At 72.2% G+C, this 57,304-nt stretch carries 49 protein-coding genes (2 of these 49 running past the window's edge); 24 read left to right on the top strand and 25 right to left on the bottom strand.

What is annotated here, in order from left to right:
• The 5 genes from H288_RS0105835 to H288_RS0105815 form a co-directional block, all read left to right on the top strand.
• Nucleotides 1-651: the 3' portion of a MarR family transcriptional regulator gene (locus H288_RS0105835; protein WP_020091653.1), read on the top strand. Its footprint begins 24 nt before the window's first position; only the last 651 of its 675 coding nucleotides appear in the window; its start codon lies beyond the left edge, outside the window; its stop codon occupies nt 649-651.
• Between the two features lie 14 nt (nt 652-665).
• Entirely contained in the window at nt 666-1,385 is a 720-nt protein-coding gene (locus tag H288_RS0105830; RefSeq protein ID WP_020091652.1) for a hypothetical protein, read from the top strand.
• 167 nt (nt 1,386-1,552) lie between these two features.
• Nucleotides 1,553-2,554 carry a catalase gene (locus H288_RS0105825; RefSeq protein WP_245274474.1) on the top strand — a complete coding sequence of 334 codons (1,002 nt, stop codon included), beginning with the start codon at nt 1,553-1,555 and terminating at the stop codon, nt 2,552-2,554.
• A 136-nt stretch (nt 2,555-2,690) separates the two neighbouring features.
• Nucleotides 2,691-3,239 carry a TlpA disulfide reductase family protein gene (locus H288_RS0105820; RefSeq protein ID WP_020091650.1) on the top strand — a complete coding sequence of 183 codons (549 nt, stop codon included), beginning with the start codon at nt 2,691-2,693 and terminating at the stop codon, nt 3,237-3,239.
• Nucleotides 3,236-3,952 (top strand): MOSC domain-containing protein, encoded by a 717-nt coding sequence (locus H288_RS0105815; RefSeq protein WP_020091649.1) that lies wholly within the window; start codon nt 3,236-3,238, stop codon nt 3,950-3,952. Before H288_RS0105820 ends, H288_RS0105815 begins: the two co-directional genes overlap by 4 nt.
• A 75-nt stretch (nt 3,953-4,027) precedes the next feature.
• On the opposite strand, the gene H288_RS0105810 is transcribed toward H288_RS0105815, so the two are convergent.
• On the bottom strand, nt 4,028-5,620 hold the full coding sequence (locus tag H288_RS0105810) for an FAD-dependent monooxygenase (protein ID WP_020091648.1): 1,593 nt from the start codon (nt 5,618-5,620) through the stop codon (nt 4,028-4,030).
• Between the two features lie 387 nt (nt 5,621-6,007).
• Here H288_RS0105810 and H288_RS0105805 point away from each other — a divergent pair, with 387 nt between their 5' ends.
• Complete coding sequence (locus H288_RS0105805) at nt 6,008-7,630, top strand: adenylate/guanylate cyclase domain-containing protein (RefSeq protein WP_020091647.1); 1,623 nt, start codon at nt 6,008-6,010, stop codon at nt 7,628-7,630.
• 16 nt (nt 7,631-7,646) lie between these two features.
• Here H288_RS0105805 and H288_RS0105800 read toward each other — a convergent pair whose 3' ends face one another.
• Entirely contained in the window at nt 7,647-9,536 is a 1,890-nt protein-coding gene (locus tag H288_RS0105800; protein ID WP_020091646.1) for a M23 family metallopeptidase, read from the bottom strand.
• A 381-nt stretch (nt 9,537-9,917) separates the two neighbouring features.
• On the opposite strand from H288_RS0105800, the gene H288_RS0105795 reads away from it, so the two are divergent.
• Together H288_RS0105795 and H288_RS0105790 are read left to right on the top strand one after the other, a co-directional pair.
• Nucleotides 9,918-10,247, top strand: coding sequence for a CsbD family protein (locus H288_RS0105795; protein WP_026604704.1), 330 nt, complete (start codon nt 9,918-9,920; stop codon nt 10,245-10,247).
• A 435-nt stretch (nt 10,248-10,682) separates the two neighbouring features.
• Nucleotides 10,683-10,943: a hypothetical protein gene (locus H288_RS0105790; protein WP_020091644.1), complete on the top strand. Its 261-nt coding sequence runs from the start codon at nt 10,683-10,685 to the stop codon at nt 10,941-10,943.
• A gap of 64 nt (nt 10,944-11,007) precedes the next feature.
• Here the strand turns inward: H288_RS0105790 and bcsS are convergent, their stop codons facing one another.
• Together bcsS and H288_RS0105780 are read right to left on the bottom strand one after the other, a co-directional pair.
• Complete coding sequence (bcsS, locus tag H288_RS0105785; protein ID WP_020091643.1) at nt 11,008-11,823, bottom strand: cellulose biosynthesis protein BcsS; 816 nt, start codon at nt 11,821-11,823, stop codon at nt 11,008-11,010.
• Nucleotides 11,824-11,982: 159 nt separating this feature from the next.
• Nucleotides 11,983-14,406, bottom strand: coding sequence for a response regulator (locus H288_RS0105780; protein ID WP_020091642.1), 2,424 nt, complete (start codon nt 14,404-14,406; stop codon nt 11,983-11,985).
• Nucleotides 14,407-14,832: 426 nt separating this feature from the next.
• On the opposite strand from H288_RS0105780, the gene bcsA reads away from it, so the two are divergent.
• The 5 genes from bcsA to bcsN are packed head-to-tail and all read left to right on the top strand — an operon-like array spanning nt 14,833 to nt 23,960.
• Entirely contained in the window at nt 14,833-17,232 is a 2,400-nt protein-coding gene (gene bcsA, locus H288_RS0105775; protein WP_026604703.1) for a UDP-forming cellulose synthase catalytic subunit, read from the top strand.
• A gap of 5 nt (nt 17,233-17,237) precedes the next feature.
• Nucleotides 17,238-19,829: a cellulose biosynthesis cyclic di-GMP-binding regulatory protein BcsB gene (locus tag H288_RS0105770; protein ID WP_043712205.1), complete on the top strand. Its 2,592-nt coding sequence runs from the start codon at nt 17,238-17,240 to the stop codon at nt 19,827-19,829.
• Complete coding sequence (locus H288_RS33795; RefSeq protein ID WP_020091639.1) at nt 19,826-20,980, top strand: glycosyl hydrolase family 8; 1,155 nt, start codon at nt 19,826-19,828, stop codon at nt 20,978-20,980. The genes H288_RS0105770 and H288_RS33795 overlap by 4 nt, the downstream gene beginning before the upstream one ends.
• On the top strand, nt 20,965-22,974 hold the full coding sequence (locus H288_RS0105760; protein WP_026604702.1) for a hypothetical protein: 2,010 nt from the start codon (nt 20,965-20,967) through the stop codon (nt 22,972-22,974). The genes H288_RS33795 and H288_RS0105760 overlap by 16 nt, the downstream gene beginning before the upstream one ends.
• The gene (gene bcsN, locus H288_RS0105755) at nt 22,971-23,960 is read left to right on the top strand and encodes a cellulose biosynthesis protein BcsN (RefSeq protein WP_081636444.1); all 990 of its coding nucleotides are present in this window, start codon (nt 22,971-22,973) and stop codon (nt 23,958-23,960) included. The genes H288_RS0105760 and bcsN overlap by 4 nt, the downstream gene beginning before the upstream one ends.
• A gap of 35 nt (nt 23,961-23,995) precedes the next feature.
• Here bcsN and H288_RS0105750 read toward each other — a convergent pair whose 3' ends face one another.
• From H288_RS0105750 to H288_RS0105730, 5 genes are all read right to left on the bottom strand, one after another.
• On the bottom strand, nt 23,996-24,337 hold the full coding sequence (locus H288_RS0105750) for a hypothetical protein (RefSeq protein ID WP_081636443.1): 342 nt from the start codon (nt 24,335-24,337) through the stop codon (nt 23,996-23,998).
• 41 nt (nt 24,338-24,378) lie between these two features.
• Complete coding sequence (locus tag H288_RS0105745; protein ID WP_020091637.1) at nt 24,379-25,890, bottom strand: DUF2336 domain-containing protein; 1,512 nt, start codon at nt 25,888-25,890, stop codon at nt 24,379-24,381.
• Nucleotides 25,887-26,996, bottom strand: coding sequence for a lytic transglycosylase (locus H288_RS32145; RefSeq protein WP_020091636.1), 1,110 nt, complete (start codon nt 26,994-26,996; stop codon nt 25,887-25,889). Before H288_RS32145 ends, H288_RS0105745 begins: the two co-directional genes overlap by 4 nt.
• Nucleotides 26,997-27,085: 89 nt before the next feature.
• Nucleotides 27,086-27,715 carry a flavin reductase family protein gene (locus tag H288_RS0105735; protein WP_020091635.1) on the bottom strand — a complete coding sequence of 210 codons (630 nt, stop codon included), beginning with the start codon at nt 27,713-27,715 and terminating at the stop codon, nt 27,086-27,088.
• Between the two features lie 11 nt (nt 27,716-27,726).
• Nucleotides 27,727-28,290 (bottom strand): nitroreductase, encoded by a 564-nt coding sequence (locus H288_RS0105730; protein WP_020091634.1) that lies wholly within the window; start codon nt 28,288-28,290, stop codon nt 27,727-27,729.
• A 153-nt stretch (nt 28,291-28,443) separates the two neighbouring features.
• Here H288_RS0105730 and H288_RS0105725 point away from each other — a divergent pair, with 153 nt between their 5' ends.
• Nucleotides 28,444-29,361: a hypothetical protein gene (locus tag H288_RS0105725; RefSeq protein ID WP_026604700.1), complete on the top strand. Its 918-nt coding sequence runs from the start codon at nt 28,444-28,446 to the stop codon at nt 29,359-29,361.
• A gap of 30 nt (nt 29,362-29,391) precedes the next feature.
• Here H288_RS0105725 and H288_RS0105720 read toward each other — a convergent pair whose 3' ends face one another.
• Nucleotides 29,392-30,279, bottom strand: a complete 888-nt coding sequence (locus H288_RS0105720) for a DMT family transporter (RefSeq protein WP_081636442.1) — start codon at nt 30,277-30,279, stop codon at nt 29,392-29,394.
• A 279-nt stretch (nt 30,280-30,558) separates the two neighbouring features.
• On the opposite strand from H288_RS0105720, the gene H288_RS0105715 reads away from it, so the two are divergent.
• On the top strand, nt 30,559-30,957 hold the full coding sequence (locus tag H288_RS0105715; protein ID WP_020091631.1) for a PRC-barrel domain-containing protein: 399 nt from the start codon (nt 30,559-30,561) through the stop codon (nt 30,955-30,957).
• 51 nt (nt 30,958-31,008) lie between these two features.
• On the opposite strand, the gene H288_RS0105710 is transcribed toward H288_RS0105715, so the two are convergent.
• Nucleotides 31,009-31,251, bottom strand: a complete 243-nt coding sequence (locus H288_RS0105710; protein WP_020091630.1) for a hypothetical protein — start codon at nt 31,249-31,251, stop codon at nt 31,009-31,011.
• A gap of 281 nt (nt 31,252-31,532) precedes the next feature.
• Between H288_RS0105710 and H288_RS0105705 the strand changes: the two genes are divergently transcribed.
• From H288_RS0105705 to H288_RS35580, 4 genes are all read left to right on the top strand, one after another.
• Nucleotides 31,533-32,027, top strand: a complete 495-nt coding sequence (locus H288_RS0105705; RefSeq protein ID WP_020091629.1) for an HD domain-containing protein — start codon at nt 31,533-31,535, stop codon at nt 32,025-32,027.
• Between the two features lie 109 nt (nt 32,028-32,136).
• A complete protein-coding gene (locus tag H288_RS0105700; protein WP_020091628.1) occupies nt 32,137-32,343 on the top strand; it encodes a hypothetical protein in 207 nt (68 codons plus the stop codon).
• Nucleotides 32,344-32,463: 120 nt separating this feature from the next.
• Nucleotides 32,464-32,721, top strand: a complete 258-nt coding sequence (locus tag H288_RS0105695) for a hypothetical protein (RefSeq protein ID WP_020091627.1) — start codon at nt 32,464-32,466, stop codon at nt 32,719-32,721.
• Nucleotides 32,722-32,815: 94 nt separating this feature from the next.
• A complete protein-coding gene (locus H288_RS35580; RefSeq protein ID WP_020091626.1) occupies nt 32,816-32,965 on the top strand; it encodes a hypothetical protein in 150 nt (49 codons plus the stop codon).
• 185 nt (nt 32,966-33,150) lie between these two features.
• On the opposite strand, the gene H288_RS0105685 is transcribed toward H288_RS35580, so the two are convergent.
• From H288_RS0105685 to H288_RS0105635, 10 genes are all read right to left on the bottom strand, one after another.
• A complete protein-coding gene (locus H288_RS0105685) occupies nt 33,151-33,339 on the bottom strand; it encodes a hypothetical protein (RefSeq protein ID WP_020091625.1) in 189 nt (62 codons plus the stop codon).
• A 344-nt stretch (nt 33,340-33,683) separates the two neighbouring features.
• A complete protein-coding gene (locus tag H288_RS0105675) occupies nt 33,684-35,372 on the bottom strand; it encodes an MCP four helix bundle domain-containing protein (protein WP_026604698.1) in 1,689 nt (562 codons plus the stop codon).
• A 227-nt stretch (nt 35,373-35,599) separates the two neighbouring features.
• Nucleotides 35,600-36,097, bottom strand: a complete 498-nt coding sequence (locus tag H288_RS0105670; RefSeq protein ID WP_026604697.1) for a DUF3617 family protein — start codon at nt 36,095-36,097, stop codon at nt 35,600-35,602.
• Nucleotides 36,098-36,309: 212 nt separating this feature from the next.
• Entirely contained in the window at nt 36,310-37,578 is a 1,269-nt protein-coding gene (locus tag H288_RS0105665) for an MSMEG_0569 family flavin-dependent oxidoreductase (protein ID WP_020091621.1), read from the bottom strand.
• Nucleotides 37,575-38,756 (bottom strand): MSMEG_0565 family glycosyltransferase, encoded by a 1,182-nt coding sequence (locus H288_RS0105660; protein ID WP_020091620.1) that lies wholly within the window; start codon nt 38,754-38,756, stop codon nt 37,575-37,577. The genes H288_RS0105665 and H288_RS0105660 overlap by 4 nt, the downstream gene beginning before the upstream one ends.
• Nucleotides 38,753-39,748 carry a sll0787 family AIR synthase-like protein gene (locus H288_RS0105655; RefSeq protein ID WP_020091619.1) on the bottom strand — a complete coding sequence of 332 codons (996 nt, stop codon included), beginning with the start codon at nt 39,746-39,748 and terminating at the stop codon, nt 38,753-38,755. Before H288_RS0105655 ends, H288_RS0105660 begins: the two co-directional genes overlap by 4 nt.
• Nucleotides 39,745-40,290 carry an MSMEG_0567/Sll0786 family nitrogen starvation N-acetyltransferase gene (locus tag H288_RS0105650; RefSeq protein WP_026604696.1) on the bottom strand — a complete coding sequence of 182 codons (546 nt, stop codon included), beginning with the start codon at nt 40,288-40,290 and terminating at the stop codon, nt 39,745-39,747. Before H288_RS0105650 ends, H288_RS0105655 begins: the two co-directional genes overlap by 4 nt.
• Complete coding sequence (locus H288_RS0105645) at nt 40,287-41,390, bottom strand: MSMEG_0568 family radical SAM protein (protein ID WP_020091617.1); 1,104 nt, start codon at nt 41,388-41,390, stop codon at nt 40,287-40,289. Before H288_RS0105645 ends, H288_RS0105650 begins: the two co-directional genes overlap by 4 nt.
• Complete coding sequence (locus tag H288_RS0105640; protein ID WP_020091616.1) at nt 41,344-42,420, bottom strand: Nit6803 family nitrilase; 1,077 nt, start codon at nt 42,418-42,420, stop codon at nt 41,344-41,346. Before H288_RS0105640 ends, H288_RS0105645 begins: the two co-directional genes overlap by 47 nt.
• Nucleotides 42,421-42,489: 69 nt before the next feature.
• Entirely contained in the window at nt 42,490-42,972 is a 483-nt protein-coding gene (locus H288_RS0105635) for an MSMEG_0572/Sll0783 family nitrogen starvation response protein (protein WP_020091615.1), read from the bottom strand.
• Nucleotides 42,973-43,331: 359 nt separating this feature from the next.
• On the opposite strand from H288_RS0105635, the gene H288_RS0105630 reads away from it, so the two are divergent.
• From H288_RS0105630 to H288_RS0105620, 3 genes are all read left to right on the top strand, one after another.
• The gene (locus H288_RS0105630) at nt 43,332-44,771 is read left to right on the top strand and encodes a PLP-dependent aminotransferase family protein (protein ID WP_020091614.1); all 1,440 of its coding nucleotides are present in this window, start codon (nt 43,332-43,334) and stop codon (nt 44,769-44,771) included.
• Nucleotides 44,772-45,211: 440 nt separating this feature from the next.
• Nucleotides 45,212-46,696, top strand: a complete 1,485-nt coding sequence (locus tag H288_RS0105625; protein WP_020091613.1) for a PAS domain-containing methyl-accepting chemotaxis protein — start codon at nt 45,212-45,214, stop codon at nt 46,694-46,696.
• Nucleotides 46,697-46,867: 171 nt separating this feature from the next.
• Entirely contained in the window at nt 46,868-47,686 is an 819-nt protein-coding gene (locus H288_RS0105620) for a hypothetical protein (RefSeq protein WP_020091612.1), read from the top strand.
• A 52-nt stretch (nt 47,687-47,738) separates the two neighbouring features.
• Here H288_RS0105620 and H288_RS0105615 read toward each other — a convergent pair whose 3' ends face one another.
• The 3 genes from H288_RS0105615 to H288_RS0105605 form a co-directional block, all read right to left on the bottom strand.
• Nucleotides 47,739-48,452 carry a hypothetical protein gene (locus H288_RS0105615; protein ID WP_245274472.1) on the bottom strand — a complete coding sequence of 238 codons (714 nt, stop codon included), beginning with the start codon at nt 48,450-48,452 and terminating at the stop codon, nt 47,739-47,741.
• 88 nt (nt 48,453-48,540) lie between these two features.
• Nucleotides 48,541-50,325, bottom strand: coding sequence for a glycosyltransferase (locus H288_RS0105610; RefSeq protein WP_026604695.1), 1,785 nt, complete (start codon nt 50,323-50,325; stop codon nt 48,541-48,543).
• Nucleotides 50,325-52,022 (bottom strand): hypothetical protein, encoded by a 1,698-nt coding sequence (locus H288_RS0105605; RefSeq protein ID WP_026604694.1) that lies wholly within the window; start codon nt 52,020-52,022, stop codon nt 50,325-50,327. Before H288_RS0105605 ends, H288_RS0105610 begins: the two co-directional genes overlap by 1 nt.
• 158 nt (nt 52,023-52,180) lie before the next feature.
• Here H288_RS0105605 and H288_RS0105600 point away from each other — a divergent pair, with 158 nt between their 5' ends.
• Together H288_RS0105600 and H288_RS0105595 are read left to right on the top strand one after the other, a co-directional pair.
• A complete protein-coding gene (locus H288_RS0105600; RefSeq protein ID WP_020091609.1) occupies nt 52,181-53,176 on the top strand; it encodes a glycosyltransferase in 996 nt (331 codons plus the stop codon).
• Between the two features lie 32 nt (nt 53,177-53,208).
• The gene (locus H288_RS0105595) at nt 53,209-56,412 is read left to right on the top strand and encodes a glycosyltransferase (protein ID WP_020091608.1); all 3,204 of its coding nucleotides are present in this window, start codon (nt 53,209-53,211) and stop codon (nt 56,410-56,412) included.
• 55 nt (nt 56,413-56,467) lie between these two features.
• Here the strand turns inward: H288_RS0105595 and H288_RS0105590 are convergent, their stop codons facing one another.
• Nucleotides 56,468-57,304, bottom strand: the 3' portion of a protein-coding gene (locus tag H288_RS0105590; protein WP_244540679.1) for an aldo/keto reductase. 213 nt of this gene lie beyond the right edge of the window; only the last 837 of its 1,050 coding nucleotides appear in the window; its start codon lies beyond the right edge, outside the window — the gene reads right to left on this strand; it ends in the stop codon at nt 56,468-56,470.

The raw sequence follows: 57,304 nt of genomic DNA, 5'->3' as shown, positions 1-57,304 counted from the left end.
CCCGTCCTGATCCGCCTGCGCGAGGGCTTCGAGCGCGTCGCCCTCGTGCTGCGGGCCGATCTGTGGGCGGCCGCGGGCGATGCGGGCCTGAATCCGACACAGGCGCAGGTGCTGGCGCTGCTCGCGGGACGCCCGGCCGGCCTGAGGGCGAAGGAGATCGCCGCGCATCTGGCCGTCTCGGCACCGAGCATGGCCGACACGCTCGCCGCGCTCGCCCGCAAGGCCCTGCTGACGCGCGCGCCCGATCCCGCGGATGCCCGCGCGGCGATCGTGCGCCTGACCGACGAAGGCCGCGCGCTCGGGCGCGCCCTCGCCGCGGCCACGTCACAGGTGATGTCGGCTCTGGCGCGGCTGGCGCCGCCTGAGCAGGCAGATCTCCTCCTGACCCAGATCAAGCTCATCCGGACCCTGCAGCAGGCGGGTGCCATCCCCGTGCAGCGGATGTGCGTCAGCTGCCGCCATTTCAGGCCGAACGCCCATCCGGCCGAGGCCCAGCCCCACCATTGCGCCTTCGTGAACGCTGCGATCGGGACCCGGGATCTCCGGCTCGATTGCAGCGAGCATGAAGCGGCCGATCCCGACGTCCAGGCTGCCACCTGGACGTCCTTCGCGAATGGATCGCAGCCCCTCCGAGCACCACGAGAGACCTGAAAGGACACATCGTCATGACGAGGATCAAGGCACGGGGCGTCGGCCTCGTGGCGGCGGCTCTGTGCGCGCTCTCCACCGGTGCCTCGGCCGGGCCCATCCGGGCGCAGCCGAGTCCCGCTGTCCTGGCGTCGTTCGACATCGTCGAGACGACGATCGCGACCAAGGGCGACACCGCCGTCTTCACCACCCGGGTCCGGGGCGAGGCGGGCAAGGACAAGCCGAATGCCACCGGCAAGTTCGAGGGCTCGAGCGTCTACGCCTACGTCTGGCCGACGACCCTCGATAGCGACGCGATCGGCTTCGACAAGGCTCAGGGTATCGTGGCGCTCGCCGTCACCTTCCACCCCGATTTCGACGACGCGGCCTACGGTGCCAGGAACCGCCATGTCTGGCACCCGCACTGGGTGGTGCTCGCCAAGGACGCGGCCTGCGGCGGCGGCCTGAAGGTCGTCGATATCCCGGACGGCGCGAAGCCGAAGGTTCCGCCGACCTGGCCGAAGGTCCCGCTCCTGATCGACAGCCCGGACTACCCGACCACCTTCCGGGGCGACACGGTTCAGGTCGAGATCCCGGTCTCGCTCATCACCGGCATCAAGGGTGCCTCGTTCGACGGGGTGACGTCCGGCCTCAAGGTGAACGGCAACCTGCACGCGCCGCTGCTCTGCGTCAGCGACGTCTTCAAGGTCGCCTCGGGCAACCTGTCACTGCCGGGCAAGGTGACCCCTCAGAAGTAGGACGCGCGACAGGAAGCGGTTCGGCGACTGCCATCGCCGAACCGCCGGAAGATCCCCCTCCGAGCATCAGAGAAGGACGAGTCACCATGGCATATGCCCGCCTCGACGATCCACCCCCGGCCGCGGCCGGGCTCTCGCCGCGCGCAGACGTGATCGATCGCCGACCCGTGAGGGCGCCGACCGCGCCGAGGATCGCGGCGCTGGCACGCCTCGGCGGGATCCTTCTCGCGCTCCTCGCGCCGCCGACAGGGGCGATCGCCGCCGATGCCCAGGACTTGGTGGAGGCTCTGCGCTCAGTCGCCGGCAGTCGGCCCGGCGTGCGCCCGACCTTCGCCAAAGGACAGTGCGTCCGCGGCACCTACACCCCTGCGGCCGAAGTGGGACAGGTGACGCGGTCGATCAGTTTCACGCGGCCGTGGCCTCTCGTCGGGCGGTTCTCGGTCGGCGGCGGCAACCCGTCGGTGCCGGACGCGACCAGGACTGTCCTGCGCGGCTTCTCGATCAAGCTCCTGTCGGACGGTGGCGAGACCCATCTGCTGTTCGAGAACGCGCCGGTCCACTTCGCGCGGACCGTCGACCAGATGCTCGCGTTCCTGCAGGTCCGCGTTCCCGGCCCCGACGGCAAGCCGAATCCGGAGGCCATCGCGGCCTTCGCGAAGGCCAATCCGGAGACGACGCGCCAGGCGGCCTTCGTCGCCGGCAAGCCTGTCCCGGGCAGCTATGCCGGCCTCGTCTATTGGGGCGTGCACACGTTCACGGGGCTCAACGCGGACGGCCGTGCCGTGCCCTTCAAGTTCAAGATCGTGCCCCGAGCCGGCGAGATCACCCTCAGCGACGAGGAGGCGAAGGGCAAGCCTGCACACTTCCTGGCCGACGCGCTTCGGGAAGAGCTGTCGAAGGGCCCGGCGGGGTTCGACGTCGTGGCCCTGCTCGCCGGGCCCAACGACGATCTCGGCAGCGACATCACCCAGCGGTGGACCAACGAGGACGACCGGAAGGCGGTCACCCTCGGCACGATCGCGGTGACCGGCATCGAGCCGAACGAGACCTGCGACCAGGGCACCTTCGACCCGGGACAGCTGGCAGACGGCATCGACGCGCCGAAGGACGAGATCTTCGCGGCGCGCCGCACCGCCTACGGGATCTCGTTCGGCCTCCGCTCCCAGTGAGCCTCCGCGGCCCGGCGGCTGCCACCGCCCGGCCGCCACACCCGCGGGCCGCGCCTCGACAGGGCGCCGCGCGGCCAGCGGCCGATGCGACCAGACGGCCGCCCGTCATCGACGACTGGAGCTCCGGAGAAGCGGCATGACCATCCTGGCCCCCGAACTCGTGACCGGTCGCTGGTTCAACACGCCCGCGCCGCTCTCCCTCGCCGCGCTGCGCGGCACGGTCGTCGTGCTGCACGCGTTCCAGATGCTGTGCCCCGGCTGCGTGGCGCACGGCACGCCGCAGCCCGAGAAGCTGCACCGGATGTTTGCCGGCAACGGCGCAGTCGCGGTGATCGGCCTGCACGCGGTGTTCGAGCATCATGCCGCCATGACCGAAGTCGCCCTCGAAGCCTTCATCCACGAGTATCGTCTGACCCTGCCGATCGCCGTCGACTTCCGCGAGGACGACAGTCCGATCCCGCAGACGATGCGGCGCTACGGTATGCGCGGAACGCCGACCACGATCGTCATCGACCGCGACGGACGCGTCCGGGAACACGCCTTCGGGCAGGTCGACGACCTCGCGCTCGGGATCCTCGTGGGCTCGCTGATCGCGGCACCGGGCACGGGATCGATGCGCGGGAAGTTGGCACCGGACGGGTGCGAGGAAGCCGGCTGTAGGCTCACGGAGGCAACGCGGCCATGACGGCGCCTCTTCTCCCACCCGTCCTCCCGCTCGTCCTCGCCGGCCCGGTCGCGCCGCTGGGACCGGACGGTCCGCCGAGCGGCATCGTCAAGAACCCCGTTCCCGGGCCGTGGCGGATCACGGCGACCGGTCTCGTGGGCGATGTCCAGGCCGATCTCCGGTACCACGGCGGTCCCGAGAAGGCGCTCCACCAGTATCCGCAGGACCATTACGCCGCCTGGGCCACCGAGATCGGCGATCATCCGCTGCTCTCCGCACCGGGCGCCTTCGGTGAGAATCTCGCCACGACGGGCTGGACGGAGCGCGACGTCTGCGTCGGCGACGTCGCCCGCTTCGGCTCGGCGCTGTTACAGGTCAGCCAGGGGCGCCAGCCCTGCTTCAAGCTCGACCGACGCTTCGGACGATCCGGGATGGCGCTCGCCGTGCAGAGAACGGGGCGGACGGGCTGGTACTGGCGGGTCCTCGAGGACGGCGTCGCCGAGCCGGGCGACAGGATCGAGCTCCGCGCGCGTCCGCGGCCGGACTGGTCGCTCGCGCGCCTGATCCACCTCTTCTACGTCGACACGCGCAACCGGTCCGAGCTGCACGCCGCGAGCGCGATCCCGGAACTGGCGGAGAGCTGGCGCCTGCTCCTGCGCCGACGCTTGCGGACCGGCGCGGTCGAGGACTGGTCGAAGCGCGTCACCGGACGGGATGGCGGGCCGGGCGCCTGATTGCGGGCGCGTCGATGCGGTTGGGCCTCGGACGAGGGGCCGGGCTGCCGGTCGGATGCCGGCCACGGCACGCGCTCATTGCGGGAAGGCCGACGGGAACAGGCGCCGGAGATGCGCGTGCAAGCCGGGCTCGCGCCACGTCCGGCCGCGCCAAGCGAGGTGCCCGTCCGGCCGGATCAGGCAGGCCATGGTCCCCGCGCCGTAAGCCTTACCGAAGGCCCCCGTCGGATCCGCGAGCGTCGTCACGCCCGGGATGGGCACCACGCTGCCGATGACGACGACCCGGACGCGGGTACGGTGCTGGCGGGCCCAGATCGGCAGATCGGGGCCGGCCACGGCGTCCGACATCCCGGCTGCATAAATGAGGAGGACGTGCTCGGTGCCTCTGAGTTCGTCGAAGAGCCGCGTTGGGAAGCCGAGTCCGTCGCGGACCAGCCCGTTGACGTCGGGCGCCCGGTCGCCGGCCCTCGTGCCGGCCTCCGTCGGCTCCGTCGCGTCGCCGGTGATCCAGGCCGTGTTCCGGTAGCTGACGAGGACCTGCGTGTCGGCGAGGCGGTCCGGCGCGCCGCCGCGCTCCCGACCGTATCCCTCGCTCGCCGTCCGGGTCCGCGCGATCACGTCCGCGCCCACCGGGCGCCGCTCCCCCTCGTAGCTGTCGAGGAGAGCCTCGGGGCTGGCGCCCCGAAGAACCAGGGCGAGCTTCCAGGCCAGATTGTAGGCGTCCTGGATCCCGGTGTTCATCCCCTGCCCGCCGGTCGGCGGGTGGATGTGGGCGGCATCGCCCGCCAGGAAGCAGCGGCCGCGCCGATAGGCGGCGGCGAGGCGCATGCTGATGCGGTACACCGACGACCAGCGCAGGTCCGACAGGCGCGAGCCGTCCGGCAGGAGATCGTCGGCCACGGCCTGCAGGTCGGCCAGCGACGGGCCTTGAAGCTCGGCCTGGATCCCGTGGTCCGACCCGCCCGCCGGCACCAGATGCTGCGGCGCGAGCATCGAGACGCGGTAGCGGCCCGGCTCGGGGAGCGGGATGGCGATGAACATGTCGGGCGGGGCGTCCTCGTTCAGTCGCAGCGCCCGGACCGCGAGGCCGTAGGGTACATCCCAGGCGATATGCACGTCACCGAGCATGAACGGCCAGGGATAGGCCTCGCCCTCGAACGGGATGCCGAGCTGGCGCCGGACCGTGCTGTGGGCACCGTCGCAGCCGACGACGTAGCGGAAGTGCGCCTCCGCGACCGCACCGTCCGCCTCCTGCAGGTGCGCGCGGATTTCGGCGCCGTCCTGCTCCAGGGCCGTCAGGCGCAGGCCGCGCTCGACCCGGACTCCAAAGCGCTCCAACTGACGGTTCAGGACGCGCTCGGTCTCGAACTGGGGCAGACCGAGCGACGCGTAGGGCAGATCGAGCGGTGGACTGACCGCGTCGATTGGCGGCTGGCCGTGCAGGATCGTGCGCAGGCCCGTGAGCCAGAGACCCGCGTCGATCATCTCGCGGGCGAGGCCCATGTCCTCCCAGACTTCCAGCGTGCGCGGGGTAACCCCGATCGCGCGGCAATAGGGCGACGGCCGCGCCGCAGCATCGACGACCCGGCAGCGCGCCCCGTGCCGGGCGAGTTCGCAGGCGAGCGTCAGACCGACCGGACCGGCCCCCACGATCAGTACATCCGCCATCGCACCCTCCCCGGACCGATCCCGAATCGTCCCAGCGCCCGCACCTATCTGAGATCGCCTGACCGGAATCACGCCGTCGACGCGCGGACTATAGGTGCCGTTCGAAGGATCCGCCGCAGGCACGGCTCGGGATGCGCCGCTCCCGACCGACGACGATGCGCCGATCCCGCGACAGCGGCTCAGCGCGCGTTCCGGAGAGCCGACGGCGGAGGGCGCGCTACGACCTCCCCAAGTCGATTGATTTCGTCGACTGTGTTTCGCGCAGACATTGCATTGATGCCGCGGTTCGGGGGGGGGCGAAAAGTCAATGCTTCTCGAGAAAGACATCATTGTATATGGAGCTGACCAGTATGGGGGCCGTGTCCTGGCGCCCCGGGGTCGCGAGAGATGTCGAGTTTCGACGAGTCGGTCGCGCGCCAGCAGCGGTTCATGGGACCGCTCCTGGTGGCGGCGATCCTGTTCGGCCTGGCCGGGCTGCCGGTCGCGGTCTGGCTCGACCTGCGCGGCCTGTCCGAGCGCATGCTCGCCACGCAGGCGATCGAGACCGGCCGGATCATCGACCAGATGCGCAGCTTCTACGCCAGCGACGTCGTCCAGGCGGTCAACGCCGCGACCGGCCGGGTCGAGACGCGTCACGATTACAAGGGGGTGCCGAACGCGATCCCGATCCCCGCGACGCTCTCCCTGGAACTCGGCGAGCGGATCAGCGGCGGCGACGGCGCGGTGAAGTACCGTTTCGTCTCCGATCTCCCGTTCAAGGACCGCAAGCCGCACGATCTCGACAGCTTCGAGACCCAGGCCCTGGCGGACCTCCGGGCGCACCCCCAGACCGGCTTCGTCAGCGAGACGACGGGGTCCATCTTCGACCGGCAGGTGCGCATCGCGGCGCCGATCCGCATGGAATCCGCCTGCGTGCGCTGCCACAACGCCCATCCCCTGAGCCCGAAGACCGACTGGAAGGTCGGCGACGTCCGAGGCATCCAGGAGATCGTCCTGCACCAGCCGATCGCCGCCAACGTCTTCGCCTTCAAGTACCTCCTCGGCTACTTCATCCTGGCGGCGCTCGCCGGCACCACCTTCCTGCTGCTGCAGGCGCGCCAGTCCCGCCTCATCGACCGGATGAACAGGGAGCTGACCGAGTCGAACGGGTTCCTGGCGTCGGTCTCGGTGCAGATCGCCAAGTACATCTCGCCCCAGGTCTACAAGAGCATCTTCAGCGGCGAGCGGGACGTGTCGGTGGCGACCGAGCGCAAGAAGCTGACGATCTTCTTCTCCGACATCAAGGACTTCACCGCGACCACCGAGCGCCTGCAGCCCGAGGAACTGACCGCGCTGCTGAACGAGTACCTGACCGAGATGACCGCCATCGCGGTCAAGCACGGCGGCACGGTGGACAAGTATATCGGCGACGCGATGCTAGTCTTCTTCGGCGACCCGGAGAGCCGGGGCGTCCGCGAGGACGCGCAGGCCTGCGTTCGAATGGCGATCGAGATGCAGAAGCGCCTGGGCCAGCTCAACGCCCGCTGGCGGCGATCCGGCATCGAGCGCCCGTTCCAGGCCCGGATCGGCATCAACACGGGCTACTGCAACGTCGGCAATTTCGGCAGCGACGAGCGGATGGACTACACGATCATCGGCGCGGAGGCGAACCTCGCCGCCCGCCTGCAGGCGGCCGCTGTCCCGGGCGGCATCACCCTGAGCTACGAGACCTACGCGCTGGTGAGCGACATCGTCCAGGCGAGCCCGCAGGAGCCGATCCGCATGAAGGGTATCAGCCGCGAGATCGTCCCCTACGCCATCGAGGGCGACCTCACCGCCGAGGCCCCGGAGACGATCTTCTCCGAACACGCCCGGGGGATCGACTTCTACGTCGACGTCGACGCCCTGGAGATGGAGGGCGCGGCGCGACTCCGGAAGCGCCTGCTCGACACGCTCGCCGCCGTCGACCGCCGGATGACCGGGGCGGGCACCCCCTCGGATGACGGCTCGCGGCCCTCCGCGGCCGGCTGAGGTCCGGGCGACCGCGTCAGAGCGGCAGGGCGGACATCGCCAGGGCGCCGTGGTGGCGGAGCGCGTTCGTGGCCGCCACCTGCCGCTTGAAAGCCGTCATCAGCCTGGGCGAAACGCCCTGGCTGTCGGGCAGGCGGATCGTCATCGGGTCGAGGAAGCGCCCGTTGACGCTCACCTCGTAGTGGACGTGGGGGCCCGTCGAGAGGCCGGTCGAGCCCATGTAGGCGATGACCTGCCCCTGATGGACGGTCGCGCCGACCTGAACGCCGTGCGCGAGCCGCTGCAGGTGATTGTAGGCCGTCACGTAGCCGTTCGCGTGGTGGATCTCGACGCGATTGCCGTAGCCACCGCGCGGGCCCGCATACGCCACGGTCCCGTCGCCCGTCGCCATGATCGGCGTGCCGGCCTTGTTGGCCCAATCGACGCCGTTGTGGAAGCGGGCGTAGTGGAGGATCGGATGGACGCGCGTGCCGAACGGGGAGGTGATCCGCCCGTCGGCGATCGGCATGCGCATCAGGAACTTGCGGAGCGAGTTGCCTGTCTCGCTGAAGTAGCTCGCCGTCCCGGCCTCGGGCGCCTCGAAGCGGTAGGCGCGGTGCTTCACCCCGCCGAGCGTCAGGGCGACGTAGCGCACCTCCGGCGGGCCGCCGACCTTCTCGCTCGGGCTGAACAGCACCTCCAGCCGGTCGGACGGGGCGATCCGGCGCTGCATGTCCAGGCCGAACGCGAAGATGCCGACGATGCGCTCGGCCAGGATGCCGGGCATGCCGTTGCGCAGGACCGCCTCGAAGATGCTCCTGTAGAGGCTGGCGCCCGAACCCTCTCCGTCGCCGTCGTCGCCGGAACGCGACGCCGCGACCTGGGCCGACGGCGGCGCCACCGTGACGAAGCCGCCGGAATCCCGTTCCGCGACGATCTCCTCGACGCCGCCCGCGCCGTAGAGCGTCACCCGGGCGATCCGGCGCGCGGCCTCGCCGGCGCGCGACCGGACGAGGAGAAGGTCAACGTGCTGCCCCTCGGCCAGCCCGGTGCGGGCATGCTCGCTGAAGGCGGCCAGGATGGCGGTCACGCTCGCGGGCTCGGCGCCGTTCGCCGCCAGCGCGTCGGCCAGAGTCTCGCCGCGCTTGAGCACGACGTCGCGCGTCTCGGTCAGGCTCAGGCCGGAGGCGGGCTGGGTCTCGGCGAGGTCGGTGATGTTCTCCGGGACGACCCGCACCTCGATCGCGTGGAACGGGTCGCGGCCCGTATCGGCGCCGGCGGCGGTCGCGGCGGCGTCGGCCGGCGCGGCGACCAGGATCTGCGAGAGCAGCCGCTGCGGCGCGAGCGGCGCGGCGATCCGCGGCCCCGTCTCGCGCGCCTCATCCGACTGCCTCTCCACGAGGGCCGTGACGTCCTCGTCGCTCAGGCCGGGCGCGTCGTCGGGAACCGGCGTGCCCTCGAGCGCGGAGCGCGTGATCGTGACCGTGGTCCCGGACGGATCGTCCACCGGCTCGTCTGCGACAGGGGCGACCTCTCCGTCCGCGGCGAGCTGGCGCGTCGGATCGAAGGGTGGGATCTGCCCGTCGACCGCGTCGCCGGAGGACAGGCTCGTGACCAGTCGCACGAAGGGCTGGGTCCGGATAATCTCGCGCTCGCCGACCTGGTGGGTCACCGGCGCGGAGAACTCCTCCCGGTCCGAGGCGACGAGTTGGCGCCGCACGAGGCGGTCGCCGCGCTGTCCGACCACGCCTTGCCCCTCCGCGACCTGGGCGGGCCCCTGGCGGAATGTCGGCTTGGCTGGCGCGAGATCGGTGTCGACGGACATGCGGAGCGCCGCCCCCATGAGGGCCGCGCCGCAGGTGGCGATCAGGCAGCTGGCGCAGAGCCAGCGCAGGTTCAGCCGTCGCCGGTCGAGCGGCGTCGTCACTCCGTGGGTCGGGGCCGCGACCGCGCTGCGCGACAGGGACCTGTGCAGAATGGGCAGCCCGCCGCGCGGTGCTCGTCCGCCCTCGTTCATCCGGTCCCCTCACGCTCAAGCTCGCCGCTTCGGCGGTGAGTGCGGCCTGAATGAGGCTGCGACTTGCGCCTGGCGCGACGCTCGTCCGCTCAAGGAGCGCACGTGTCGAACGCGGTACCGGCGGGCAGGACGGGGCATTCGTCGACCGCCCACGATCGTTTCGACCGGACTCCGCCACGGAGCCGGGGAACGCCCGGCGCAGATCGCTGTTGCCCCAGTCGCCACGGAGGGATCGGGGTCCGACCGCCGCGACTTCGGCACCTTGCCGCGACACATTCGGAGAACATGGTCATGGTCGACACGGACAGGGTCACGGGCGCCGCGCGCGCGTTCGGCGGGAAGGTGCAGGGCGCGGTCGGCGACGCCGTCGACTCGGACCGTCACGCGCTCGAGGGGCGTCTCCGGGAGGCGCAGGGCACCGCCGAGAATCTCTACGGCCAAGCCAAGGACGCCGTGCGGCACGCGGCCGACGAGGTCTCGGACCACGCCGCCGAGGCCTACGACCGGAGCCGCCACGTCGCCTGGGAAGGTCATCAGAAATCCGTCGAGTGGCCGCACGCCTCCCTGATCGTGGCCGGTCTCGTCGGCTTCGGTCTCGGTTTCCTCGTCAGCCGTCTCTGACACGGATCGCCGCGTGCCGCCGTCGGCTTCACGTCGACTGGATCGCGGGGCCGCGAGCGCCGTGCGCGATTAAGTCGGCACGGAGGCCAGGGCCGAGCCCGTGCCGCGGGAGGCGCGGGCCCCCTCTCCCGCGCGAGAGGGGGATGGCGCCGGTTCTCGACCGGGAACCGCCGTCCTAATCGAACCATCGCACATCGGTCGGAAGCGACCCGAGCGGGTTCAGGCACATGCCGCACGCAGCCGCCACGCCCGTCGGAAGCCCATCGGCGCTGCCTGGCCGATCCTTGCGGCACAGAGGGTGTCGGCGACCTGCGAGGGTCCACGCCCGAGTCCGGGAATGAGCCTCCAGTATCCACGCTGTTGGTAACTTGTGTTCCGTTATGGAACAGAGTCATTGGCTCTATTCTCGCTCTAGACACCGCTGAGAGGTGTCTAATGCATCAGTTTATCGGCCTATTTGCCATCTTCGTCACGCTGGCCGGCGTGCTCCACACCTGGGGTGCGCCGCGCTGGGCGATCGCCGGCCTCTGCCTGATCGGTCTCCTCGGCGTGTCGGCCACCGTCGTCGGCATTCAGCCAAAAGTGGCCCCGTCGCCGGTGTCCCAGGTGCAGTCGCTCAACGACGCGATGCAGCCCGTCTTCGAAGGCGTCTGGGACCCGCTGCGGCCCGGCCGGCTGCTGACGACGTCCCGCTAGCGTCTCCGGTCCGCCCGGGCTCCGCCGCGGGCCGCGGGTCCGGTTGGACAGCCCGCGCCGTACCCTAGAAGGTCGAGCGCGCCTCGATGCTGGAATAGTACCCGGAGCCCTGCACCCGATCCCGGACGTAGCCGGCGGCCACCGACATCTGGACGGGTCCGAAGCGGACGCCGGTCAGGTGGGCGCCGATCCGGTACTGGCGGAAGAAGTCGTCGCCGAGGAACAACGCCTCGGGTCCGATATAGACGCCGTCGGCGAGCATGTAGCCGACGCGCAGGCGCGAGTAGTAGGCGTTGAACTTCGTCGAGTACGAGCCGTAGGCCGAGACCATGGTCCGGTCGGTCGGCGTCGCGTAGAAATTGCCCGCGACCTTCAGCCCGACGCCCGTACCGACGACCGGGTTGCCCGGATCGGGAATCGACAGCTGGTTGCTGCGGACGTTGAAGCCGATGAATCCTGCGAGGGCCGCGTCCTTCCAGACCCACTCGTAACCCGCCTGCAGGGCGCCTTCCTGCTGGTAGCCGGTGACCCGCGTCGCGACGGACCGGCCGGGATACGAGTAGGTGCCACCGATGGCGTCCACGCGGACCCGCAGGCCGTCCCGGGTGGGTGAGCCGTTCGGCGCGGCGGTCACCGTCACGGAGCCGAAGGCCGAGCTGTTCGACGTGACGCTGGTGGATCCGTCGACCGCGACGGCCCAGCTGTCGTCGACCGCCTGCTGCGAGGCGCCCGTGTACCAGTCGGCGCCGGCGCTGCGCGCCGGGAGGTCGGCGGCGGCGGCCTGCGTGGCGGAGGCCGCCGCGCAGGCGCACGAGAGGGCCAGAACGGTCGTGTACGGAGTGCGAGGACGTCGGGCAGCTGATTCCGCAGTCCCGCCCATATTCGAAAGCTCCGTTAAGGTACGATTTACGCTTTAACCAACACTCGTCGACAATAGTTAACATTCACTTTTGGAAGGACTGAGTTTCGATCAGGGCGTCTGCGCGGAGAGCGAGCGCGAGAACCACGCGGTCGCTGCGTCGGGCGGGACGCGCGGCGATCAGGCCGCGCGCGCGCGGACCGCGGCGTCGAGGACGACCTGCAGGTCCTCGTTGCGGAAAGGCTTGTCGATCCGCAGGAAGGTGTCGGCGGAGCGCGGCAGCTGGCCGTGTGGGCTGGCGAGGATGACCCGAATCTGCGGGTACCGCTCGACCACGGTGGCGGCGAGCTGGAGGCCCGCCATCACCGGCATCGATTGATCGACGATCATCGCGTCGAAGGCGGCGTCGCGGGCGAGGATCTCGAGGGCGTGCGCCCCGGAGGCGGCCTGGACCACCGCGTGGCCGAGATCGGCGAGCACCTCTGCGACGCTGGCCCGCACGAGGCCGTCGCTCTCCACGAGCAGGATCTTCAGCCCCGCCGCGCGGATCGGAGGGAGCGTGGCGACGGCCGGGGGCGCGGCGGGCAGCCAGAACTCGGCCAGGAACGGCTCGGCGCCGGTGCCGTCGCGGATCAGGCGCCAGTGGCCGCCGGTCTCGGTCACGAGCGCCGCGGCTGCCGCGAGGGTCGGGCCTGCTGCCGTCGGCAGCGGCGCGGCCTCGGGTCGGCGACCGCTGCTGACGAGCACGCGCACGTAGGCCGCAACTTCCGCCGCGGCGCCCATGTCCTCGGGGGTGCCCTCGACGGCCGCGATGGCGAAGCCGGCGAGGCCGGCGTCTCGAATATGGAAGGCCAGGTTGAGGAGCAGCAGCTCCAGCACGCGCTCGCTGCACAGGACGGGCGGCAACCCGGCGGGGATGCGGTTGAGGACCGGCATCTCGCCGAGGGCGTTCGCGGCCAGGAACGGCAGGTAGCCCTCGAAGGTGGTGGCGAGGTCGGTCTCGGCGAGGGTGATGCCGGTCTCGTCGCCGCGCACGAGGTGCAGCATCCGGCGGGTGAGCGCCGCGCCCCGGCGCGCGCCGGCCGTCGCCCGCCCGACCAGCCGTTCCTGGTCGTCCCCGAGGGTGTGGCGCCGCGCCAGCAGCGTGAGATTCGTCAGGACGACGGTCAAAACGTCGTTGAACTCGTGGACGATGCCGTCGGTCACCCGCCGCAGGACGAGGTTGCGACGCGGCTCGACGGGCCGCGGCAGGGTCGCCCCCTCGCCGCCCGGCAGCTTCCGCATCAGGGCGAAGAGCCGCCGGTCGCCCCTGGCATCGGCGAGGCACAGCAGCCTTACCTGGACCTGCTGCTCCGGCCAGTCGCGGAGGTGCAGAGTCACGTCGTGCGGGCCGTCGGCCGCGAGGGCGGCGTCGCGCGCCCGGTCGAGCACGGGCCGGTCCTCGGCGACGAAGCAGGCGGCGAACGGGGCGGCGACGGGGGCCCCGTCGTCGCCGGCCGCGCTCCGCGAATCCAGCAGGGTCCGGCCGGTATCCGGATCGATCTCGCAGCAGGCCCAGCCGGAGACCGCCTCGAAGGTTGTCAGCCGCGCCTTGAGGCGCGCGACCTCGGACCCGGCGCCGGCCATCTGCAGCCCGGCACTGCGGCGATGCCCCGCGAAGACGTCCGAGAGCGCCGCGAACTCGCCGATCCAAGTGCGGGGCGCTTCGGTCTCGCCGGCGGTCTCGCTCTCACCCCTCAGGAGGCGGCGCAGCGGTCGCGTCAGCCGCTCTCCCGCGACGAAGCCGAGCGCCGCCGCACAGAGGATCAGGGCGAGCCCGACGCCCAGCATCCGCCAGTCCGGTGACGCGGCGAGCGCCGCGCCGGAGGGCACGGCCTGCGCCGTCACCAGCCATCCCGGCGAGCCGATCTCGGCCGCGAGACGCATCGGCGTCGTGGCCGAGACGGCCGTCGTCCGGAACGGGCTCGGGGCCCCCGACAGGACCCGGCTGTCCGGGGTGGCGACGAGGAAGCCGAGGGTGTCGGGCAGCGCCGCGGCGCGCCGCACCTCCTCCTCGACCTTGGTGAGATAGCTCGGGTCGGCGTCGAGGCGCAGCAGGCCGTCCTGACCGCGCTCGCCCAGCGCCACGGCGGTCCCGAACGGCGAGTCGGCCTCCGCCCCGTCGCTGACCACGATGACCCCGGCCGCGCGGCCGCGCAGGAACCACGTCTGCCGCGCGACGCTGCTGCCGACGCGGCGCTCGTCCCGGGCCGCCAGCACGGTACCGTCGGGCGCGACGAGGACGGCGTCCCGGTAGACCGGGTTGAGGTCGAGCCACCCGCGCAGGCGCGCGGCGCGCTGGTCGGCGGAGAGCAGGCCCTCGTCGTCGCGGAGCATCAGGGCGGCGCTGCGCGCGTCGACCACGGTCTGCCGCAGCCGCGCCGCGAGGGCGGCGACGTAGGCGCGCGAGGCCGAACCGACCATCTCCTGCGGGGACGCCGCGGGTCCGGGCCGCGCGGCCGGGACGACGATCAGGACGGCGGCCGCGAACCCCGCCGCCGCGGCGATCGCCACCTGCAGAGCGTTGAGCAATCCGAGGGAGATCTGCAGCGGCTTCGCGGTCATCCGTACGCCCGGGGGTCGGTGCCGAGCGAGGCGCGATTTTCGTTAAGGGTCGATTAAGGCCCGCGGCGCAACCCGGCCGTGCCCCCCGACGCGGGCGCGGTCCGCCGGGCGGGTCGTTCCGACTATCCGTGGCGCTCTGCGTCGCCTGCCCCGCACCGAAGCCGGTTATAGCGAAGCTTTAGAACGGAATATTAATGTATTCGGCGCAACGGCGCGTCCCGATCCCGCTCTCGCAGCCCGATCGACTTCGCCGCGCCGGGCATCATCTGGGTTGCTTGCATTCCTAAGTTAACTGTAATTTCCGGCGAAGTGGAGTGGGCTGGATATTACGAATGGGTTTGTTCATTGACCATCGTCGCTGTACAAACCCGGCGGTAGAGCCGTTGCACCTCGATCCGAGGGATTTTTGGCCCGGGAGGCTGTAGCGTGAGGCAGGCGTTGCGTTGGCTGGCCTGGGTTGGGGCGACAGTCGCCAGCCTCGCCCTGCTCAGCCAGCCGGTCGGGACGCAGGCCCAGCTCGCCATGAGCCTCGCCGCCATGGCGGTGATGATCGTGCTGTGGGCCGTGCTCGACGGGCCGCGCACGCGGTTCGTCTTCATGGCGCTCGGCAGCCTCGTGGTGCTGCGCTACATCCTGTGGCGGCTCACCAACACGCTGCCCTCGCCGGGCGACCCGGTCAGCTTCGGCTTCGGCCTGATCCTGCTGGTGGCCGAGCTCTACTGCGTCTTCATCCTGTTCGTCAGCCTGATCATCAACGCGGACCCGCTGCGGCGCGACCCACCGCCGGCTGCCCCGGCCGCCGACCTGCCCACGGTCGACGTGTTCGTCCCGAGCTACAACGAGGATGCCGCGATCCTCGCCATGACCCTGGCGGCGGCGCGACAGCTGAACTACCCGCCCGAGAAGCTCACGGTGTGGTTGCTCGACGACGGCGGTACCGACCAGAAGTGCAGCGATGCCGACCCGGCCAAGGCCGCGGCGGCGCGCGCCCGTCGGGGCGAGCTGCAGGCGCTCTGCGACGAGCTCGGCGCCCGCTACCTCACCCGCGCCCGGAACGAGCACGCGAAGGCGGGCAACCTCAACAACGGTCTCGCCCATGCCCGGGGGGACCTCGTGGCGGTGCTGGACGCCGACCACGTCCCGTTCCGCTCGTTCCTGACCGAGACCGTCGGCTATTTCGCGCAGGATCCGCGCCTGTTCCTCGTGCAGACGCCACACGCGTTCCTCAACCCCGACCCGGTCGAGCGCAATCTGCGGACCTTCGAGCGCATGCCCTCGGAGAACGAGATGTTCTACGCGGTCACGCAGCGCGGCCTCGACAAGTGGAACGGCTCGTTCTTCTGCGGCTCGGCGGCCCTTCTGCGCCGCACCGCCCTCGACGAGGCCGGCGGCTTCTCGGGCATCACCATCACGGAGGATTGCGAGACCGCCTTCGAGCTGCACTCGCGCAACTGGAACAGCGCCTACGTCGACAAGCCGCTGATCGCCGGCCTGCAGCCCGACACACTGGCGGACTTCATCGGCCAGCGCTCCCGCTGGTGCCAGGGGATGTTCCAAATCCTGCTGCTGAAGAACCCGGCCTTCCAGAAGGGCCTCAAGCCCATCCAGAAGATCGCCTATCTCTCCAGCATGACCTTCTGGTTCTTCCCGATCCCGCGGCTGATCTTCATGTTCGCGCCGCTGCTGCACATCTTCTTCGACCTGAAGATCTTCGTGGCCAGCGTGGACGAGTCGATCGCCTACACGCTGACCTACATCATCATCAACTTGATGATCCAGAACTACATCTACGGCAAGTTCCGATGGCCGTTCGTGTCGGAACTCTACGAGTACATCCAGGGCGTCTACCTGGCCAAGGCAATCGTCTCTGTCATCGCGTCGCCCCGCAAGCCGACCTTCAACGTCACCAACAAGGGGGCGACCCTCGACCACGACCACATCTCGTCGCTCGCCCTTCCGTTCTTCCTGATCTACCTGCTCCTGATGCTCGGCTGCGCCGTCGCGGCGTGGCGCTACCTGTACGAGCCCGGCGTGACCAACCTCATGCTGGTGGTCGGGCTGTGGAACTTCTTCAACCTGCTCACCGCGGGCGCGTCCCTCGGGGTCTGCGCCGAGCGGCGCCAGCTCGAGCGCACGCCCTCCCTGGCGATCGATCGCCAGGGCGTCCTCACGGTCGCCGGCCACAGCGTCGACGTCTCGATCGAGCGCGTCTCCGCCGAAGCCTGCACCCTGCGCCTCCTCGGCGGCGCCCTCGATCCGGGGCTCACGCGCCCGCCGCTGCGGGGGACGCTCAGCGTCGAGCCGACGGCCGGCGCGCGCCGGACCGCGCCGCTGCCGGTGCACCTGGACCAAGCGACGCGCGACGGACAGGAACTCGTCATGCGGGTGAACTTCGGCACGCTGGCCATCCGCGACTACCCGGCGCTCGCGGGACTCATGTACGGGGACGCTGAGGCGATGCGGCGCTTCCAGCTCCGGCGGCGGCGGCACAAGGACATTCCGACCGGCACGCTGCAATTCGCGTGGTGGGGCCTGGTCGAGCCGTTCCGCGCGCTCCGCTATCTTCTCGCGAGCCGACGCCCCAGGCCCGTCGAGATCGAGGAGGCGCCGATCTACGACGCACCGCACGACGCCGCCGCGGCACCGGCGCCGGCTCCGGTGCCGTCCGTCCCGGCACCGGCGGCCCCCGTTGCGGCGCCGTCGCTGCCCGCGACCGCCAAACCCACCGACATCGAGAGCGGGGACGACTGGGTCCGCCTGATGATGGATTACGAGAACGAGCGCACCCTGGCCGAGCTTCGCGGCCGGCGCACGAGCGCGGCGTGACGGCGATGGGTGCTCGGCTCCGCCTCCCCGTGCTGGGACTGCTGCTCGGTCTCACGAGCGTTCCTGCCCTGGCCCAGAGCTTCCTGGGCTCGGGGCCGGCGGAACGGCTGACGGTCCCGCCGAGCGGCAACGCCCTGCGCGCGCCGTCCGAGGACGGGTCGGGCCCCGCGCGCCGGCCGGACGCGTCGGCGACGGAGACGCGGCCGACCGCGCGCCCGTACGAGCCGCCCCGGACCGCCGCGCCTCAGACGGTGCCGCGCGCGGCGATCCAGGCGACCATCGCGCCGGCGCGCCGGCTTCCGTCCGGCCCGCGCGGCTTCCGCCTGACCGGGGAAGAGGATTCCCTACGCTACCCCGTCTACCTCACCGAGGCGCAGACGCGGGGACCGGCACGGCTGCGCCTCTCCTACCTGTCGGCGATCTCGGTGGCGCCGGAGAGTTCCGAACTCGCTGCCTTCGTCAACGGGACGAAGGTCGGCTGGACCCGCATCCAGGCGCCCGGTGCCGTGAAGGTGGTGGAGTTCGCCATCGGCGACGGCGTGCTGAAGCCCGGCTACAACGCCGTCACCTTCACCGCCAGCCAGCGCCATCGCGTCGACTGCTCGGTCGGGGCGACCTACGAATTGTGGACGCAGATCGATCCGTCGCGATCCGGCCTCGTGGTCCCGCCGGCGACCGACATGGACGTCCGGTCTCTCGCCGCCGCGGAGCCGGACGAGAGCGGCGCCCTGCCGATCCAGGTCATCCTGAACGAGCGCCCGAACCTCGCTCGCCTGGAGCGCATGATCGAGGCAGTGCAGGCCCTCGCCCTCGTGGGACGGGTCGCCCGTCCGACGGTGACCTTCGGCCCTCCACTGCAGGGCCGAAACGGCATCAACCTCGTCGTCGGTACAGCCTCCGAGATCGCCGGCATCGAAGGCGTTCCCGAACTCGGGCCGATCAGCGGGCCCCGCCTCGCCATCCTGCCGGCGCGGCCGAACACACCGCCGACCCTGGTCGTCACCGGAACCCGCGACGAGGACGTCCGTCAGGCCATCACCAACCTCGCCGTCCCACCCGACAACGGGACGCCGGGCGGGCTCAAGGCGGTCCAGCTGTTCCGCGGCTACATGGTGCACGGCGGCGAGAATCTGACGCTCGACCGCCTCGGCGTGACGTCCCGCGAGTTCTCGGGGCGCCTGCTCCATGTCGGCTTCGCCCTCCGCTTTCCCGGGGATTTCGTCCCGGCCGATTACGGCAAGGTGATGCTCCACCTGGCCGGGGCCTACGTGGCCGGGCTCTCCTCGGAGGCCCGCATCGTCATCGACATCAACGGGCGCAACGCGGCCAGCGTCCCGCTGCCCGACGGGCGCGGTGAGGTGTTCGACGACAGCGCGATTCCCCTGCCCTTCAGCCTCTGGCGCCCGGGGGTGAACCACGTCGAGATCTCGGCGCAGCTGCCGAACGCCGCCGACCAGGTCTGTGACACCCTCAGCCCGGCGGCCAAGCAGGCGCGCTTCCTGTTCCTCGACCGCTCGCGGATCGAGATCCCGCATTTCGCCCGGGCGGCGCGCAGCCCCGACCTCGCGGCGATCAAGGGGGGCGCCGTACCGTTCGTCGTCCCGGGGCAGCGCGCGCGCCTCGTGCTGCCGACGCCCGACCGCGACAGCGCCGACGCCGCCGCGACCCTCGCCGCCCGACTGGCGATGGCGGCCGAGCGCGTCATCGATTTCGAGGTCGTGACTCAGCAGCAGGTCGTGTCCGACACGAGCCAGCTCGTGGTCGCGCCCGCCCGCGCCCTCGACCCGGCGCTCCTGGAATCGGTCGGTTTCGATCCGCAGCAGGTCCAGCGGGTCTGGGAAGGCCGCGCCGACATGGTCGCCACCCCGGGCCAGTTCGGTCCCGAGGGCGTGCTCACCCTCGATCGGCTGCGCCGCAACCTCCCGATGCGTTGCGCCCTGCCGACCCTGATCCCGCAGGTGCGCCCGGCGCAGCCCGCCCCGGCCCAGCAGGCGCCGCCGTCCCAGGGCGAGACGAGCGCCGGGCCCTCCCCGACCAAGGCCCCGGCCCCCTCGCCGGGCTCCGCGTCGGACCGTGAGCTCATCGACCGCTGGGAGGCGTCGACACGCGGCTCGCGCCAGATCTGGGCGGCCCTGGACAGCGTCTGGAACGAGATCACCGGCACGGTGCACTCCCTGCGCCAGACGATCACGGCGCAGGTGAAGCCGGACGAGACGGTCGAGGTTCCGGCCACGGCCTCGCTGCTCATCGCCGAGGGACCCCCGGTCCAGGCGAGCAACACCGTGATCGTGACCGCGCCGAACGCGTCGCTGCTGAAGGCGTCCGTCTCCTGCCTCGTCGACCCGGTGGTCTGGGCGAGGCTCGGCGGCAGCGCCGCCTTCCTCGACGCGTCGAACGGCACGCTGGTGACGTCCCGGCCCGAGCGGATCGAGATCGTCGAGACGCAGCCGCGATCTCTGCCGAACCTGCGCCTCGTGTCCGCGGCTTGGCTGTCGATCAACACGGAATACTACGTGGGCATGACCCTCGCGATGGCTCTCTGCCTCGGCCTGGCCACCACGAGCCTCGTGCGCAACGTCGGCAGGAAGAATCCATGAGTCGCCGCGCCCGCACCCCCCTCGCCGCAGCTTTCCTCGCCGCGGCGATCCTGCCCGCGGCGGCCGCCTCGCCCCAGGACGAGCCCGCCGTGCCTCCGAGTACCGCGCAGCCGGGCACGCAGCCCGCGCAGGCGCCCCGGACCGCGATTCAGGGGCTCGCCGGCAAGCTCGGCAACGACGCCGCGTGGCGGGCCTACCGCGCGCGGTTCATCACCGACCAGGGGCGCGTGGTCGACACCGCGAACGGTCAGATCAGCCACAGCGAGGGCCAGGGCTACGGCATGCTGCTCGCCGTGGCGGCCGGTGATCGGGTCAGCTTCGAGCGGATCTGGGGCTGGACCCGGGCCAATTTGATGGTCCGCGGCGACGAGTTGCTGGCGTGGCGCTGGTCACCCGACAAGCGTCCGGCGGTCAGCGACATGAACAACGCCACCGACGGCGACATCCTGATCGCCTGGGCGCTCACCGAGGCGGCCGAGGCCTGGAACGAGCCGAGCTACCGGACCGCCGCGCGCCGGATCGCCATCGAGTTCGGGCGCAAGACCATCCTGTTCCGGGACCCGCACGGGGCGCTGCTGCTGCCGGCGGTCTCGGGCTTCTCGGCGCGGGAGCGCCCGGACGGTCCGCTGATCAACCTCTCCTACTGGATCTTCCCCGCCTTCCCGCGCCTCGCCCTCGTCGCGCCGGAATACGACTGGGCGGCCCTGACGCGCAGCGGCCTCGCCCTGCTGCGGCAGTCGCGCTTCGGTCCGAGCAACCTGCCCACCGAGTGGATCTCCGCCAAGGAGGCGCCGCGTCCAGCGACCGGCTTCCCGCCGCTGTTCTCCTACAACGCCATCCGGATCCCGCTCTACCTCGTCTGGGCGGGACTGGTGCGGCCCGACGACCTCGCGCCGTTCCAGGCCCTGTGGTCGGGCGCCGATCGGGAACGGCTGCCGATCGTCGACACCGGCGACGGGCGGAAGGTCGAGTGGCTCACCGAGGCCGGCTACATGGGGCTCCCGGCCCTGGTGGCCTGCGCCCTCGACGGGACGCCCTTCCCCGAGGATGCGCGCGGCGACATCGGCAACCAGAACTACTACCCGGCCACTCTGAGCCTCCTCGCCCTGACCGCGGCCCGCATGCGTTACCCGTCATGCCTGAAGTCCTGACCGGTCGTCCGCCGGCACGCCTGCGACCGGCCGCGCCCTGCCTCCTGATGCTGGCGCTGTCCACCGCGCCGGCCGCCGCGCAGGTCGACGCGCGACCCGGTCCCGCGCCGCAGTCTCCCGCCGCGCCGACACGGTCCGAGCCCCGCATCGTCTACGGCGACGGCCCGCGCGCGCCGGCGATCCTGGCCGACCCGGCCACGTCGCGCACGACCGACATGGTCGACGAGAGCGCGCTGCGCTACTACGCGGCCCAGAAGCAGACGACTCGGATGAAGGCCGAGATCGCCCGCCTGAAGCGGCTCTATCCCGGCTGGAACGAGCCGCCGGACCTCAACGCGCTGCAGCCGAGCCCGCCCGAAGAGGCGCCCCTGTGGGACCTCTTCACCGCGGGGCGGTTCGACGACCTCCGCGCGGCGATCGTCGCGCGCAGGTCGATCGACCCCGCGTGGCAGCCCTCCGAGGAGCTCGCGCGCAAGCTCCGCCGGGCCGAGTTCCGGTCCCGGATCACGGCGCTCACCGGCAAGGACGCCGACGCGATCATCGACCTCTACCGCGCCGATTCCGGCGCCCTCGATCCGCTCGACGTCCAAAGCATCTGGATGGTCGCCGACGCCCTGGGCGATACCGGCTCGGGCGACGAGGCCTTCGAGCTCTACAAGTCGATCCTCGACGGCAACGCCGATTCCGGCGTGCGCCTCGCCACCATCCAGAAGGCGATGGCGCATCTGCGCATGGCGCAGGCGGAGCGCCTGATCGAGATGGGGCACCGGGGCGCGAACGGGGCCTCGGAATTCGACGCGATCCGCCTCGACATCACCCGTGCCCGGATCGCGGCCTTCCTGCACGAGGAGAGCGCCGAGACCCCGACCCCCGCCGATCTCGCGGCCTTCCAGGCCGTCGCCCGCAAGAGCGGCGATCCCACCCAGACGAGCCTCCTCGGCTGGTACGCCTACAAGCGCCGCCAGTTCCGGGAGGCGCTCGAATGGTTCAAGCAGGCGATCGCCCGGGGCGGCGACGCGATGGTCGCCCACGGGCTCGCCCTGACCCTGCGCCAGCTCGACATGGCGCGCGAGGCCGAGGAGGTCGCCTACGCGTGGCGCGACAAGTTCGTGGGCAACGAGCTGCTCTACATCGACATCCTGGAGCAGAAGCTGACGCTGCCCCGCCCGCCCGCGATCGAGCCCGCGCGCATCGCCCGCTACGCCCAGGTCGTGACGGCCTCCACCTCGGGCGAAGGCGCCCAGGGGCTGGCGTGGTACGCCTACAATTCCTGCCAGTTCGACACGGCGCTGGAGTGGTTCCAGCGGGCCGTCGCCTGGATGCCGAGCGAGGGGACCGTCTTCGGCTACGCCCTCACGCTGCAGCGTCTGAAGCGGCAGCGTCCGTACCTCGAGGTCGTGAACCGCTACGACGGCCTCTTCGCGAAGGTGGTCGACCTGCTGTTCCGCGAGAATGCCGGCGGGTCGCCGCTGCCCTGCGACCCCGTGCCCGCCGCCGCCGGGCCCGCACCCGGGCGGCACGCCGCGCCCGCGGCGCGGGTCGAGACGCCGCCGATCAACCGGGTGCCGCGGCCGGACCTGCCGCCGGCCGGCGCGGACGCCAAGCCCCTCGCCGTACAGCGCAACGAGTTTCCCCTGGCGGTCTCCATGGAGAACGCGCTCCGCTACCCGCCGCCGGGGCTCGTGCGGGTCCTGGCCGAACCCGTTCCCGCGGGGACCTACGCCCGCGAGCCCGCGACCCCGGCGCCGCCCCTGGTGGCCCGGCGCGTGCCCGGCGCGGGCCCGATGCCTTATGAGCGGTTCGGCTACGCCCTGCTCCCGGACTATCGCGGCGTCGACAAGCCCGAATTCCTGTCGCCGCCCGCCGCCGGGACCCTGTGGCAGGACCAGCAGGCCGAGCGCGGGCGACCCGAGAATTCCGAGGCGAAGCGGTTCCAGCTGCCCGCGCGCTCGGCCTACGACACCTCCGCCACGACCGAGCGGACCACCCCGTGAGGCGCGCGGCGATCCGTACGGCCCGGCTCTGCGCCCTGGCGTGTCTCCTGCTGCCCGCCGTCGCGCGGGCGCAGACGGTCCCGGTCCTGACCCTGCCCGGCGCCGGGACGCTGACCGCGGTGATCGAGACGCGCGAGCGCGACGGGTTCGACCAGCGGCTGCGCTATGCCGGCGGCGACGGTCGCAACCACGCCGAGATCGCCCTGCGCCGGGAGACCGCCGACCTGCTCCTCGCCTTCCCGCCGCGGCTGGCCAAGCCCAGCGAGTTCGGGATCGCGGGGGAGATCGCCGTCCGGTTTCCCGGGCAGGCGATGACGGTGCGGCCGCCGCTGCGGAACGCCTACGGCCCGGTGGGCATCGCGCTCGGCGCCGACTGCCTCTACGCGTGGCAGTGGATCGAGGGCGGACGCGGCGTCGCGTCCGCCGGCGGGCAGCCGCCCGCTCTGTTCCAGGCGGAGCCGCTCGCGCGCCGCGCGATCTCCCTGCGGATCCGGCTGTGCCGCACCGCCGAGGCCAGCCTCGGCGACCTCGTGCGGGCGGTGGAGGGCCTCAGGATCGCCCTGCCCGGCATCCGCCCCCCGCCGGTTGTCGCGCGTGTCCCGCCGCGTCGGGTCGCGCCGCGGGCCGCCGTCCGCCGCCCGAGCCGGCCGCCCGCGGCCGAGGCACGCCGAGACGAGGTTCCGCCGGTGCGGACGCCGGCCGCGTCACCGCCGCAGGTGCCCGTGGCGTCGCCCGTCGCACCACCCGCGGCGCCGCCCGTCGCGCCGCCGGCACCGTCCCCGAGCGCCGGGGCGCCGGATCAGAAGCGCTACATCGTGCCGCCGACCCCCCAGACCCCCGCACCGGTGCTGACGGAGCCGGGCGGCCAGCGCTACATCACCGAGGGGAGCGGCAGTGGGATCGCACCGAAGCCGGCGCCGGGGCAGGCCCCCGGCGAGACCTTCTTCCGCGACCTGCCGCCGGAGGCCTATCGGCCGCCGAACTGAGTTCAGGTCCGGGCGCCCGCCTCGGATCTGAGCCGTCAAAGCACGAAACGCCCGAGCTCGTTCGCCGGGAAGGTTCGGAAGCGCCGGTATCCGCCCTGCACGGCCTGGGCGAGGGACGCGACGCCCGCGAGATCGCCCGCCTCGGCCCTGCGGGAATCCGCTTCGGTCAGGACGAGGCCCACCGTGATCGAGACCGCGCTGATCGCGACCGGCACGGCGAGAACGTGTCGGCCGGTCAGCCCGTCGGAGGCGACCACGTCGACCGCGTAGAGGCTGAACAGGTAGGCGCGCTCCGCGATCAGCGTCCGCGCCTCCGCCAGGACGTAGCGCGGCTCCTCCCCCGGCACCCGGCGATATCGGGAGATGTCCGGTGCCATCGCTCCCCCGAGCGCCGAGCCTTGGCGGATCCAGGCGGCGATCAGGCGGCGATGCGCTCCGGCTTATCCTCGCTCGCGGCCGGCTCCGGCCCGGCGGGGTCCCGGCTGGCGCGGAAATGATCGAGGATGCTGTCGCCCAGACCGTCGAGCACGAGGTCGGTCGCGGCCTGGACCTCCGGGTCGACCTCCTCGGGCCGGTACCAGGCCAGGATCTGCTCGGGCAGCGCGTCGAGGATCGCGCCCACCGGGTTGACCGGCTCGGCCTCGGCAGGGCCGTCCGCGGCGTCGGCGATCGCCACGACGACCGGGGTCGCCGTATCGCTCTCCTCCGCGAAGGCGGTCCGGCGCTGGCTCTCCAGGGCGGCGCGCCACGCGGCGTCGGCGGCCTCGGCCTCCCGGCGGGCGGTCTCGCGCGCCAGTGCCTGGGCGGCGATGGCGCGGGCCACCTCGCGCGCCTCGTCGCGGGCCGCCTCGGCCTCGTAGCGGTTGAGCAGCGTGATGACCGGGTGCATCTCCGGATCCGACAGGTCGCCGCAGGCTCCGATGGCGGATTCGATGAGGCGCCGCGACAGGCCGGTGCCCCGGACCGGGGCCGCCGCGCGGGCGAGTTCCTGCCAGGCGGAGAGCGCCGCCTGCATCGCCGGCAGGAGCGCTTCGGGCAGCCCGGCGCGGTCGTGCAGGTCCGCGAACAGGCGCGGGTCGCGCATGGCCCGGGCGACTCCGGCATGATCCTGCCCCGACAGGTCGGCCAGGGCGGCGAGCGCGAAGTCCGTCCGGCCCGAGAGCACGGCGCGCAGGATCAGGCCCGCGGTCAGCTGCCGGGTCGCGCGCAGGTGCGTCACCAGCCGCGTCACGGCGGCCGCGCCGAAGCCCTCGCAGGCCTCGAGCGCGACGCGCTCGCCGGCCTCGCGGCTCATCCGGTCCAAGCGCTCGGCGCCGAGCCAGGCGCGGTCGGTGACGAAGCCGGTGAGCGCCCGCGCCACCGCGATCCCGAGGGCGTGGCGCACCTCCGGCGGCAGGTCGGCGCGGGCGAGGAGCGCCTCGCGCAGGGCGGCCTCGTCGCCGCGGCGCTCGATCATGCGCAGCATCCGGCCCGCGGTGATCTTCGCCGTCGGATTGGCCGCGAGTACGACCAGCGTGTCGGTCTCGCCGATCTCCGCCAGGGCGCCCGCGACCGCGTGCGAGAGGTGGTGCCGGGCGGCGATCACCGCGCGGGTGGCCTCGTCGCCGAGGGCGGCCGCGTCCACGAGGTCGGCGTCGGTGAGGACCGGCGAGCGGGCGAGCACCGGCCGCGCCACCTCGGGAACGTCGGAGGACAGAGCGACGACCAGCGGGCGCGGCGCCCGCGCCGAGGCCGCGCAGGTCTCGGCCAGCGCCCGGCGCACCAGCGGCGACGGGTCGTCGAGGAGCGCGAGCAGCGCGGTCTTGGCCTCCCAGGCCGCGTCGGCGCCCAGGTCGCCGTAGAGGTAGGTCCGGGCCAGCGTCGCGGTCGCCTCGGCCCGGCGCTCGGCCGAGGCGTCCTGCGTCCAGGCCAGAAAGTCGCGGATGATCATCGACCGCTCCGGGGGGCGAACAGGCTGGTCCTGCTGCCGGACATGGACGCCGCGGCCGCGAGGTCCGCGGGTCGGCGGGGCGGCAGCGGCGGATTGAGGAGGGCGGCGCCCGGCGGCGTCGCCGCCGGTCCGGCCGTTGCGCCCATGACGGCACCCGTGATGGCACCCGTGACGGCGGGCTCCGCGACGGCGACGCGCGGTGGCGGCTCGGCGTCGGAGCGCGGGAAATAGGTCGGCGCCGCGTGCTGCAGCGGCGCGGCGCTGTTGCGCGCCTGCCAGAGACGGGCCGCGGCGTCGGAGGCCGCGCCGCGCTGGTCCGTCTGGAACAGGCTGCGCAGGTCCGAGGTCCCGCCGAACGCGGTCGCCGCGCTGGCGTAGGCCGAGACGGCCTGCGGCGCCGCGGCGCCGTCCTGGCGCAGGCCGGTCAGGTCGGTGGCGGCGGCGCCCTGGGCCGCCGCCGAGAGGCTGGCATAGAGTTCGGCAGCACTCCGCGGCCGGCCGGCGCGGTCGTAGAACAGCGCCCGGTTGGCACCGGCCGCCTCCGGCAGGTCGAGGGCGGCGGCGCGCTCGGGGAAGGCGCGGGCGGTCGAGATCAAAGCGGCCGCGCCCTTCGCGCCCAGCACGTGGGCCGCGTAGAGATCGCCCGCGGTCGGCTCGCGGCCGAGGGCGCCCGTGAGGGCGTCGGCGTTCTGCTGGGTCAGCGCGCCGGCCAGCGTCGCGGAGATCTTGGGATCGCGGCGCAGGTCGAGGATCGCCTGCCGCTGGCCCGCGTCGGGAACCGTGTAGGTGCCGTCCGACTGCCGGGTGATCGCGTCGGCCTGCGCCTGCAGGCCGAGCCGCGGCCCGGCATTCTTCATCACGCCGAGCCAGGTCTGCTCGATGAACTGGAACAGGCCGGTGGCCGAGGAGGTGCCGGCCTTGGCGGCGGGATCGAGGGCGGATTCCCGCCGCGCCGTGGCGAGGAGATAGTCGAAGCCGACGCCGCTCGCCGTCGCCCCGTCGCGGATGGCCTGGACCACCGGCCCGGAGGCGGGCGTGCCCGGCAGCGCCCGCGCCTGGGGCGGCGGGCTCTCCGGTGGGCTCGACGGCGTGGTGAACAGGAACATCCGGGCGGGCACGGTGCTGGAGACCGCCCGAACCTGCGCCCGCTATGGTAAACAAGTCCTCAATCGGCCGCGCGCGACCGGTTCCTGTTTCAGGACCCGGTGAACTCCCCCGCGCCCTTCGGTCGGCGCATCTGGAAGCGCGTGTCGGCGGTTGCGTGGAAGTAGTCGAAGTACCCGCCGCGCATGATCGGGTGCATCGCCGCCGTATCGACCATTCCGTCCGCAACGTACCGCTCGTCGACGTAGATCGACACCACCTGCCCGATCACCAGGAAGTTCTCCGCCTCCCCGCCCGAGAGGGGCACCAGCGGCACGGTCTGGAGCCACCGGCACTCCAGGGCCGCCGGCGAGGCGGCCACGCGCGGCGGCCGCACCTTCTGCGAGGGCGCGGTCTCCAGGTTGGCGAAGGCGAACTCGCTCGTTCCGCGCGGCAGCGGCGCCGAGGAATCGTTCATCCCGTCGCGCAGGTCCCAGGTGGCGAGACTGCAGACGAACTCCCGGCCCTCCTCGGCGAAGGTCATCGCGTCCTTCCGGCCCGAGGAGGAGAACGCGACCATGTTGTCGGCCACGGCGTTGAAGAACGAGTAGGGCGCGAGGTTGAGCGCGCCCGCGCGGTTCATGGCGCTGATCCAGCCGATCGGTCGCGGCGCGACGATGGCCTTCAGCGGGTTGTGCGGGAGGGCGCGCGACTCGCGCGGCAGGTCGAGGTCGTAGTGCACGGCCGGTCCCTTCAGAGGTAGGTGACGATCTCGTCGAGGGCCGGCCGCGGCCGGTCGGAGGGCACCTCGCGCGCCCGGCCGATATGGACGAAGCCGGCGAGCTTCTCGGTGGGCGCGAGGCCGAGGGCGTCGAGCACGCGGCGGTCGTAGGCGCACCACTCGGTCAGCCACGACGTGGCGAAGCCGGCGGCGTTCGCGGCGATCACGAGGTTCATGGTGGCGGCACCGGCGGAGAGCACCTGCTCCCAGTCCGGGATCTTCACGTGCGGGCCCGCCCGCGAGACCACCGCGACGACGACCGGCGCGTGGGTCAGGCGGGCGCGTTCCTGCGCGAGCCGCTCGGGCGCCGCGTCGGGATTGTCGGCCGCGAAGGTCGCCGCGATGACCTCGCCAACCTTCGCCCGGGCCTCGCCGGCGATGACGATGAAGCGCCAGGGCGCGAGCTTGCCGTGGTCGGGCACCCGCGAGGCGGCCGTCAGGATGGATTCCAGCTGCGCCCTGTCGGGCCCGGGCTCGTCCAGCAGCGCCGGCGGCACCGAGCGTCGGGTCTTCAGGAGATCGAGGGTGGCGGTCATGCGCTCCGTCCCGGTATCGCGTCCCGACCGGGATGTGGCATGCGCGGGCCGCCGGTGGAAGAGCGGCCTTGCCGCCGCCACGGTCGGGAGTCAGAGGCAGGCCCGGACGATCCGGTGTCGCGACCGGCGAGACGAGCAGAGAAGGGCCGACCGATGCGCATGAGGCTTGCAGCGACCGCGCTGGCGATGCTCGCCGCCGGCCCGCCGGCCGCGCTCGCGCAGCAGGACCCGTTCCAGAACCGGCTCGGCGGCGCCCTGCCCTCGCCGTCGATCACGACCCCGAACCTGCCGCCGTCCCTGCCCCCGGCCGAGCCGGACGCGCAGCTGTCCCTGTCGGCGCTCCTGTCGGGACCGGGCACGGCCCTGCGCCAGGGGCTCGCGTGGCGGATCTACGAGGATCGCGGCGACGGCACGCGGCCGTCGATCGTCGCCCGCTCGACCGAGGCCGAGCCGCATTTCACCCTCGCGCCGGGCGCCTACGTGGCGACCGTGACCTACGGCTTCGCCAGCGCCTCGAAGCGGATCGTGATGGGCGGGCAGCCGACGACCGACACGCTGCGGGTGGCCGCCGGCGCCCTGAAGCTCGCGGGTGCGGTGGGCGATCAGAAGATCCCGCCCGGTCAGGTGATGTTCTCGGTCTTCGTCCCGGTCGGGACCAATTCCGAGGGCCGGCTCGTGCGCGCCGGCATCAAGACCGGCGAGCTGCTGCGCCTGCCGGAGGGCACGTACCACGTCGTCTCGACCTACGGAGAATCGAACGCGATCCAGCGCGCGGACCTGCGCGTCGAGAACGGCAAGGTCACGGAGGCGACACTCAACCATCGCGCCGCGACGGTGACCCTGAAGCTCGTCGCCGCCCCCGGCGCCGAGGCCTTCGCGGGCACCGCCTTCTCGGTCCTCACCCCCGGCGGCGACACGATCCGCGAGGCGATCGGCGCCTTCCCGCAGGTCACCCTGGCGGAGGGCGACTACGTGCTGATCGCCCGCCACGACGGGCAGGTCTACACCCGGGAGTTCAAGGTCGAGAGCGGGCTCGACCGCGACATCGAGGTCGTGGCGAAGTCCGGCTGACGCTCCCGGGCCGACGGCTCGGCGTCGTTCTCAGGCGAAGCGCCGCGCCAGCGCCACGCAGGCGGCCACGGCCAGGGCGGCGGCGATCATGGCGGGCTCGATGTGCTCGCCGAGGACCAGCGCGGCCACGCCGAGGCCCAGGAACGGCTGCAGCAGCTGCAGCTGGCCGACCGACGCGATGCCGCCGCGCGCCAGGGCGCGGTACCAGAACACGAAGCCGATGAGCATGCTGAACAGCGCGACGTAGCCGAGTCCCGCCCAGGCCGGCAGCGGGATCGCCGCCAGCTCGGCCGGCCGGAGCAGCAGCGCGAGGGGCAGGCTCACGGGCAGCGACAGGACGGTGGCCCAGGCGATCACCTGCCAGCCGCCCAACCGGCGGGCCAGGACGCCGCCCTCGGCGTAGCCGAGTCCGCAGAGCAGGATCGCGGCCAGCATGAAGGCGTCGCCGGGACCCGGCGGACCGTCGAGCCCCCGCGCGGCGAAGCCGACCGTGACCAGCGCGCCGGTGATCGAGAGCAGCCAGAAGACCGGTGACGGTCGCTCGCCGGAGCGCAGCGCGCCGAACAGGGCGGTGGCGTGGGGCAGCAGGCCGACGAAGACGGTGCCGTGCGCGGCGCCGACCGTGCGCAGGGCCAGGGCGGTGAGGAGCGGGAAGCCGACCACGACGCCCGCGGCCACGATGGCGAGCGCCGGGAGATCGGTGCGCCGCGGGCGCGCCTGCCGGAGCGCCAGCAGGGCGGCCGCGCCGGCGAGGCCGGCGAGCGCCGCCCGGGCCGCGCTGAGGAACAGGGCGTCCATGCCGGTCAGCGCGAGGCGCGTCGCGACCAGCGACGCGCTGAAGATCGCGACGCCGATGAGGCCGTCCACCCAGGCGCCGGTCGCCGGTCCGCGCGTCGTCTCGATCACTCCCCCCGCCACGGCTGTCCCCTCCCGATACGTGCGGGTCCCGGCATGCCGTGCCGGGGCGCGGTCGGCCAGGAACGGTGGGGGCGCGGCCGGGCAATCTGTCCCGGTCGATCTTCGATACAGTTGGCCACCCCGTTCACCGCGTCGGAGCCTCGTGAGGGGTGTCGCCGCGCGGGTCGTGCGCCGGCCGAAGGTTCCATGTTCCGCGCATTAACATTTCCGTGCAGTCGCGGAACGATGCGCCCGAGGCGGCCATTTCAGACCACCCATACCGGGCCACTGGAGTACACCATGCGCCGCCTCGTCATCGCCGCCTTCGCCGCCGCCGCCCTCGCCGGGCCCGCGCTCGCCGCCAACGAGGCGCCGCAGACGGTCGCGCCCAAATTCGAGACCGTGCCGCAGGACGCGGTGCTCAGCTACAACCTCATCGGTCTCAACGTGACCGACGCGCAGAACAACACGGTCGGCGAGATCAAGGACCTCGTGATCGATCACGGGAAGCTGGCCGGTTACATCGTCTCGGTGGGCGGCTTCCTCGGCCTGGGCGAGCGCTACGTCGCGGTCTCGCCGAGCTCGATCGCGCTGGGCTACGACGCCGACGCGAAGAAGTGGAAGGCCATCATCGGCGCCAGCAAGGACCAGCTGAAGGCGGCGCCGGAGTTTAAGTACGAGGGCAAGTTCAAGCGCTGAGGCACACCGCCGCGGCCGGGCCCAGCGCCCGGCCGACCCGGCGCCCCGCACTCAGACGGAGGCGTCGAGGGCCTGTCGCGCCAGGCGGGCGACGAGGGCCTCCCGCTTGGCCTGGCGCAGCACGATCCGCGCCGCGGCCCGCGCGTTGGACGCGCGCAGCTCGGCCCGCGGGCCGCCGTCGCGCAGGGCGCGCCACGCCAGCGCGCGGAACCAGCGGACGTTGGCCAGCGCCGCCGCCCTGCGGCTCAGCGGCCCGCCGACATCCAGCGGCTTCTCGAGTGTTCCGGACGTCATGGTCTCGATCCTGAAGCGCGACTCGCCGCTTGTCCGATTATGGAACAACAGATGGCGATTCCACGGGAGCTGAGCAATAGTGTTGCCAACGTGAACTTTTGAATCGAGCGCGAAGACTGCGCATCCACGAAATGAGGTAGTCCCGCCCCGGGACGGCACCGGGCGACGGGGCGCCGCGCGGCAGGCGATCCTGCGGGAACGCCGCGGCGGGGACCCGACTTCCCGCAACGGGAAGCCGGTGCGGCGCCGATCCGGGCCGGTCGATCTGGAGAGCCGGTCGCGTGCCGACGATTTTCGATGCCCATACCTTCGCCCTCACGGCGCATGCGGGTCAGCTCGACAAGGGCGGCGAGCCGTGCATGCGGCACCTGGAACGCGTTGCGAACGCCGCCCAGACCCGGGCCGGTCACGCCCGACTCATCGACGGGCTCGACATCGACCCGATGCGAGTCATGCAGGCGGCGCTCCTGCACGATGTGCTGGAGGACACGCCGCGTACGGCGGCGGACCTCCGCGCCGCCGGCTTCGAGGCCGACATCGTCGAGACGGTGACGCTTCTCACGAAGCCGCAGAGTCGGATCGCGTATTCCGAGCGGATCACCACCCTGATCGCGGCCGGCAACCTCGCCGCGCTGCTGATCAAGATGTCCGATACCGAGGACAACCTCTGCCCGACCCGGATCCCGCCCAACGCCGCGTTCCTGCGCGAGCGCTACGCGACGGCGTTCGAGCGCCTGAAGGCGGCGGCGGCGGCGCGCGGGTACACCGGCCGCTGAGCACCAACCCAGGCGGGGAACATTCGCGCGAGCGTCCGGTAGATGATGCAACGCCCGGGCTGACCGCCGAGGTTCCGGACCCGGGGATGTGAGTGCCGGAGAAGCGCCGATGACACCGTCGACCCGTTCACCCGCCGCGATCAGCGACGAGGGGCGCCACGCCCGCGACCGCGGCGATCCGATCACCGCCAACCCCTATCCGGCGGATTCGGAATCCTGGGCCACCTGGGATCGCGGCTACCGGATGCCCGACGAGCAGGCGCGCGCCGCCACCCCGGCTGCGGTCCGGGAGGACGCGCCACCGGAAGCATCGTGATCCGGGACCCGTGCCGGCCGGTCGGCGACGCGGTCGGAACAGCGGCGGTGGCGCGGGGTTGCCCGCACGACCGGTAACGGCTCCGCGAGAGCGATTGCCGGACCGAGAGGGAGATCCGCCATGAAGGTCACGAGTCTCGCCATCGCCGCCCTCCTCGCGGCCGCGATTCCCGCCACGGCAGCCGAGAATGCCGGCAGCGCGACCAGCCGGTCGGGCACGGCCAACAGCACCGGCCCGAGCGACGCGGGGTCCGGCTCGACACCCGGCGCCGCCGGGAGTGGCCCGTCGACCGGCTCGATGAGCCGCTCCGGTACGACGAACAGCACCGGCCCGAACGATGCCGGATCCGGCTCCAAGCCGCCGGCCGGCGGCCGCTGACGGGACCGCGTCGCGCAGCGAGCGGCGCGGAGATCCTGTTTGGCGATATCGCCAAACAGGATCTCCGCGCCCTCACACGCTACAGGGAGGATCCATGTCGGCACGCACCCGCATCTCACTCGCCGCTCTTCTGCTGCTCGGCCTCGCCGCCTGCGACGACAAGCAGGCGCAGAACAACACGCCGACGAAACCCGACTCCACCAAGATGGAGCCGCAATCGGCGCCGAACACGCAGAAGCGCTAGAGCCGTTCCCGAACGGGGCAGGTGCGGACGGGGACGCTCGCCTAGCCGCCGCTGTTCGTTACGCGGGTCCGTTGCCTCTGTGGCGGAGGCCACACGTCTCTGCGGCCCGACCGGGGAACCCGGTCATCCGGACCGTCGCGACACCTCCGGGGTCGGCACCGGCGACGGCCGGGCATCCCGGGCAGTCAAGTCCGGATCGGCGAGGGACTTGTCTCGGATTGGCCGGTGGTTGCGCCGGTCGGCGGATCGCCGGACGGGTCGGCGATCAGCGGTACGGCGGCGCCGAAGCCGAGAGCCGCCTCGACGAGGATATCGTCGAGCGCGTCCGCGACCCACACGGCGCCGTCGAGGACGGATGTCAGGATTCGAGTCATCTGCACCTCCCTCCCGCATCCCGGGTCGCCGCCGCCGGACGGCGGCGACCCGGGATGCGGTCTTCAACCGGTTCGCACCCGCCGTCTCAGACGAAGTGCATCGGGAGGGCACGGTCCAGGATCTCGACGTAGGTCCCGGCGAGAACCGCGACGGTGGCGGCGGCGACGGCCGTGGCGAGGGCGAAGCGGGCAACGAGGGTCATGGAAGTCTCCATCAGGTCCGCGACTGTGTTCGCGGTGTAACCCTGATGTAAGCTCAAGCTTTCCCCGCCGAGGTGCTGCGGCACACCCCGGCGATGAACTGGCCGGAGCGGCCTATATCGCCGGGCTCCTCAGTCGGCGCGTCAGGCGGCGCGCACGGTCGCGAGGAACCGACCGACCTCGGCGGACAGGTGCTCGGACTGGCGTGACAGCTCCGAGGCCGCGCCGAGAACCTGGCTCGCCGCCGCGCCGGTCTCCTCCGCGGCGCCGGCCACGCCGGCGATGTTGCTGGTCACCTCGCCGGTGCCCTGCGCGGCCTGGGTGACGTTGCGGACGATCTCCTGCGTCGCCGCGCCCTGCTCCTCGACGGCGGCCGCGATCGAGGTGGCGACGCTGTTGATCTCGCGGATGCGCCCGGTGATCGTCCCGATGGCGGAGACCGCCTGACCGGTCACGCCCTGGATCCGGCCGATCTGACTGGAGATCTCCCCGGTCGCGCGGGCGGTCTGTTCCGCCAGCGCCTTCACCTCGGAGGCGACGACCGCGAAGCCGCGGCCCGCCGCGCCCGCGCGGGCGGCCTCGATCGTGGCGTTCAGCGCCAGGAGGTTGGTCTGACCGGCGATCGAGGAGATCAGGCCCACCACGTCGCCGATCTTGGCGACGGCGCCGCTGAGTTCCTGCACGAGGGCGCCGGTCTCGTCCGCCTCGCCGGCGGCGGAGCGGGCCAGCTCGGCCGAACCCTGGACCTGGCGCCCGATCTCCTGGACGGAGGCGCCGAGTTCCTCGGCGGCGGCCGCGACGGTGCTGACGTTCGAGGCAGCCTCCTCGGCGGCGGCCGCGACCGCCCCCGACTGCGCCGAGGTCTGGCCTGCCATGGCCGACATGGAGCCGGCGGTGGCCTGCAGCTCGGTCGCGGAGGCCGAGACCTGCCCGACGATGCCGCCGACCGCCGCCTCGAAGCTGTCGGCCATCTGGCGCATGCCGATCCGGCGCTGCTCCTCGGCGGCGAGGCGCGCCTGCGCGGTCTCGGCCTCCAGCGCCTTCATCTGGATAAGGCCCTGCTTGAACACCGCGACGGCCGACGCGATGGTGCCAATCTCGGTCTTCTCGCCCTGATGCGGGATCTCGGCCGACAGGTCGCCGGCGATCAGCGCCTGCATCGGCCGCACCACAGCGGCGATGCCGCGGGTGACGCCGAGGACGATGATCACGCCCGACAGAACGGAGACCGCCACGGCGAGAGCGATCGCGACGAGGCTCACCGTCCAGGTCTCGTTGAAGACAGCGGTGCCCTGGGCCTGCGCGGCATCGGCGCCGGCGTTGTTAATGGCGATCAGCTTCTCGAGGGCCTTGGAGGCGGCGCGGCGCGGGATGAGGCCCTTCGTCTCGTAGAGCTGATAGGCCTCGGTCTTCTTCCCGGCCCGCGACAGGTCGACGACGTCGTTGCGCACCGCCTTGAAGGTCTGAGATTCGTGGTTGAACGCGTCGAAGAGCGACCGCTCTTCGGGTGAGCTGAGCAGGCCCTTGTAGACCGCGACCCGGTCGGCCAGCTTCCTGTCGAAGCTGTCCATATCCTTCTCGATGCTGGCGAGCAGCGCCGGATCGGTCGCCTGCGTGTGCCGCAGGAGAAGGCCGCTGCTGCGGGCGGTCAGCGTGTCGATCTCGCCCAGCGCCCGGATGCTCGGCAGCCAGTTCGTATCGATCTCAACCGCCTGCTCGCGCAATTTGCGCGTACTCACGAGCCCGAGCACGCCGAGCCCGATCACGAAAACGGTCAGGACCGAGAAGGCCACGACCAGCTTTGTACGAATGGAGACACTCTGTAGCGACACGGCGGCCTCGACGGAGCCGAATAGAACAATTCTGCGGCTGCACGACGCACGATTAGCGAAATGTATTTAATATCCGCTAATCAGACCTTCCCCTGACTCGCGGGCTGTCGCTCGCCGTCTCACGGAGGGATGCCGGTTTCGCGGCTTGGATCTCCGCGGCGGCGCCCGCGCGGACGCGGGGCGGCACCCGACGGGCTCGCCCGCGCCCGAGGCGCCTGCCGGTGTGCCTATCTGGCCGCCGGTTGGGGCATCTTCACGATCTTGCCGTCGGGCAGGATGATGTCGCCCGGGCTCTGTCCGGCCGCGCAGGGACCGATGTAGGTGGCGTCGATCACCATCTGGCGTCGCACGGGCTCCTTGGCGTTCGGCATGCCGGTCAGCGTCGTATCCACCTCCATGTGGATCTTGCTGTTGAAGTCGCCGCTGATCTCGGTCGTGCCCGCGGCCGAGATCGGGCCGAGCTTGCACTCGGTCTCGCCCTTGTAGCCGGTGCTCGTCTTGACGATGGTGCGCTTCGCGCAGTTCTGGCCGCCCCCGAACGCGGCCTGCGCGATCTGATCGGTCTTCTCGTCGATGCATTGACGCGCGGTCGTGTTGCCGTCGGGCGACGTGGTCTTGCTCTCCCACAGGCCGGCCTTGCGTGCCGGCAACGTCTCGGCGGAGGCCACACTGGTCATCGCGGACAGAATCGCCGCAATCCCGATACCGACGGTACGTGCTCGCATGGATGATCCCTGGCTCTGACGCGACTCAGGCGCCGCAACGGGGCGTGGCTAACCGATGCGATACAGGCGAACAAGTCGATCCTGGACCAGCGTTCGCTCCGGAACACTGGAGGGGATCGGCACTTCGGCCGCGGATACCCGGCTTGAGCGGTCCGAATGCCGGGATGACCGAGGGGAGGTTTCGCCCGGGTTTGACCGGATGATGATCCGACTCACACCGCCCGCTTCAGGCCGACCGCACCGGCGCCGAGACGCGCCTCGATCACCTGCACGATGTACTCGGCGTCGCGGCCGACCGCGCCGAAGCGGCCCGAGCCCCACGTGTTCAGCCAGGGCAGGCCGATGAAGGAGATGCCCGCCTCGGCCGTGACGCCGCGCCTGTGCTTCGGCTGGCCGGCGCCGTTGAACACGGACGCGTCGAGCCACCGGAAATCCGGCGCGAAGCCGATGCACCAGACCACGCTGGCGATGCCGGACCCTTCGAGGGGGAGCGCGGTGACCGGCTCGCCCGGCTCCCAGACCGGCGCGTAGCGCGCCTGGACCGGCGCCGCGATGCCGGCCGCGTCGATATGGGCATCGATGGCCGCGTTGATGCCGTTGTAGGTCCGGTCGGCCTGGTCGAGCGCGGGCCGGAGGTTGTCCCGGAAGCGGAGCGCGCCCGCCGCGTAGTCCTCGAGGACGCCGTAGAGCGCCATGCCCTCCAGGGCGAAGCGGCGCAGGTCGATATCCCGGCCGCCGTCGCGACCGGTCACGTAGTGGTTGGTGTTGTCCCGGACACCGTCGCGCAGCGGGTGATCGTCGACGGTCTTCTCGTAGTAGCCCATGTCGGCGAGCCACGCGACGACGTCGCGGCCGCGGTAGAAGCGGGCGCAGCGGGGTGCGTCGCCCACGGCGAGATGTACCTGCCGTCCGGCGAGATGCAGGTCCTCGGCGATCTGCGCGCCGGACTGCCCCGAGCCGACGACCAGGACCGCGCCGTCGGGCAGCTGCGCCGGGTTCCGGTACTGATTCGAGTGGATCTGGGTGATCGCGGGCGGCAGCTTCTCGGCCATGCGCGGGACGATCGGCGTGTGGTAGCCGCCGGAGGCCACCACGATCTCGTCCGCGGTGTAGTCGCCCTCCGAGGTCCGGACCGCGAACACGCCGTCGTCGCGCCGCGCCACGCGCGTGACCGCCACGCCCTCGCGGAGCGGCGGCCTCACCTTGGCGACGAAGGCCTTCAGGTAGGCGACGATCTCGTCCTTCCTCATAAACCCGTCCGGGTCCGGCCCGTCGTAGGGGTGGCCCGGCAGGTCGCACTGCCAGTTCGGGGTGACGAGGCAGAACGTGTCCCAGCGCTGCGTCGCCCAGGTGTGCGCGGCCGTGTGCTTCTCGAAGACGAGGTGCGCGATGCCGCGCTGCTTCAGGTGGTAGCTGACCGAGAGGCCGGCCTGGCCGCCGCCGACGACGGCGACGGGAACGTGACGGGTCGTTGTCGTCATGGCTGCAACTCCGTGAAGGCTGCCGCGCCGCGGGCGCAGGCGGCGTAGGCGTCGCGGTGACGCGTCGCGCAGGCGCGCCAGGAATGGGCGGCCGCGCGCTCCAGCCCCGCCGCCCGCAGGCGGGCGCGGGTCCGCGGTTCCAGCGCCGCCGCCATGGCGGCGGCGATGCTGGCGGGGTCGGCGGGGTCGACGAACAGCGCGTCGGCCGGCGTCAGGTACTCGGTGAAGGGCGGCCGGTCGGAGACGATCGCCGGCGTTCCGCAGGCCATGGCCTCCAGCACGCAGAGGCCGAACCCCTCGGTCCAGGACGGGAAGGCCAGCAGGTCCGCGGCCCGGTAGAGCGCCGGCATGTCGGCCTGCGCGACGGGCCCCGTCTCGATGACGGCCGCGCCGCGGCCCACCTCCAGACCCGCGGCGACGAGGGCCGCGCGGCAGCGTTCGCGGTAGCCGGCGTGGTCGAGGAGCGAGGCTCCGCCCGCGACGACGAGCTGGGCATGCGGGTGGCGCGTCCGCAGGCGCGCGAACCCCGCGATGATGCCGAGGCTGTTCTTGCGCTCCTCGAGGCCGCCGACGCTGAGGACGATCGGCCCCGCGCCGAGCCCCCAGCGCGCCCGCAGAGCCGCGTCGCCCTCCGCGGCCGCGGGGCGATAGACCGACAGGTCGACCCCGTTGCCGACGATCCCGGCCTCGGCGCCGATCGCGTCCCGAATCCAGTCGGCCCACAAGCGGCTGACGCAGAGCAGCCGGCCCGCCTCGCGGATCGCGCGGTCCTGCCAGCCCGCGAGGACGGGGTCGGCGAAGCTGTCGACGTGGTGGACGGTCCGGACGAAGCCCGGGATCAGGCGCCGGTGCTTCAGGGTCGCGAGGGCGTTGCCGCCGATGCCGTCATGGGCGTGGAACACGTCGAAATCGCGGGCCGCCGGGCTCGCGAAGTGGCGCAGGTAGTCGTGGATGCGGGTTCGTACGAGGTCGGTCGTCCCGCCCGCGACCGGCTCGGCGGCGACCGCCACGGTCGCGCAGGACGCGTCTCGGAAGAACCCGCGGACGGACGGGTCGGGCGCGTGGACCACCGCCGCGTGACCGAGTTCGCACAGGGCCTCGGCGAGGGCGAGGCAGTGGGCGACGCCGCCGCGCGGGTTGGTGGAGTGGGTCAGGAGGGCGACGCGCAGCGGCTTCACGGCGTCGCCCCCAGGCCGTCCCTGCCGCAGCCGATCAGTGGGCCGGCGGCGAAGTCCCACACGATGGCCTCGGCGCCCGAGGCGTCCCGCACCCGGACGGCCCGGCCGGCGTCGAGGCTCCCGATCCGGGCCGCCGCGATGCCGCGCTCGGCGAAGCGCGCGGTGACGGCCGCCGTGCGGTCGGGGCGGACGCTGACGAGGTAGCCGAAGCTCGGGAACGCCGTCAGCCAGCGCGTGAGCGGGACGTGGTCGGGCCGCGGGATCGCGTCGAGGTCGATGACGCCGCCGACGGCGGAGCATTCGAGCAGCATCAGGGCCGTACCGACGACCCCCGCCATGCTGATGTCCTTGGCGGCGCCGGCCAGGCCGTCCTCGGCGAGGCCCGGCAGCAGGGCGAGATCGCCGCGCAGCCGCGCGCCCGGCGCGCCGGTGGAGGCGTCCCAGTAGGGGTGCGGGTCGCGGAAACGCCCGCGCAGGTCGATGGCGGCGACGAGGTCGTCGCCGGGCGAGGCGTCGAAGCTCGTCAGCAGGCGCGGTCCCGCCCGGCCGAGCACCGCGACCGCGAGGTTGCCGGCGGCCGCGCGGGTGTTGGTGTGGCCGCCGACCACCGGGACGCCGTAGAGCGCGGCGGCGTCGGACAGGCCGGCCAGGATCGGGTCGGCGGTCCCGGCCTCCCGGGCCCAGAGGGCGTCGACGACGGCGAGCGGGCGCCCGCCCATGGCGGCGACGTCGCTCAGGTTGACCATGATCCCGCAATAGCCCGCGAAGTACGGATCGTCGGCCACGAAGCTGTCGAGGAAGCCCTCGATGGCCAGCAGCAGGTGCCCGTCGCCGTCGGGGATCGCCGCGCAATCGTCGCCGACCGGCACGGCCGCGTGCCGGCTCCCGAGCCCGAGCCGCCGCACCACCGCGTCGATGTCGCGCTTGTGGCCGACCCCGCGGGCCTCGCGGATCTGGCGGGCCAGCGCCCGGACGTCGATCCCGGCGGTCACGCGGCCCTGCGGAAGGTGAGGAGGCCCTGCTCGGGATCGTGCATCGGCGGGTAGGCCGCGAGGTCCGCCTCCATCAGGCGGTGGGGCCGCCCGTGCAGGTCCAGCGCGTCGAGGCTCTCCCAGTGCAGGGCCTCGAACAGCGCGACGTTGCCCTCCTGGACGTGCGCGAGGAAGCGGGTGCAGCCCCGCGCGTGGGCCGAGGACACCGCGACCCGGATCAGGCCGGTGCCGAGGGCGGCGGCGCTGCGGAACGGTTTGGCGACGGCGAGGCGCGAGCCCCACCACGTTCCCGGGCGCGCGCCGTCTTCGTGGATCCGCACGGTGCCGACGACGGCGTCCGCGTCGCCGCCGAGCGTCGAGAGGGCGCAGACCGGGATGGCGTGCGCGTCGATCGCGTCGCGATCGTCCGCACTGAAGATCCCCTGCTCCGCGCAGAAGACCTGCCGCCGCAGGGCCGCGCAGGCGCGCCGCTCCCAGGGCGCGACCGCGAACTTCACCCGGAAGTGGCTGGGCCGGTACGGCGGAACGGGGTCGAACATCAGGCCGCCTCCCCCGCGCGCTCGTAGGTGGAGAGCGCCGAGCAGGCGCCGCACCGGCCGCAGCCGGCCTTGATGTCGGTGGAGCGCAGGTTCGCCCGCCCCAGCATCTCCGCGAGCGGCTTCAGGACGGCGTGCATGAAGTCGTGCCCGGGGGCCGGATGGCTCTCCAGCGGCGTGCCGGAGATCGGCACGAAGGGCACCACGAACGGGTAGACGCCCATCCCGATCAGCCGGTCGGCCATCGCGAGGATCGCCTCCGGCGCGTCGCCGAGGCCGGCGAGGATGTAGGTGGAGACCTGGCCGCGCCCGAAGACCGGGACAGCGGCCGCGAAGGCGTCGTAGTACCGCTCCAGCGGCACGCCCGCCTTGCCGGGCATGATCCGCGCCCGCACCTCGGGCGTGACGGCCTCGAGATGCATGCCCAGCGCGTCGATGCCTGAGGCCTTCATCCGCTCGAACCAGCGGTCGTCGTCGGGCGGCTCGCACTGGGCCTGGATCGGCAGGTCGACGGCCGCCTTCACCGCGAAGGCGCTCTCGCACAGGATCGCGGCGCCGCGGTCGGTGGCGTTCGGCGTGCCGGTGGTCATGACCATGTGCTTCACGCCGTCGAGCAGCACGGCGGCGCGGGCGACCTCGGCGAGCTGCTCGGGCGTCTTGCGGGCCACCGTGCGGCCGGCCGCCAGAGACTGGCCGATCGAGCAGAACTGGCAGGTCTTCGCGCGGCTCTGGTAGCGGATGCAGGTCTGCAGCACCGTGGTGGCCAGCACGTCGCGCCCGTGCAGGACGGCGATCTTCGCGTAGGGCACGCCGTCGAAGGTGGAGAGGGCGTAGAAGCGCGGGCGGCCCGGGAAGGTGACGTGGCCGACCACGACGCCCGCGTGCTCGATCACCGCGATCCCGTCCGCGTCCGGCGGGCGCACGAGGAAGGGCGAGTCGAAGGCGGCCTCGGTGTGGACCGGCACCATCACGGTGCGGCCCGCGATGGTCATCGCCTTGTGGTCCGAGGGGCCGGCGCCGCCGCGGCGGCTCGGCGCGCCGGCGCGGCTGTCGGCGAGCCTAACGCCGCAGGATTGCAACGCGTTGATCAGGCGCTCCGTCGGCATCCCGATCAGGCCCGTCGGGGCCGGCGGGGATATGGGACGGCGCGTCGGAAGCGGGCTGCTGCTCATGGTCGGGGCTCCGGGGGGCGGTCTGCGAACGGGCCGGCCGCTGCACGAAGGCGGCCGGGCGGTCGTCGTGGAGCAGGCTGAGGAGTTCCGGCCGCGCGTAGTGGCCGACCGAGTCCATCATCCGCTTGCGCTTGGTCACCAGCGCGAGATCCATGTCGGCGATCAGGATGCCCTCGCCCGGTCCCAGGGGATCGGCGAGGTGCTTGCCCTCGGGCGACACGATGGCGGTGCAGTTCCCGCCGCGGCAGGCGCCGCGCAGGCGCTCGTCCGGGCAGACCTGCGCGACCTGCGCGTCGGTGAGCCAGCCGGTGGCGTTGACCACGAAGCAGGCCGCCTCCAGGGCGTGGTGGCGGATCGTCACCTCCATCTGGTCGGCGAAGATCTGGCCGACGAGGGAGCCCGGGAACTGCGCGGCGTGGATCTCCTCGTGGCCCACCATCAGGGCGTAGCGGGCGAGCGGGTTGTAGTGCTCCCAGCAGGCGAGCGCCCCAACGCGGCCGACCGCCGTCTCCACCACGGCGAGGCCGGCGCCGTCGCCCTGCCCCCAGATCATGCGCTCGTGGTAGGTCGGCGTGATCTTCCGGCGCTTGAGCTTCAGGGCGCCGTCCGCGTCGAAGATCAGCTGCGCGTTGTAGAGCGATCCGTGGTCGCGCTCGTTGACCCCGACCACGATCACGGCCCCGTGGCGCCGCGCGGCCGCGGAGACCGCCTGCGTCGCCGGACCCGGCACGGCGACCGCGCGCTCGTAGAGGCGCAGGTGCTCGGGCCCCTGGAGCGCGGGCGGGAGAACGAACGAGAAGTACGGATAGTAGGGCACGAAGGTCTCGGGGAAGACCATGAAGCGCGCGCCCTTGGCGGCGGCCTCGTCGACGGCGTTGAGCACGCGCTCCAGGGTGCCGTCCGGGCGGTCGAGGTCCGGCGCGATCTGGATCGCGGCAGCCCGCACGATCCGGGTCTCTGACATGGGTGGTCCTCCGGCTGAGCCAGCGGCTGCGCGCGTCGCGCGCGGCCGCCGGGGGCGTTGGCGCGGCCGTCAGACGGTCCAGGTGTCGATGATCACCGCGTTGTCGCGCTTGTGCAGGAGGATGCAGTCGAGCACGTCGAGGGGGTTGATCATACGAATACCCTCGATGAAGGCCGCCTCGCTGTGCCCGTACAGCGCCTGTGTCGAGAAGCGGCAGGCGTAGACCTTGCCGCCCTCGGCCATGAACTTCTCGAGCTGGTTGTTGAAGTTGAGATGGCCCGGGAACGCCTCGTCGCCGAGCCGGGGGAACCCGCGCTGGACCCCGAGGGTGATGCCGGGGCCGTAGAGCAGGATCGAGGTCTCGAAGCCCTTGCGCTGCAGGCGGGTGGCCTGGAGCAGGTTGACGAGGCCGATCGAGCCCTCGAACGCCACGGTGTGGAAGGTGACGAGGGCCTTCTGGCCGGGTTCGGCCTTCACGTCCTCGAAGACCTTCTCCTCGTAGTCGACCAGGACGTCGCCCTTCTTGTGCGGCTCGCGGTTCACGGCAGGCATTGCTCACGCTCCTCGATGGTCTGACCGGCGGCAGGGGGGGCTGCGCACGTTCAGACAGTCGGATGGCAAGCCATGTGCCAGATCGGAGCCGTCAGGAATGCATTCAATAACGCGCCCTGCGATGCATACAATGATACGATCAATTGAGCGAAGTCGATCCGCTCGGTTCTACTCGACGACGCACAATTCATCATCAGGATTTGCGCACGTCGTCGCCAGATGACGCGCGCTTCGGCGACGAGTATTGTACGCATTGCACGCATCGGTCGCGCCGTGATAGGCCGTCACGCGCCCGGTACGGCGCTTGCAAGCCATACAATCGATCATTGATCGGTTTTCAGGTCGCGGGTGCTGGACGGATGAAGGCTGGCGGGCGGGGAGGACGGTCGGTCGACCGGGGCGACGCGGCCGGTATCTGGACGCCGGACCTCAGGCGCTGGGGCAAGCCCCATTACCTAGCCATCGCGGACGCGCTGGCGGACGACATCCGGACCGGCCACCTGCTTCCGGGCACGCGCCTGCCGACCCAGCGCGCGCTCGCCGCCACGCTCGACCTCAACTTCACGACCGTGTCCCGCGGCTACGTCGAGGCCCACAGGCGCGGCCTGATCGAGGGCCGGGTCGGTCGGGGCACCTTCGTGGTCGACCCGGCGGACGCCGCCCGCACCGCTGGGCCAGCCCTTCCCCGGCGGCCGGGACCGGTCGACTTCACCATGAACCTGCCCCCGGAACCCGACCTGCCCGGCCTGCGGGCCCGCATGCGGTCGTCCTTCGCGGAGCTCTCGGGCGATCTCGCCGACCTCCTGCGCTACCAGGGCTTCGGCGGGACGGAGGCGGACAAGGAGGCCGCGCTGCGCTGGCTCGCGGGTCGCGGGATCGCGGCGGCGCGCGAGCGCCTGCTGATCTGCCCCGGCGCGCACAGCGCCCTGTCCAGCATCCTGGGACAGGTCGCGCAGGCGGGCGACACGATCTGCGCCGAGCGAATCACCTATCCGGGTATCCGGACCCTCGCGGCGCACCGGGGCCTGCGCCTCGTCGGCCTCCCGATGGACCGCCACGGGCTCGACCCCGACGCCTTCGCGGCCGCCTGCACGCGGGGAGCGCCGAAGGCCCTCTACCTCAATCCGCTGCTGCAGAACCCGACCACCGCGACCCTGTCCCGTGCCCGGCGCGAAGCCGTCATCGCGACGGCCCGCCGCTACGCGGTCACCATCATCGAGGACGACGCCTACGCGCGCATCTGCCCGGCACCGCCGCCGAGCTTCGCCGAACTGGCGCCCGAGATCACCTACTACGTGGCGGGCGTCGCGAAGTGCCTGGGCGCCGGCCTTCGCCTCGCCTTCCTGATTGCCCCGAACGCGCGGGCCGCCCTGCCCCTCGGCGACGCCCTGCGCGCTGCCACCGTGATGGCGTCGCCGATCTCGACCGCGCTGACGACGCGCTGGATCACGGACGGGACGGCGGACGCCATCGTGGATTTCGTCCGCGCCGAGTCGGCCGCGCGCCAGAGCCTCGCGGCCGCGCTGCTGCCCTCCGAGGCCTACGTCGCGGACCCGCACGCCTTCCATGTCTGGATCACCCTGCCGGCGGGATGGACGCGCTCGGCCTTCGCCAGCCATGGCCGCGCGGCGGGTCTCGGGGTGGTCGGCAGCGACCCCTTCTGCGTCGCGGGGACGCCGCCCGAGGCCGTCCGCCTCTGCCTCGGCGGCCCTTCGACCCGGCAGCAGATCGCCCACGGGCTGGAGAGGCTGGCCCACGCCCTGGACGGCTCGCCGGCGCTGGCCTCGACCTACATCTGACGGAGCCGGCCGCGTCCCTTCGACCGGGCGTTAGGTCGGTCGAACCGTGTCGTTGCGTGGCATCCAGCCGCATCGCGCCGCGGCGCGCCGATCCGGCGGCGAAGACCAGAAATCCTATTCTCCGTAAGCATATGAACTTCCGTGCAACCTGAGATCATGACGGCGCCGGATCTCGGTGTCGAAATCCGTACCCTCGATTGTATTTTCCACGAGCACTGAGATCGAAGATTGCGTAAAAATTTACTGCTCTGGTAGTTTTGAACTATCCCAGACCTTCTAAATCTCGAACTATTGTGCCGTTCAGATTTAAGTCATCGTTCACGATTGTGCGCAATCATTATGCGAGGCCGTCATGCCGTGACAGTAAATCAGCGGCAGATCCCAAGCAGAACCGCGTGTTTGCACTCGGGATCCCGGCAATGACAAGAAGGGATGGGATCATGCTCGGCGCCCTGCGCGGTCGTGAAGGTCTGGCGGAGAAATTCGATGCCCTCGACCGCTCACAGGCCGTCATCGAGTTCGAGCCGGACGGCACCATCATCACGGCCAACGCCAATTTCCTGACGATGATGGGCTACGCCCTGCCCGACATCCGGGGCCAGCGTCACGCCCTGTTCGTGGAGGCGGCGCATCGGGAGACACCCGCGTACCACGCCTTCTGGGACGCCCTGCGGCAGGGCACCTGCCAAGTGGCCGAGTTCAAGCGGATCGCCCAGGGCGGCCGCCACGTTTGGGTGCAGGCGAGCTACAACCCGGTGCTCGACCGCGCGGGCCGCGTCGTGAAGGTCGTCAAGTTCGCGTCCGACATCACGGCGCAGAAGCTGCTGATGCTCGACTACGCCGGTCAGATCGCGGCGCTGCACCGGTCGCAGGCGGTGATCGCCTTCGATCCGGCCGGCACGATCCTAGACGCCAACGGCAACTTCCTCGAGACGATGGGCTATCGCCTGGAGGAGATCCGGGGCCAGCACCACGGCGTGTTCGTGGACCCGGCCGAGCGGTCGTCCGCCGGCTACCGCGCGTTTTGGGAGGGCCTGGGCCGGGGCGAGTTCAAGGGCGGCGAGTTCCGCCGCATCGCCAAGGGCGGCCGCGACGTCTGGATCCAGGCGACCTACAACCCGATCCTCGATGCCAGCGGATGCGTCCTGAAGGTGGTCAAGTTCGCCGCCGACATCACCGCGCAGGTCCAGGAGCGCCACCGGCGCGTCGCGGCGCAGCGGGCGATCGGCGTCGACCTCGACGCGATCGGCACCGCCGTCGAGGGCGCCAGCCGCCGGACCGCGGAGGCCGTCGACCTCGCCGGGCGGGTTTCCGGCGACATCCAGAGCGTGGCCTCCGGCGCCGAGGAACTGTCGGCCTCGGTGGGCGAGATCAGCCAGCAGGTCAGCCACGCGGCGCGGATGGCCGGCGAGGCCGTCGAGCAGGCCCGGCACACCAGCACGATCGTCGAGGGCCTGAGCGGGCAGGCGGCGCAGATCGGCGACGTCGTGACCATGATCCAGGGCATCGCGGCCCAGACCAACCTGCTCGCGCTCAACGCCACGATCGAGGCGGCCCGGGCGGGCCTCGCCGGCAAGGGCTTCGCGGTCGTGGCCTCGGAGGTGAAGGCGCTCGCCGAGCAGACCGCCAAGGCCACGGATCAGATCCGCGACCAGATCACCACGACGCAGGCCACCACGCGCGAGGCGGTGTCGGCGATCGGCTCGATCCAGGGCACGATCCGGGCGCTCGACGAGATCTCGGCGGCGATCGCGGCGGCCGTCGAGGAGCAGTCGGCGGTGACCCAGGAGATCTCCGGCAGCATGCACACGGCCTCCCGCGGGGTCGGGACCATCGCGGGCGGCATGGCGGCGATCGCGCGGGCCAACGAGCAGGTCGACGCGGCCACCCGCCAGGTCCGGGAAGCCGCGCGCGCCGTCGGCTGAGGTCGCCCGCCCCGGTTCCGGGCGCGCACCGGCGCTCGCGGGTCGCCGCGACCGGTTTCAGACGGGCGGAATCGCCAGCCGGCCGCTTTGGCCCGGACAGGCCGCCCATGATAGCGAGGGCGCGGCTCCGATGCCGGCCCGGGTCGGCGGCGCGACGCGCGGGAAACGACCTTGGCGGCGATTTGGCTGACGGCCCTGATCCGGGCGCTGACCTCAGGGACCGTGGTGGTGCTCGCCTCCGTCCTGGCCGAATGGCTGGGACCGGTCTGGGGCGCGCTCGTCGTCAGCCTGCCGGTCTCCGCGGGGCCGGCCTACGTGTTCATGGCGATGGAGCACGACGCCGCCTTCGTGGCCGGGGCGGCCCTGAACGGCTTCGCGGCGAACGCCGCGACGGGCCTGTTCCTGATCGTCTACGCCCACCGGGCTGCCGGCCGGGACATGACCGCCACCCTCGGGCCGGCGATCCTCGCGTGGCTCGCGGCGGCCCTGCCGGTCTCGGCACTCACCTGGACGCCGACGACGGCGTTCCTGCTGAACGCCCTGGTCTACGGGGCCGGCGCGCTCTCGACCCGGCACGTCGTGCGCGCGACCCTCGTGCGGAGCACCGTCGTCGCGCGGCCGCGCCCGCTGGATCTGCTGATCCGCGCGAGCGCCGTCGCGCTGTTCGTCGCGGCCCTCCTGGCGCTGAGTACGGCGCTGGGCCCCGCCAGGACCGGGGTCATCGCCGCCTTCCCGGTCACGATGACGAGCGCCTTCGTCATCCTCCATCGCCGCATCGGCGGGGCGGCGATGGCGCGGCTGGCGAGCGTCGCGATCCGCGGGGTGTTCGGCTTCGGCCTGACCTTGCTGACACTCCACCTGATGATCCAGCCCTACGGTGCCGCGCTCGCGCTGACGGTCGCGCTCCTCGTCTCGCTGATCTACTCGGCGGGTCTCCTCGTGGTGCAGCCCCGTCCCGGTCGGCAGGAGCCCGGCATCGTCACGCGCTGAGGCGCGCCGTCCGACCGCGACCTCGTCGCCAGGGCGCAGCCAACGAAGCGCCTCAGAAGCCATCGTCCTCCCGCTGCAGGGCCCGCTTGCGCCAGGCCGTGAGCAGGCTGGCGAGCGCGTCGGGATCCAGCCCGTAGCTGTCCGGCAGACCCGCGTTGCGCCCGATCAGGTGCCGGTTCATCGCCCCGAGGCGCGTCGCGCCGGCGTTCGCGTCATCGAAGGTCACGAGGCGTTGTCCCGAACCCGGCATGGAGACCGGCTCGAACACGCTCACGTCACGCCACCGGACGTGCCGCGCGCGGCCCAGCTGCACGACGGTGAAGCCCGTCTCGTCGAGGTGCAGCGCCGAGCCGCGGATCGCCGTCAGGATGAGGAAGGGGACGCCGCCGAGGAAGAGCGCGACGCCCGGCCAGAGCAGCAGTTGCATCGCCGTGGAGGGCGCCTCGTGCAGCACCATCCAGAGCGTGACGCCGCCGAAGCCGGCGGCCATCAGGGCCAAGAACAGGAGTTTCCGCACCGAGGCGCGCAGGATCACGGGGCCGGGGAACTGCGCCGCCAGCGACCCCGCCGACCGGCTCTCGGATTCGAGCAGGTCCGGCCGCAGCTGCCACACGGCGACGGCCGCGCACACGCCGAAGAACACCGTCGTCGTGACGCCGCCATCCGCGCCGGCGGCGATCATCCCGAGGCCGGCGGCGACGAAGAGGAGGCTGATGCCGAGCAGCAGGACGTTCCGGCCACGGTCGCCGCGCGCGAGTTTCAACACGATCGCCCCGCCCTCCCGCGACGCCGATGGCCGGTGTGGCCACCCGCTTCCGAGACGCGACCATACAGGCCGCGCCGCGAGGCGGCGATCACGCGCGCCGCGCCGTGTGGCCGCTCTCGCCCAGCATCGCCAGCACCTGCGCGGCCCCCTCCTCCGGCGCGATGCGGGACGTGTCGAGGAGCGGCACCCGCAACTCCTCCGCGAGCGCCCGATAGCCGGCGATCCGGGCCTCGGTCATGTGCTCCGACGGGTTCGGGACGCCGCGCGCGACCATGCGGGCGATGGTGGTGGGACGGTCGGCCCAGCACATGACGGTGAACGGGCGCGGCTCCCAGCCCGGACGAAAGGCCGGCGAGAGGAGCTGCGAGGCGGTGAACCAGTGCCGGTCGAACACGACCGGTCCCGGCGGGGCGTTGGCGATCGCCGCCGCCACGGCCGCGTGCGCCACGTCGTCGGCCAGCACGTGCTGCCCCGTCCGGGCGAGGTGGACCAGGATGGCGCCGACCGGACCGCTGAACGGGTTGAGCACCGTGGCGCCGAGCGCCTCGGCGACGTGCCGCGCGATACTCGACTTGCCGGAGCCGTCGAGCCCGTCGACCGCGAGCGCGATCCGCGAGGCCTGGGCGGCCTTCTGCTGGGCCCGCGTCAGGTTCGAGGGGTAGATGCGGCCCTCGCGACGGCCGTGCTCGAGGTAGTGCAGCTGCCCCTGCCACGCGTGCTCGAACAGCGCCGCGAGGTCGGCGTGCAGCCGGATATAGCCGAGGGCGTCGAAATCCTCCGGCAGGGGCCCGTCCCGGCTCGCGAGGTCGGCGAGGCGCAGCGCGGTCTCGCGCGGCGGGCCGGACGGGCGCACCGCATCGGTCCGGCCCGCCCGCAGCGCGATCGCCTCCGCGACGACGGCGAGCAGACCGTCCGCGTAGGTGTCCCAGTCGAGCGCCCGGATCCGCGCCCGTCCCGCCTCGGCCCGGGACGCGGCGCCGGCCGGATCGGTCGCGATCCTGTCCACGGCCTCCGCGATGGCCGCGCCCAGCGCCGCGTCCGGACCGTCCGGCACCACCAGGGCCGTGACGCCGTCCTCGGCGAAAGCCAGCGTGCCGTGCACGGTCGAGACGAGCGGCGTGCCGCAGGCCATCGCTTCCGCAGCCGGGTTGCACCAGCCGGCATGCGCCTCCGCGCTGCAGAACGCGTCGAGCCCGTGATACCACGCGGGCAGGTCGGACTCGGGCAGCGGCCCGTGCACGACGAGGCGGCCCGACGCCACCAGATCGGCGCGCGCGCCCACCAGCCCCCAGTCCGGCCGTCCGAACCAGTGCAGGGCCCACGCGTCACCGAGCTTGTCGAGCGCCGCGAGCTGCGCGGCGGGGCGCTTGTTGGCGATGCCGCCGAGCCGGCGCCGCGCGCCGCGCGCGGGCGGCGAGACGGGCGGCGCGAACAGCCCGCTATCGACCGCACCGACGAGGCGCCGCCACGGCAGGCCGAGGGCCTGGAGGGCGGCGTCGTCCCAGTGGTCGTTGTTCGCCACGACGAGGTCGGGCGCGAGGGTCCGCGTGACGCGCGCGTAGGCGTCGCGCCGCACCGGCGCGTTGAGGAGGTGCTGGATCCGGGCGCCGAAGTTCGGGGCCCGGAGGTCCACGAATCCCTCGATCGTGGCATCCGGGAAGCCGCCGCCGGGCACCATGACGGCGTCCCAGCTCGCGCGCGCGGCGTCCTCGCGGTGCAGGACTGGCAGCCGCGTCTCGAACCCGTCCTCGCCGGTGCCCAGAGTCAGGTACGCGAACGCGTGACCGCGACGCGCGAGCACCCGCCCGACCCGCTCGAACCGGAGCAGGCCGCCCGTCAGCGCCAGGTGGTCACAGGCGACGAGCAGCCGCATCACGGGGTTCCTCTGATGAGACGCAGGAGGCGAAGGGACAGGCCGCTGCCGTCACCGGCTGAAGCGCGGCGGGCGTCGAGGGTGTCCTGGAGGTGGTCGCGCGCGCGGTGCATCTCGGCCGCGTAGGCGATCACGCGGTCGGTGCGGCGGACGCTTTCGCGCGCGGCGGCCTCGTGCGCGGCGGCGTCGGCGGCGCGCGCGGCGCGCAGGGCCGCGTTCTCCTCGAGCAGCCGCGCGATCTCCGCGGAGGCCTCCGCGAGCGCAGCGCGCGGATCCGCGTCGATCCGGGTCTCTTCGCCGACCGGCAGGCGCGTCGCCGCCGCCCAGTCCAGGCCGCGCTCCGTCACCCGGTCGCTGACGATCGTCTGGAAACGGCTTTCCCGGGCCAGCCGGTCGGCGAGCTGCGCATCGTCCAGAGCCAGCCCGAGTCGCGGCAGCAGGGCGCGCAGGGCATCCAGAAGGGTCAGCGTGGACAGCCCGCCGGGACGCCAGTCTCGCGCATCGGTCAGCGCGTTGACCAAGCCCCGCACGGCGAGGTGGCCAGCGTCCAGAGGGACCCCGAGCTCCCATTCCAGGTCTATGAACGTGCCGTCGGCGCCCGAGACGAGATTCTTCGGGATGGCGTCGAGGGCCGGTCCCGGGAGGATCGTCTGGGTCTCGAGCAACGCTCCCGCCGCGAAGCGGCGCGAGACGGCTTGAAGCCACGTTCCGGCCCAGGCGGCGACGGCGTCCGGGCACCAGCCTTCCCGCGCCAGCCGCGCCTCGAGAACTTCAGACCAGAGGGAGCCCGGCACGTAGGTCTCCGACGGCAACAGGTTCGTGACGCCTCGAACCGCGGCGGGAAGGTCGGGATACGCGCGCGCGCGGCGCACCGCGATCTGCGACCCGGCCTCCGCGAAGGTCACCAGCCGCTCGAATTCCGGCCGGCGGCGCAAACCCGCGTGGATCGCCAGCCGGTCGTCCGGCGGCAGCGGCTCCGCCGATGCCGCGATCACGAAGGCGGGCGCCAGATCGCCGATGAGCCCCTGCTCCGCCACCGTCGCCCAGGCGCGCCGCGGCGAGAACAGCGCGCCCGCGCGGGCTGCCGGATCCGGCCCGGCCGCGCCGATCGCGAGCAGTCCGGGATCGAACCCGCCCGGCCGCGCGAGGCCCCGCTCGGCGATGAAGCTCACGGGCTCCTCCCGCCCCGGGAACGGGAACCACCATTCCTGATAGGCCAGGCCGCGGGCCTGCAGGGACCGTTTCAGGCCTGCCCGCGTGGGCAGCCGGAGGCCGTCCGACCTGAGGCGTCCCTCGAGGCTCGGGAAGCCGCGCTGCCCCACCGTCTCGGAGCCCGCAGCGAGTCCGTGGAGCGAGAGGGCGTTGTCGATGACGAGGATCAGCCGCCCGCCGGGCCGCAGCCGTTCCTGGGCCCAGGCGATCGTCGCGTCGAGCGCGTCCCGGCCCCCGTCGTCGCGACACGACAGCAGCCCCGTCAGCACGACGCCATCGAAGAGGGTGGAAGCCGGCAGGTCGGCGCCATCCGCCGTGGTGACGAGGGTGGCGTCGGAAGCCCAGCGCGCGCGGCTCCCCGCGTCGGGCTTCGGGCCCAGCAGCAGGAGCGTGCCGGTCAACCACGGCAGGAAGGGGCGCAACGCCTCGGCGCAGGGCTCGCGCGGCGGGTGCGGCGCGCCTATTGCCACTTCATCCCGTGCCATACTTCCTGATTGCCAACATTAAATTGCCCGGAATTACCCAATCGCCAAGTGGTTGGGGGAAATTAATCGACGAAATGGACATGCGACAGTTGCGTGTCTACTTACAATTGGCATTAACCTGCAATTAAAACTGGCCCGTCTCGCCGAGGTCACGAGGGATGAATTTCGTCAGCGCGATCTCGTTGGCCGGGCCGCACGTCCTGGTCACGAGCACCTTCCCCGATGCGCTCAACAGGAATCCCGGGATCCGGAGCGATCTGGCAGAGGGCTTCGCCGAACTGCTCGGCGCCGAGCGCGTCAGACACACCCCTCTGGAACTGGCGGTCGCGGCGGTTCGGGCGACCCGGCCGGATGTCGTGATCGCGGTCGGAAGTCTCGTGCCTGACCTGGCGGATCTGCGCGCGCTTCGGCGGGCCGCGGACGCCGTGGGTGCCGTCCTGATCTTCTGGCTGACGGACGACCCGTACGAGTTCGACTACGCCTTCAAGGCGGAACTCTACGCCGACATCGTTGTGAGCAACGATTCCTGGGCGGCGCAGCACTACCGGCACCCCGACGTCCACCACCTGCCGCTGGCCGCGGCGCCCGACCGGCATTTCCGGCCGATCGCCCCGGTGGCGGAGCGGGAGACAGTCCTGTTCTTCTGCGGCGTCGCCTACCCGAACCGCGTCGCCCTGATGCGCCGGATCGACGATCTCCTGTGCCGGCACGTCGTGGAGATCCTGGGCGCCGAGTGGCCGGACACGCTCCAATGCGCGGTGAACCGCCGCCTCACGCCGGCGCAGATGGCCGACTACGCCGCGGCGGCGCGGCTGACGCTCAACATCGGCCGCGACCTCGACGTGGCCAATCGCCGGCTGTCGCTCCCGCAGGCGACGCCGGGACCGCGCACCTTCGAGGTCGCCCTGTCGGGCTCGGCGCAGCTGTTCTTCGTCACCGGCCTGGAAATCTGCGCGCATTTCGAGCCGGACACGGAGATCCTGCTGGTGGACGGCGCGGCCGATATCGCGCGCGCCATCGAGCGGTCGCTCGACGAGCCCGGCGCGATCGAGGCGATCGCGCGCCGGGCGCAGGCGCGGGCGCTCCGCGAGCACACCTACCGGCATCGCGCGGCGCGCCTGCTCGACCTGAGCCGCCTGACGGTCCCGGCCTGATCACGCCGCCGCTGAGACGGACGAGACCGCGCATGTCCGACCTGTCGATCCTGCTGCTCGACACCGAGCCGCAGACCCACAACCGCTACCTCGTGCTCGCCATCGCGGACGCGCTGCGCCGGCATCCCGCGGTCGGCCGGGTCCATGTCGGCGGGCACGGCGATGCCCTGGCCGCCTTCGTCGAGCAGGGTCTCGACACGCTGATCGCTTTCGGCGGCGCGCGGGCGCACGCGCCCCTGGTCGGTCGGCTCGCGGGGCTCGCTCGGACCAGCGTGCTCTGGACCACGGAGGATCCGTACGAGCGCGAAGCGAACGTGCGCGGGTCGGGGGTCTTCGATCTGGTCTTCACGAACGACCTTGCCACGGTCCCGGCCTACGGAGGCCGGGCACACCACCTCGCCCTCGGCGCCTCCTCGCTCTTCCACGATCTCCCGGTGCTCGAGGACGACGCGCGCTACCGCTACGACCTCCTCTTCATCGGAACGGCGTGGCCGAACAGGGTCGCGACCCTGAACGCGCTCTCGGCCAAGCTGCCGCGGGACGTGAAGTTCAAGCTGGCGCTGCCGTGGAACGCGCATATCGGTCCGCCGGAGCTGGAGGACGAGGCGCTCGTCACGGACTGGCGCTGCGGCAACCGCGACTTCGCCCTCCTGGCGAACCGCAGTCGCGTCGTGCTCACCCTGCCCCGGATCTTCTCGGCGGCGCGCGCCGATCAGGCGACCGGTTCGACGCCGCCGCCGCGGCTGTTCGAGACGGCGCTGGCCGGCGGCTACCAGGTCGTGGTCTCGCCCGAGCCGGAGACGGCCGCCTACTACACGCCGGGCGCCGAGATCGCGCTCTGCGACGACGAGGCCGGTGCGGTCGAGGCGATCCTGACGGCCCTGACCGAACCGGAGGCCCGCATCGCGCGCGCGCGCGCCGCGCAGGCGCGGACCCGCGCCGAGCACCTCTACGACCATCGCGTGGCGACGATCCTGGACGCGGTGATCGACCGGCGCCGGACGCAGACGCGCCGGCCCCCCCTCGAACCGTCAGCGCCCCGCACGGTCCTGATGCTCACCCACAACCGGATGGGGCATCGTCCCGGCGGCGGGGTCGAGGTCTATCAGGAACTGCTGACCGAGCTCGGCGAGCCGTACCGCGTCCTGTTCCTCTTCTCCGTCTTCGGCGACGGGCGCTGGTCGCTCCGGCTCGAGGGCCCGGGGATCGCGGAGAGCTTCGCCTGCGGTCCCGTCACGCCGCCGCTCTCGACGGACCCGTTCGTGGAGGGGATCTTCCAGAGACTGCTGTTCGAGCATCAGGTCGACCTCGTCCACATCCATCACCTGATGCACGTCCCGCTGTCGCTGCCGCTGATCGCGCGGGCCTGCGGCATACCCACCGTCTACCACCTGCACGACCATTTCCTGATCTGCGAGCGCTGGCTGCTGCTCGATCACACCGGCCGGTTCTGCGACGTCGTCAATCGCGGGGCGGACCAGTGCGACGCGTGCCTGGTCTCGGGAAACCAGTATCCGCCCGGCTCCAAGGCGCGCCGCGACGGCATGATGACCCTGGTGACCGACGCGATCGACGCCTTCGTCACGAGCACGCCCGCCACGGCGGAGTACCTCCGGCGCTACTTCCCCGGCATCCCCGCCGACCGGATCGTCGAGATCCCGATGGTGGCGCCGAACACCGCGCCGGCCGGGGCGCGGCCGGTGTCCAGGCGCAGGCGCGACGGCGATCGGCTGACCGTGGCGATCCTGGGCAATCTCGCGGCCCACAAGGGCGGCCAGCAGGCGATCAACCTGATCCGGAGCTGCGAGGCCTATCCCATCCATTTCAAGGTGATCGGCCGCATCGACGACCCGTACCGCGAGGCGGTCGCGGGCCTCGGACCGGATCAGGTCACCGTGACCGGCGCATACGAGCAGCACGCGATCGGCGGCCTGCTGGCCGGCTGCGATGTCTCGCTGCACCTCTCGACCTGGCCCGAGACGTTCGTCATCGCGCTGACGGAGGCGTGGCAGGCGGGCCTGGTCCCGATCGTCGCCGATATCGGGGCCCTGGCCGAGCGCGTCGAGGACGGGATCGACGGGTTCAAGGTCCCGCCGGACGATGCCGGCGCCGTCCGCGCGCGCCTCATCGCGCTACACTACGATCGCGCCCGCCTCGCCCGGATGCAGGCCTCCATCGGCCGGAAATCCTTCCCCGACACCGACGGCCACCTCGGGTCGGTCCGCGCCCTCTACGAGCGCCTGATCGAGGCGCGGCCGCTGCGCCACGGACGGGTTCCCAGCCACCTGCGGCACGGTTTCGACCTGCGGCTCGAGACCCTGGGATACCGGACGAACGCCGCCTCCTGGACCAGCGCGGCGATCGCGTGGGATGAGGCGGCCCGAGCGCCGGAGGCGTCGCCCACCGTGATGGCGGCGGCGCGCGCGCGCCCGGTTCCGGAGATGCCCGACGCGTTCCGGCGTCTAACGCTGAGGCCGGTCCGGCGCAGCGAGTGCGGCTGGAGCCTCGACGTGCTGCGCACGGACGAGCGCCTTAACCGGAGCCTGGATCTCTCGTCGGTCGTCGCGCGGGCTTCCGTGTTCCTGCGCGGCTGGCTGCACGTCTCGGGGCCGGCGCCGAAGGCGATCTACCTGCGGCTGACGGGTCGCACCGGGACATCGTGGGTCGCCCTGCAGAGCGATCTCCGTCCGGACGTGGCCAAGTGGTACGGTGAACCCGCCGCCGCGACGTCCGGCTTCACCGGCCAGATCGACGTCGCGGGGATGTCCTTCGGACGCTACGCGCTCGCGATCGTCCAGATCGCCGACGGTAGCCTGCGCATCCTCGAAGACGTCGCTTCGATCTTCATCGCCCCCGACACCGAGCCGCCGGCGCGCTTCGTTCCGGAGCCGCGCCATCTCGTCAGCGGGCCGCCGCACGTCCCGGATCTGCACCACAGCCTGCCGGATGCCGGCGACGCGCTCCGCGTGTCGCCGGGGCAGCTCTGGGCCGCGGAAGTCGCGTTCCCCGGGACCGCGCCCCGGCTCGGCAAGGACACGCTGGCGGTGTTTCGCGGCACCAACGGTCAGACGTGGCGGGCGCCCGTCCTCAAGATCGACGAGCGGACGGTGCGCATCACCGCCTCCGTCCCGAACATCGATCCGGGCGCCTACACGGTGTCCCTGGCCGAGCCGCACAACAGGACGTTGCGGACCCTCGCGACGCTGTTCCGCACCCAGGTGGCGCGTTCGGAGTGACGGGAATCACCGGCAAGCCCGGTCTCGATCCCCCGAGCCGACCCCGGACGTGGGCCTACCACGCCTCGACCCGTTCACCGCCGAAGATGCGCGAAGTCGGCAGCTCGAAGATGAAGTAGGGATTGAGTTGCGGCGGAGCCGCGGCCTCATCCAGGCGGGACTGCTGCTCGGGCGTCAGGACGACCTCGAGGGCGGCGATGTTCTGCGCCAGCTGCTCCGGGCGGCTCGCCCCGACCAGGACCGAGGCGACGCCGGGGCGCCGCGCGACCCAGGCCAGCGCCACCTGCGCCATCGGTCGGCCGACGTCCGCGGCGACCGCCCGCAGCACGTCCACCACCGCGAAGTTCGCCTCGGTGAACAGCATGCCGCCGAAGGGGTTGTCGCCGTTGAGCCGGCCGTCGCTGCCGCCCTCGGCCGCGTCGCCGGCCCGGTCCGGGAGCGAGCCTGCCGGACCGGCCTGAGCGAGCTTCTCGCGGCCGTACTTGCCGGTCAGCAGGCCGGCCGCCAGCGGGCTCCAGGGCACCAGCCCGAGCCCGAGGGCGCGGCCCGCGGGCAGCACATCGAGTTCCACGCCCCGGTCGAGCAGCGAGTAGGCGTATTGCAGGCCGATGGGTTCCGGGAGGCCGTGGGCACGGGCCAGCGCGGCGATCTGCGCGGCGTACCAAGCGGGCGCGTTCGAGAATCCGTAATACAGGATGTCGCCGCGCGCGACGGCGTCGGTCAGCGCCCGGAGGACTTCCTCCGGCGGCGTGGTCCGGTCCCAGACATGGGTCCAGTACAGGTCGATCCAGCCGGTCCTGAGACGGCGCAGGGAGCTCTCGAGACCGGAGCGGATGTTCCGCGCGCTGTTGCCTCCGGCGAGCGGCGTGCCCTGCGCGCGCGGGAAGCCGGA

The sequence above is a fragment of the Methylobacterium sp. 285MFTsu5.1 genome (assembly GCF_000383455.1).
In the GTDB taxonomy this organism is placed as follows: domain Bacteria; phylum Pseudomonadota; class Alphaproteobacteria; order Rhizobiales; family Beijerinckiaceae; genus Methylobacterium.
This window is presented reverse-complemented; position numbering and strand designations above follow the sequence as displayed.

Coding starts and splice junctions, on each gene's coding strand:
- H288_RS0105830 (WP_020091652.1), top strand. CDS start 666: ATGACGAGGATCAAGGCACGGGGCGTCGGCCTCGTGGCGGCGGCTCTG.
- H288_RS0105820 (WP_020091650.1), top strand. CDS start 2,691: ATGACCATCCTGGCCCCCGAACTCGTGACCGGTCGCTGGTTCAACACG.
- H288_RS0105815 (WP_020091649.1), top strand. CDS start 3,236: ATGACGGCGCCTCTTCTCCCACCCGTCCTCCCGCTCGTCCTCGCCGGC.
- H288_RS0105810 (WP_020091648.1), bottom strand. CDS start 5,620: ATGGCGGATGTACTGATCGTGGGGGCCGGTCCGGTCGGTCTGACGCTC.
- H288_RS0105805 (WP_020091647.1), top strand. CDS start 6,008: ATGTCGAGTTTCGACGAGTCGGTCGCGCGCCAGCAGCGGTTCATGGGA.
- H288_RS0105795 (WP_026604704.1), top strand. CDS start 9,918: ATGGTCGACACGGACAGGGTCACGGGCGCCGCGCGCGCGTTCGGCGGG.
- H288_RS0105790 (WP_020091644.1), top strand. CDS start 10,683: ATGCATCAGTTTATCGGCCTATTTGCCATCTTCGTCACGCTGGCCGGC.
- bcsS (WP_020091643.1), bottom strand. CDS start 11,823: ATGGGCGGGACTGCGGAATCAGCTGCCCGACGTCCTCGCACTCCGTAC.
- H288_RS0105780 (WP_020091642.1), bottom strand. CDS start 14,406: ATGACCGCGAAGCCGCTGCAGATCTCCCTCGGATTGCTCAACGCTCTG.
- H288_RS0105770 (WP_043712205.1), top strand. CDS start 17,238: ATGGGTGCTCGGCTCCGCCTCCCCGTGCTGGGACTGCTGCTCGGTCTC.
- H288_RS33795 (WP_020091639.1), top strand. CDS start 19,826: ATGAGTCGCCGCGCCCGCACCCCCCTCGCCGCAGCTTTCCTCGCCGCG.
- H288_RS0105760 (WP_026604702.1), top strand. CDS start 20,965: ATGCCTGAAGTCCTGACCGGTCGTCCGCCGGCACGCCTGCGACCGGCC.
- H288_RS0105750 (WP_081636443.1), bottom strand. CDS start 24,337: ATGGCACCGGACATCTCCCGATATCGCCGGGTGCCGGGGGAGGAGCCG.
- H288_RS0105745 (WP_020091637.1), bottom strand. CDS start 25,890: ATGATCATCCGCGACTTTCTGGCCTGGACGCAGGACGCCTCGGCCGAG.
- H288_RS32145 (WP_020091636.1), bottom strand. CDS start 26,996: ATGTTCCTGTTCACCACGCCGTCGAGCCCACCGGAGAGCCCGCCGCCC.
- H288_RS0105730 (WP_020091634.1), bottom strand. CDS start 28,290: ATGACCGCCACCCTCGATCTCCTGAAGACCCGACGCTCGGTGCCGCCG.
- H288_RS0105725 (WP_026604700.1), top strand. CDS start 28,444: ATGCGCATGAGGCTTGCAGCGACCGCGCTGGCGATGCTCGCCGCCGGC.
- H288_RS0105715 (WP_020091631.1), top strand. CDS start 30,559: ATGCGCCGCCTCGTCATCGCCGCCTTCGCCGCCGCCGCCCTCGCCGGG.
- H288_RS0105710 (WP_020091630.1), bottom strand. CDS start 31,251: ATGACGTCCGGAACACTCGAGAAGCCGCTGGATGTCGGCGGGCCGCTG.
- H288_RS0105700 (WP_020091628.1), top strand. CDS start 32,137: ATGACACCGTCGACCCGTTCACCCGCCGCGATCAGCGACGAGGGGCGC.
- H288_RS0105695 (WP_020091627.1), top strand. CDS start 32,464: ATGAAGGTCACGAGTCTCGCCATCGCCGCCCTCCTCGCGGCCGCGATT.
- H288_RS35580 (WP_020091626.1), top strand. CDS start 32,816: ATGTCGGCACGCACCCGCATCTCACTCGCCGCTCTTCTGCTGCTCGGC.
- H288_RS0105685 (WP_020091625.1), bottom strand. CDS start 33,339: ATGACTCGAATCCTGACATCCGTCCTCGACGGCGCCGTGTGGGTCGCG.
- H288_RS0105670 (WP_026604697.1), bottom strand. CDS start 36,097: ATGCGAGCACGTACCGTCGGTATCGGGATTGCGGCGATTCTGTCCGCG.
- H288_RS0105665 (WP_020091621.1), bottom strand. CDS start 37,578: ATGACGACAACGACCCGTCACGTTCCCGTCGCCGTCGTCGGCGGCGGC.
- H288_RS0105645 (WP_020091617.1), bottom strand. CDS start 41,390: ATGCCGACGGAGCGCCTGATCAACGCGTTGCAATCCTGCGGCGTTAGG.
- H288_RS0105640 (WP_020091616.1), bottom strand. CDS start 42,420: ATGTCAGAGACCCGGATCGTGCGGGCTGCCGCGATCCAGATCGCGCCG.
- H288_RS0105635 (WP_020091615.1), bottom strand. CDS start 42,972: ATGCCTGCCGTGAACCGCGAGCCGCACAAGAAGGGCGACGTCCTGGTC.
- H288_RS0105630 (WP_020091614.1), top strand. CDS start 43,332: ATGAAGGCTGGCGGGCGGGGAGGACGGTCGGTCGACCGGGGCGACGCG.
- H288_RS0105625 (WP_020091613.1), top strand. CDS start 45,212: ATGCTCGGCGCCCTGCGCGGTCGTGAAGGTCTGGCGGAGAAATTCGAT.
- H288_RS0105610 (WP_026604695.1), bottom strand. CDS start 50,325: ATGCGGCTGCTCGTCGCCTGTGACCACCTGGCGCTGACGGGCGGCCTG.
- H288_RS0105605 (WP_026604694.1), bottom strand. CDS start 52,022: ATGGCACGGGATGAAGTGGCAATAGGCGCGCCGCACCCGCCGCGCGAG.
- H288_RS0105600 (WP_020091609.1), top strand. CDS start 52,181: ATGAATTTCGTCAGCGCGATCTCGTTGGCCGGGCCGCACGTCCTGGTC.
- H288_RS0105595 (WP_020091608.1), top strand. CDS start 53,209: ATGTCCGACCTGTCGATCCTGCTGCTCGACACCGAGCCGCAGACCCAC.